Origin of the sequence: Cryobacterium sinapicolor (assembly GCF_004403465.1) — a bacterium.
In the GTDB taxonomy this organism is placed as follows: domain Bacteria; phylum Actinomycetota; class Actinomycetes; order Actinomycetales; family Microbacteriaceae; genus Cryobacterium; species Cryobacterium sinapicolor.
In genome coordinates this window covers 1-56,211 of the sequence record NZ_SOGQ01000055.1, presented here as the reverse complement: position 1 = coordinate 56,211, position 56,211 = coordinate 1, and the positions used below count along the sequence as shown (strand labels likewise).

52 protein-coding genes, 7 tRNA genes and 2 pseudogenes (1 of these 61 only partly in view) are annotated in these 56,211 nt (G+C 66.7%); 23 read left to right on the top strand and 38 right to left on the bottom strand.

Annotation, left to right across the window (positions count from 1 at the left end):
- The 19 genes from E3T28_RS11165 to E3T28_RS11075 form a co-directional block, all read right to left on the bottom strand.
- On the bottom strand, positions 1-1,165 hold the 5' portion of the coding sequence (locus E3T28_RS11165) for a RelA/SpoT family protein (RefSeq protein ID WP_134431023.1). 1,109 nt of this gene lie to the left of the window's left edge; only the first 1,165 of its 2,274 coding nucleotides appear in the window; it begins with the start codon at positions 1,163-1,165; the stop codon falls past the left edge of the window.
- 116 nt (positions 1,166-1,281) lie between these two features.
- Positions 1,282-2,295, bottom strand: coding sequence for a protein translocase subunit SecF (gene secF / locus E3T28_RS11160; RefSeq protein WP_134431020.1), 1,014 nt, complete (start codon positions 2,293-2,295; stop codon positions 1,282-1,284).
- The gene (gene secD, locus E3T28_RS11155) at positions 2,295-4,031 is read right to left on the bottom strand and encodes a protein translocase subunit SecD (protein ID WP_134431017.1); all 1,737 of its coding nucleotides are present in this window, start codon (positions 4,029-4,031) and stop codon (positions 2,295-2,297) included. The genes secF and secD overlap by 1 nt, the downstream gene beginning before the upstream one ends.
- 67 nt (positions 4,032-4,098) lie before the next feature.
- On the bottom strand, positions 4,099-4,464 hold the full coding sequence (gene yajC, locus E3T28_RS11150) for a preprotein translocase subunit YajC (protein ID WP_241979297.1): 366 nt from the start codon (positions 4,462-4,464) through the stop codon (positions 4,099-4,101).
- Positions 4,465-4,584: 120 nt separating this feature from the next.
- The gene (gene ruvB / locus E3T28_RS11145) at positions 4,585-5,652 is read right to left on the bottom strand and encodes a Holliday junction branch migration DNA helicase RuvB (protein WP_134431011.1); all 1,068 of its coding nucleotides are present in this window, start codon (positions 5,650-5,652) and stop codon (positions 4,585-4,587) included.
- Positions 5,649-6,272: a Holliday junction branch migration protein RuvA gene (ruvA, locus tag E3T28_RS11140; protein WP_134431008.1), complete on the bottom strand. Its 624-nt coding sequence runs from the start codon at positions 6,270-6,272 to the stop codon at positions 5,649-5,651. Before ruvA ends, ruvB begins: the two co-directional genes overlap by 4 nt.
- A complete protein-coding gene (ruvC, locus tag E3T28_RS11135) occupies positions 6,269-6,871 on the bottom strand; it encodes a crossover junction endodeoxyribonuclease RuvC (RefSeq protein WP_134431005.1) in 603 nt (200 codons plus the stop codon). Before ruvC ends, ruvA begins: the two co-directional genes overlap by 4 nt.
- Positions 6,872-6,877: 6 nt before the next feature.
- Positions 6,878-7,642 carry a YebC/PmpR family DNA-binding transcriptional regulator gene (locus E3T28_RS11130; RefSeq protein ID WP_134431002.1) on the bottom strand — a complete coding sequence of 255 codons (765 nt, stop codon included), beginning with the start codon at positions 7,640-7,642 and terminating at the stop codon, positions 6,878-6,880.
- A 148-nt stretch (positions 7,643-7,790) separates the two neighbouring features.
- Positions 7,791-8,333, bottom strand: a complete 543-nt coding sequence (locus E3T28_RS11125) for a DUF1697 domain-containing protein (RefSeq protein WP_134430999.1) — start codon at positions 8,331-8,333, stop codon at positions 7,791-7,793.
- 9 nt (positions 8,334-8,342) lie between these two features.
- Positions 8,343-8,936: a pyridoxal 5'-phosphate synthase glutaminase subunit PdxT gene (gene pdxT / locus E3T28_RS11120; RefSeq protein WP_134430996.1), complete on the bottom strand. Its 594-nt coding sequence runs from the start codon at positions 8,934-8,936 to the stop codon at positions 8,343-8,345.
- A 10-nt stretch (positions 8,937-8,946) separates the two neighbouring features.
- Positions 8,947-9,843, bottom strand: a complete 897-nt coding sequence (pdxS, locus tag E3T28_RS11115; RefSeq protein ID WP_134430993.1) for a pyridoxal 5'-phosphate synthase lyase subunit PdxS — start codon at positions 9,841-9,843, stop codon at positions 8,947-8,949.
- Between the two features lie 68 nt (positions 9,844-9,911).
- Complete coding sequence (locus E3T28_RS11110) at positions 9,912-10,475, bottom strand: HIT family protein (protein WP_134430991.1); 564 nt, start codon at positions 10,473-10,475, stop codon at positions 9,912-9,914.
- A gap of 1 nt (position 10,476) precedes the next feature.
- A complete protein-coding gene (gene thrS, locus E3T28_RS11105) occupies positions 10,477-12,399 on the bottom strand; it encodes a threonine--tRNA ligase (protein ID WP_241979302.1) in 1,923 nt (640 codons plus the stop codon).
- A gap of 195 nt (positions 12,400-12,594) precedes the next feature.
- A tRNA-Val gene (locus tag E3T28_RS11100) sits at positions 12,595-12,666 on the bottom strand.
- A 26-nt stretch (positions 12,667-12,692) separates the two neighbouring features.
- A tRNA-Cys gene (locus E3T28_RS11095) sits at positions 12,693-12,766 on the bottom strand.
- A gap of 49 nt (positions 12,767-12,815) precedes the next feature.
- A tRNA-Gly gene (locus E3T28_RS11090) sits at positions 12,816-12,887 on the bottom strand.
- Positions 12,888-13,073: 186 nt separating this feature from the next.
- Positions 13,074-13,145, bottom strand: a tRNA-Val gene (locus E3T28_RS11085).
- Between the two features lie 26 nt (positions 13,146-13,171).
- Positions 13,172-13,245: transfer RNA gene (locus E3T28_RS11080), tRNA-Cys, on the bottom strand.
- A 49-nt stretch (positions 13,246-13,294) separates the two neighbouring features.
- Positions 13,295-13,366, bottom strand: a tRNA-Gly gene (locus E3T28_RS11075).
- Positions 13,367-13,521: 155 nt separating this feature from the next.
- On the opposite strand from E3T28_RS11075, the gene E3T28_RS11070 reads away from it, so the two are divergent.
- A tRNA-Val gene (locus E3T28_RS11070) sits at positions 13,522-13,594 on the top strand.
- A gap of 68 nt (positions 13,595-13,662) precedes the next feature.
- Here E3T28_RS11070 and E3T28_RS16890 read toward each other — a convergent pair.
- Both E3T28_RS16890 and E3T28_RS11065 read right to left on the bottom strand, forming a co-directional pair.
- A complete protein-coding gene (locus E3T28_RS16890) occupies positions 13,663-13,824 on the bottom strand; it encodes a hypothetical protein (protein WP_166787003.1) in 162 nt (53 codons plus the stop codon).
- Positions 13,825-13,897: 73 nt separating this feature from the next.
- A complete protein-coding gene (locus E3T28_RS11065; protein ID WP_134430985.1) occupies positions 13,898-14,071 on the bottom strand; it encodes a CsbD family protein in 174 nt (57 codons plus the stop codon).
- A 77-nt stretch (positions 14,072-14,148) separates the two neighbouring features.
- Between E3T28_RS11065 and E3T28_RS11060 the strand changes: the two genes are divergently transcribed.
- The gene (locus E3T28_RS11060; protein WP_134430982.1) at positions 14,149-14,874 is read left to right on the top strand and encodes a M50 family metallopeptidase; all 726 of its coding nucleotides are present in this window, start codon (positions 14,149-14,151) and stop codon (positions 14,872-14,874) included.
- Between the two features lie 731 nt (positions 14,875-15,605).
- On the opposite strand, the gene E3T28_RS11055 is transcribed toward E3T28_RS11060, so the two are convergent.
- From E3T28_RS11055 to E3T28_RS11045, 3 genes are all read right to left on the bottom strand, one after another.
- A complete protein-coding gene (locus tag E3T28_RS11055) occupies positions 15,606-16,337 on the bottom strand; it encodes a YqjF family protein (protein ID WP_134430978.1) in 732 nt (243 codons plus the stop codon).
- A gap of 253 nt (positions 16,338-16,590) precedes the next feature.
- Entirely contained in the window at positions 16,591-18,069 is a 1,479-nt protein-coding gene (locus E3T28_RS11050; protein WP_134430975.1) for a flotillin family protein, read from the bottom strand.
- Between the two features lie 99 nt (positions 18,070-18,168).
- Positions 18,169-20,949, bottom strand: coding sequence for a helix-turn-helix transcriptional regulator (locus E3T28_RS11045; RefSeq protein ID WP_134430973.1), 2,781 nt, complete (start codon positions 20,947-20,949; stop codon positions 18,169-18,171).
- 247 nt (positions 20,950-21,196) lie between these two features.
- Here E3T28_RS11045 and E3T28_RS11040 point away from each other — a divergent pair, with 247 nt between their 5' ends.
- On the top strand, positions 21,197-21,607 hold the full coding sequence (locus E3T28_RS11040) for a PLDc N-terminal domain-containing protein (protein WP_134430970.1): 411 nt from the start codon (positions 21,197-21,199) through the stop codon (positions 21,605-21,607).
- A 277-nt stretch (positions 21,608-21,884) separates the two neighbouring features.
- On the opposite strand, the gene E3T28_RS11035 is transcribed toward E3T28_RS11040, so the two are convergent.
- Together E3T28_RS11035 and zapE are read right to left on the bottom strand one after the other, a co-directional pair.
- Entirely contained in the window at positions 21,885-23,156 is a 1,272-nt protein-coding gene (locus tag E3T28_RS11035) for an ammonium transporter (protein WP_134430967.1), read from the bottom strand.
- A 213-nt stretch (positions 23,157-23,369) separates the two neighbouring features.
- The gene (gene zapE / locus E3T28_RS11030) at positions 23,370-24,419 is read right to left on the bottom strand and encodes a cell division protein ZapE (RefSeq protein ID WP_134430964.1); all 1,050 of its coding nucleotides are present in this window, start codon (positions 24,417-24,419) and stop codon (positions 23,370-23,372) included.
- A 179-nt stretch (positions 24,420-24,598) separates the two neighbouring features.
- Here zapE and E3T28_RS11025 point away from each other — a divergent pair, with 179 nt between their 5' ends.
- The 3 genes from E3T28_RS11025 to E3T28_RS11015 all read left to right on the top strand — a co-directional run bounded on the left by E3T28_RS11025 (position 24,599) and on the right by E3T28_RS11015 (position 26,785).
- Positions 24,599-25,501 carry a sulfurtransferase gene (locus tag E3T28_RS11025; RefSeq protein WP_134430961.1) on the top strand — a complete coding sequence of 301 codons (903 nt, stop codon included), beginning with the start codon at positions 24,599-24,601 and terminating at the stop codon, positions 25,499-25,501.
- Positions 25,502-25,562: 61 nt separating this feature from the next.
- Positions 25,563-26,000, top strand: a complete 438-nt coding sequence (locus E3T28_RS11020; RefSeq protein WP_134430958.1) for a SufE family protein — start codon at positions 25,563-25,565, stop codon at positions 25,998-26,000.
- Positions 25,997-26,785, top strand: a complete 789-nt coding sequence (locus E3T28_RS11015) for a dihydrofolate reductase family protein (RefSeq protein ID WP_134430955.1) — start codon at positions 25,997-25,999, stop codon at positions 26,783-26,785. Before E3T28_RS11020 ends, E3T28_RS11015 begins: the two co-directional genes overlap by 4 nt.
- On the opposite strand, the gene E3T28_RS11010 is transcribed toward E3T28_RS11015, so the two are convergent.
- Entirely contained in the window at positions 26,706-27,938 is a 1,233-nt protein-coding gene (locus E3T28_RS11010) for an alpha/beta hydrolase (protein ID WP_134430952.1), read from the bottom strand. The genes E3T28_RS11015 and E3T28_RS11010 overlap by 80 nt on opposite strands.
- Before the next feature lie 63 nt (positions 27,939-28,001).
- Here E3T28_RS11010 and E3T28_RS11005 point away from each other — a divergent pair, with 63 nt between their 5' ends.
- The 4 genes from E3T28_RS11005 (at position 28,002) to E3T28_RS10990 (ending at position 33,239) form a co-directional block, all read left to right on the top strand.
- Positions 28,002-28,592 (top strand): DUF3000 domain-containing protein, encoded by a 591-nt coding sequence (locus E3T28_RS11005; protein ID WP_134430949.1) that lies wholly within the window; start codon positions 28,002-28,004, stop codon positions 28,590-28,592.
- A complete protein-coding gene (locus E3T28_RS11000; RefSeq protein WP_134430946.1) occupies positions 28,585-29,781 on the top strand; it encodes an HRDC domain-containing protein in 1,197 nt (398 codons plus the stop codon). The genes E3T28_RS11005 and E3T28_RS11000 overlap by 8 nt, the downstream gene beginning before the upstream one ends.
- 75 nt (positions 29,782-29,856) lie before the next feature.
- Positions 29,857-31,062 (top strand): thiolase family protein, encoded by a 1,206-nt coding sequence (locus E3T28_RS10995; RefSeq protein WP_134430943.1) that lies wholly within the window; start codon positions 29,857-29,859, stop codon positions 31,060-31,062.
- Positions 31,059-33,239, top strand: a complete 2,181-nt coding sequence (locus E3T28_RS10990) for a 3-hydroxyacyl-CoA dehydrogenase NAD-binding domain-containing protein (RefSeq protein WP_134430940.1) — start codon at positions 31,059-31,061, stop codon at positions 33,237-33,239. The genes E3T28_RS10995 and E3T28_RS10990 overlap by 4 nt, the downstream gene beginning before the upstream one ends.
- A 178-nt stretch (positions 33,240-33,417) precedes the next feature.
- Here the strand turns inward: E3T28_RS10990 and dxs are convergent, their stop codons facing one another.
- The 5 genes from dxs to dut all read right to left on the bottom strand — a co-directional run bounded on the left by dxs (position 33,418) and on the right by dut (position 40,450).
- Positions 33,418-35,376: a 1-deoxy-D-xylulose-5-phosphate synthase gene (gene dxs, locus E3T28_RS10985; RefSeq protein WP_134430937.1), complete on the bottom strand. Its 1,959-nt coding sequence runs from the start codon at positions 35,374-35,376 to the stop codon at positions 33,418-33,420.
- Positions 35,377-35,486: 110 nt separating this feature from the next.
- Positions 35,487-38,321, bottom strand: coding sequence for an aconitate hydratase AcnA (gene acnA / locus E3T28_RS10980; RefSeq protein WP_134430934.1), 2,835 nt, complete (start codon positions 38,319-38,321; stop codon positions 35,487-35,489).
- 218 nt (positions 38,322-38,539) lie between these two features.
- Positions 38,540-39,337: a DUF3159 domain-containing protein gene (locus tag E3T28_RS10975; RefSeq protein WP_134430931.1), complete on the bottom strand. Its 798-nt coding sequence runs from the start codon at positions 39,335-39,337 to the stop codon at positions 38,540-38,542.
- Positions 39,338-39,347: 10 nt separating this feature from the next.
- Positions 39,348-39,977: a DUF3710 domain-containing protein gene (locus tag E3T28_RS10970; RefSeq protein WP_241979296.1), complete on the bottom strand. Its 630-nt coding sequence runs from the start codon at positions 39,975-39,977 to the stop codon at positions 39,348-39,350.
- Positions 39,974-40,450, bottom strand: a complete 477-nt coding sequence (dut, locus tag E3T28_RS10965; protein ID WP_134430928.1) for a dUTP diphosphatase — start codon at positions 40,448-40,450, stop codon at positions 39,974-39,976. The genes E3T28_RS10970 and dut overlap by 4 nt, the downstream gene beginning before the upstream one ends.
- A gap of 38 nt (positions 40,451-40,488) precedes the next feature.
- Here dut and E3T28_RS10960 point away from each other — a divergent pair, with 38 nt between their 5' ends.
- The gene (locus E3T28_RS10960; protein WP_134430925.1) at positions 40,489-40,944 is read left to right on the top strand and encodes a DUF3093 domain-containing protein; all 456 of its coding nucleotides are present in this window, start codon (positions 40,489-40,491) and stop codon (positions 40,942-40,944) included.
- A gap of 6 nt (positions 40,945-40,950) precedes the next feature.
- On the opposite strand, the gene E3T28_RS10955 is transcribed toward E3T28_RS10960, so the two are convergent.
- Positions 40,951-41,244: a DUF4193 domain-containing protein gene (locus tag E3T28_RS10955; protein ID WP_134363594.1), complete on the bottom strand. Its 294-nt coding sequence runs from the start codon at positions 41,242-41,244 to the stop codon at positions 40,951-40,953.
- A 196-nt stretch (positions 41,245-41,440) separates the two neighbouring features.
- Here E3T28_RS10955 and sepH point away from each other — a divergent pair, with 196 nt between their 5' ends.
- Positions 41,441-42,610, top strand: a complete 1,170-nt coding sequence (gene sepH / locus E3T28_RS10950; protein ID WP_134430922.1) for a septation protein SepH — start codon at positions 41,441-41,443, stop codon at positions 42,608-42,610.
- 108 nt (positions 42,611-42,718) lie between these two features.
- Entirely contained in the window at positions 42,719-43,759 is a 1,041-nt protein-coding gene (locus E3T28_RS10945; protein ID WP_134430919.1) for an FUSC family protein, read from the top strand.
- 305 nt (positions 43,760-44,064) lie between these two features.
- Here the strand turns inward: E3T28_RS10945 and E3T28_RS10940 are convergent, their stop codons facing one another.
- The gene (locus tag E3T28_RS10940; protein ID WP_134430916.1) at positions 44,065-44,628 is read right to left on the bottom strand and encodes a YceI family protein; all 564 of its coding nucleotides are present in this window, start codon (positions 44,626-44,628) and stop codon (positions 44,065-44,067) included.
- 202 nt (positions 44,629-44,830) lie between these two features.
- Between E3T28_RS10940 and E3T28_RS10935 the strand changes: the two genes are divergently transcribed.
- On the top strand, positions 44,831-45,487 hold the full coding sequence (locus E3T28_RS10935) for a hypothetical protein (RefSeq protein ID WP_134430913.1): 657 nt from the start codon (positions 44,831-44,833) through the stop codon (positions 45,485-45,487).
- 144 nt (positions 45,488-45,631) lie between these two features.
- Here E3T28_RS10935 and E3T28_RS10930 read toward each other — a convergent pair.
- Positions 45,632-46,378 (bottom strand): annotated as a pseudogene (locus E3T28_RS10930) (glycoside hydrolase family 3 N-terminal domain-containing protein); the annotation flags it as partial.
- A gap of 166 nt (positions 46,379-46,544) precedes the next feature.
- Here E3T28_RS10930 and E3T28_RS10925 point away from each other — a divergent pair.
- The 5 genes from E3T28_RS10925 (at position 46,545) to E3T28_RS10905 (ending at position 51,639) form a co-directional block, all read left to right on the top strand.
- Positions 46,545-47,324 (top strand): oxygenase MpaB family protein, encoded by a 780-nt coding sequence (locus tag E3T28_RS10925; RefSeq protein WP_241979295.1) that lies wholly within the window; start codon positions 46,545-46,547, stop codon positions 47,322-47,324.
- A 25-nt stretch (positions 47,325-47,349) separates the two neighbouring features.
- Complete coding sequence (locus E3T28_RS10920; RefSeq protein WP_134430904.1) at positions 47,350-47,853, top strand: Lrp/AsnC family transcriptional regulator; 504 nt, start codon at positions 47,350-47,352, stop codon at positions 47,851-47,853.
- Positions 47,854-47,963: 110 nt separating this feature from the next.
- On the top strand, positions 47,964-49,130 hold the full coding sequence (pdhA, locus tag E3T28_RS10915; RefSeq protein WP_134430902.1) for a pyruvate dehydrogenase (acetyl-transferring) E1 component subunit alpha: 1,167 nt from the start codon (positions 47,964-47,966) through the stop codon (positions 49,128-49,130).
- Positions 49,127-50,146: an alpha-ketoacid dehydrogenase subunit beta gene (locus E3T28_RS10910; protein WP_134430899.1), complete on the top strand. Its 1,020-nt coding sequence runs from the start codon at positions 49,127-49,129 to the stop codon at positions 50,144-50,146. Before pdhA ends, E3T28_RS10910 begins: the two co-directional genes overlap by 4 nt.
- Positions 50,146-51,639, top strand: coding sequence for a dihydrolipoamide acetyltransferase family protein (locus tag E3T28_RS10905; RefSeq protein ID WP_134430896.1), 1,494 nt, complete (start codon positions 50,146-50,148; stop codon positions 51,637-51,639). The genes E3T28_RS10910 and E3T28_RS10905 overlap by 1 nt, the downstream gene beginning before the upstream one ends.
- Before the next feature lie 363 nt (positions 51,640-52,002).
- Here E3T28_RS10905 and E3T28_RS17770 read toward each other — a convergent pair whose 3' ends face one another.
- Both E3T28_RS17770 and E3T28_RS10895 read right to left on the bottom strand, forming a co-directional pair.
- A complete protein-coding gene (locus E3T28_RS17770) occupies positions 52,003-52,293 on the bottom strand; it encodes an AzlD domain-containing protein (RefSeq protein WP_370260062.1) in 291 nt (96 codons plus the stop codon).
- A 19-nt stretch (positions 52,294-52,312) separates the two neighbouring features.
- Positions 52,313-52,984 (bottom strand): AzlC family ABC transporter permease, encoded by a 672-nt coding sequence (locus E3T28_RS10895; RefSeq protein WP_134430891.1) that lies wholly within the window; start codon positions 52,982-52,984, stop codon positions 52,313-52,315.
- A gap of 65 nt (positions 52,985-53,049) precedes the next feature.
- Between E3T28_RS10895 and E3T28_RS10890 the strand changes: the two genes are divergently transcribed.
- From E3T28_RS10890 to E3T28_RS10880, 3 genes are all read left to right on the top strand, one after another.
- Positions 53,050-53,601, top strand: a complete 552-nt coding sequence (locus E3T28_RS10890; protein WP_134430888.1) for a helix-turn-helix domain-containing protein — start codon at positions 53,050-53,052, stop codon at positions 53,599-53,601.
- A gap of 179 nt (positions 53,602-53,780) precedes the next feature.
- Entirely contained in the window at positions 53,781-54,071 is a 291-nt protein-coding gene (locus tag E3T28_RS10885; protein ID WP_134368086.1) for a DUF4287 domain-containing protein, read from the top strand.
- A 137-nt stretch (positions 54,072-54,208) separates the two neighbouring features.
- A complete protein-coding gene (locus tag E3T28_RS10880; protein ID WP_134430885.1) occupies positions 54,209-54,697 on the top strand; it encodes a hypothetical protein in 489 nt (162 codons plus the stop codon).
- Between the two features lie 95 nt (positions 54,698-54,792).
- On the opposite strand, the gene E3T28_RS10875 is transcribed toward E3T28_RS10880, so the two are convergent.
- Positions 54,793-55,668 carry an SDR family oxidoreductase gene (locus E3T28_RS10875; RefSeq protein WP_134430882.1) on the bottom strand — a complete coding sequence of 292 codons (876 nt, stop codon included), beginning with the start codon at positions 55,666-55,668 and terminating at the stop codon, positions 54,793-54,795.
- Between the two features lie 347 nt (positions 55,669-56,015).
- On the opposite strand from E3T28_RS10875, the pseudogene E3T28_RS10870 reads away from it, so the two are divergent.
- Positions 56,016-56,211 (top strand): annotated as a pseudogene (locus E3T28_RS10870) (DUF1349 domain-containing protein); the annotation flags it as partial.

Below are 56,211 nucleotides of genomic sequence, written 5' to 3'. Positions count from 1 at the left end.
CGGTGTCGCTCTGCGGGCCGGGCCCGGAACTCTTGCCGTTGACCTGTTCCTTGTACTTCCAGTGCGAGGCCACGCCGAATTCGGCGCGCTGGTGCATCTCCTGGGTTCGGATCTGGATTTCCACGGCGCGGCCGCTCGGACCGAGGACCGTGGTGTGCAGGGACTGATACAGATTGAATTTGGGAGTGGCGATGTAGTCCTTGAACCGGCCGGGCAGGGGCGTCCAGCGGGCATGGATAGCGCCGAGGACCGCGTAGCAGTCCCGCACCGAGTTGACGAGCACCCGGATGCCGACGAGATCGTAGATGTCGTCGAACTCCCGGCCGCGCACGACCATCTTCTGGTAGATCGAGTAGTACTGCTTGGGCCGGCCGGCGACCTTGCCTCGGATGCGGGCGGCCTTCAGATCGTCGACGATCGAGTCAATGACGTGCTGGACGAACTCTTCGCGCTGCGGGGTGCGCTGCTTGACGAGGCTGTCGATCTCGGCGTACAGCTTGGGGTACAGCACCGCGAAGGAGAGGTCTTCGAGTTCCCACTTGATTGTCTGGATGCCGAGCCGATGTGCCAGTGGCGCGTAGATCTCCAGGGTCTCGGTGGCCTTCCGCACCGCGGACTCGGCGGGAACGAAGCCCCAGGTGCGCGCGTTGTGAAGCCGGTCGGCGAGCTTGATGATCAGTACCCGGATGTCCTTGGACATGGCCACGATCATCTTGCGCACGGTCTCGGCCTGGGTGCTGTCGCCGTACTTGACCTTGTCCAGCTTGGTGACGCCGTCGACCAGCATGGTGATCTCGTCGCCGTAGTCGGTCCGCAGTTGGTCGAGCGTGTACTCGGTGTCTTCCACGGTGTCGTGCAGCAGGGCAGCCGAGACGGTTTTGGGTCCGATGCCCAGGTCGGCCAGGATCTGCGCGACCGCGACCGGATGCGTGATGTAGGGCTCCCCGCTGCGGCGGAACTGACCTTCGTGCGCCTGCTCCGCGGTGACGTAGGCCCGTTCGATGATCGACAGATCCACCTTGGGATGGTGCATCCGCACGGTCTTCAGAAGCGTGTCGACCGCGCCGACGGGCTGGGCCCGGGAGAAGATCCGTGGCACCAGGCGTCGGAGGGAAGCCGGCGGCAGCGGTGTCGGGGAGGCAGGAGGAGTTGTCAGTTCGGTCATCTGGCCACCTCCATCCATTTGATCAATTATCACCGCTCCCGAGCCGAATCGGATACCACTTCCGGCTCGGGTGCGGGCCGCCCTGCCCGTGCCTATCTGCCGTCCAGGCCGTGCACCTAGGCGCGGACTTCCTCCGCCACCCTGGGAGCGGGTCCGGCCTTGGCCCGCAGGGCGAGAACCTTCTGGTCGGACTTCCGCACAGCCGGCTCCGCGGAGCGGATCTGGGCGTACAGGGGGGACGCGATGAAGATTGTCGAGTAGGCGCCGGCGATGATGCCGATCAGGAGTGCCAGCGAGATGTCCCGCAGGGTGCCGGCACCGAGCACAAGGGTTCCGATGAAGAGGATCGACGCGACCGGCAGCACGGCGACGACCGAAGTGTTGATCGAGCGCACCAGGGTTTGGTTCACGGCCAGGTTCACCGACTCGGCGAACGTGCGCGTCTCCGCGCCGGGCTCCGAGGTGTTCTCCCGAATCTTGTCGAAAACCACGACCGTGTCGTAAAGCGAGTAGCCGAGGATCGTGAGGAATCCGATCACGGCTGCGGGGGTGATCTCGAATCCGGTGATTCCGTAGATCCCGGCGGTGATGACGAGGTCGTGCATCAGCGCGGTCATGGCCGCGAGAGACATCTTCCAGGTGCGGAAGTACAGGGCCATGCCGATGGCGGCGAGCACGAGGAAGATGATGAGTCCGCGCAGAGCCTGACCGGTGATGTCCTGGCCCCAGACCGGGCCGATGAAGGATGCGGTGACCTGTTCGACCGGCACGGCGTAGGCATCGGCCAGGGCGGCGCGAATCTCTCGGGTCTCGTCGCTGGTGAGCTGGTCGGTCTGCACGCGGATACCGGTGGTGCTGACGCTGGACACCTTCGGAACCGCCAGGGGCACGACCTCGGTCACGGCGTCGGCGGCCACTGCCTGATCCTGTTCGGCGACCTGGGAGACCACGAACTCGGAGCCACCCGTGAACTCGATGCCGAAGACGAAGCCGCCGCGCAGCTGAGGAACCACGATGGCCACGAAGAGCGCCACCACGGCGACCAAGTACCAGGTCTTGCGGCGCCCGACGATGTCGAATGAGCGCTTTCCGGTGTGCAGGTCGTTGCCGAACTGGGAGAAGCTGGCCATTAGGAATCCTTCCCGTCGGTCGATCGATCCGCTGTGGAACCGACGAGTTCTGACGCCTTGCGCTCAGCGATGGTCTGACGCTTGGCCGCCTCACGGCTGGCCGAGGACAGTTTGGCGGACGGGAGGTCATCCGAGGGGCGGAATTTTGCCCGGCCGCGGTAGGTGGCACCCAGCGCCCGCGGGTCGAGGCCGCTGAGCCTGTGGCCGTCGCTGAAGAACTTCGTGCGCGCCAGTAGTTGGAGCATCGGGTGGGTGAACAGCATCACCACGAGCACGTCGACGAGCGTGGTCAGCCCGAGGGTGAGGGCGAAGCCCTTCACGTTGCCGACGGCGACTATGAACAGGACGCCGGCCGCCAGGATGTTGACCGCGTCGGAGGCGAGGATGGTGCGCAGGGCGCGTTTCCAGCCTGCTTCGACCGATGATTCGAGACCGCGCCCGTCCCGGAGTTCGTCGCGCACCCGCTCGAAGTAGACGATGAAGGAGTCCGCGGTGATACCGATCGCGACGATAAGACCCGCGACACCGGCGAGCGAGAGCCGGTAGCCCTCACGCCAGGAGAGGATCGTGATCAGCAGGTAGGTGATGATCGCGGCAACCGAGAGGGACGCGACCGTGACGAGGCCGAGCAGCCGGTACTGGATCAGGGAGTAGAGCACGACCAGGACGAGTCCGATCAGACCGGCGATCAGACCACCGGTGAGTTGACTGGACCCGAGCGTCGCCGAGATGGTGTCCTGGCTCTGCACGGCGAAGCTGAGTGGTAGGGCGCCGAACTTGAGCTGGTCGGCGAGGGCTTTCGACGAGTCCTGGTCGAAGTCACCGCTGATCTGTGCGTTGCCGTCCGTGATGGCCGCCAGGGTGCGCGGGGCGGAGATCACGTTGCCGTCGAGCACGATCGCGAACTGGTTCTGCGCTCCGGTGAGGGCGTTCAGCCGTGTGCTGACGTCGGCGAAGGCCTTGGTGCCGGTGCCGTCGAAGGTGATGTTGACAACCCATTCGCCGGTTGTGGCCCCGCTCTGCGTGGTCTGCTGGCCGTTGGTCGCATCGGAGACGTTTTCGCCGCTGACCTCGACCGGGCCGAGGATGTATTTGATGGAGCCGTCGGCTTCACAGGTGACGAGTGGCTCACCGGCCGGAGCCACATTGGTGGTGTCGATCCGGCTGCAGTCGAAGGCCTCGTACTGTGCCTGGAGAGCGGGGGTGATCCAGTTCAGGTCGCTCCCGTCGGTGGGCACCGCCGTCGGGGTGCTCTCCAGGTTCGGGTCGACCGCGGGGGTCGGGGCCGGGGTCATGACCCCGTCCTCTCCCACGATGTCTTCACCGACGCTGGCCGCGGACGGGGCGCCTGCCACCAGAACCGGACGGAACTCGAGCTTCGCCGAGGACTCAATCCGGTTGATCGTCTCGTCGTCCGGCACACCGGGGATGGACACGACGATGTTCTGGCCGCCCTGCGTGTTGATCTCCGCCTCAGAGACGCCCGCCGAGTCGATGCGCTGCCGGATGATCTTGACGGCCTCGTTGAGCTGCTCTGAGGACACGGACTGCCCCGACTCGAGCTTCGGCGCGAGAATGATCTGCGTGCCGCCCTCGAGGTCCAGGGCCAGCTTGGGCGTCCAGGATCCACTGCCGGTGAGAACGCCGGCCGTGTTGAGCGCGATCAGGCCGACGATGATCACCCCCAGCCATGTGAGGGAACGCCAGGCCTTTTTGGCCGGAGACGACTTTGCCACCAGAGAACTCAGCTTTCTATGCTCATGCTCATGCCCGCGCCGGGGCGCGGGCATGGAGAGGGATTGGTTACGCGTCGCCCTTTTTGGGCTCGTCGTCGGAGTCGGCGACGCGCTGGCCGAAGTCGGGCTCGCCCATAACGGTGGCGTTGCCCTGGTTCAGCTCGGCGACGCCCTCTTCTGCGGGCTCGGCCACGATCGGCTCGACGACGCGCGCGATGGTCTGACGGTGCAGCTGCACGACGGTACCGGGCGCAATCTCGAGGGCGACCTTATTGGCCTCCTCATCGATCGCGAGAATGGTGCCGTACATACCGAAGTTGGTCATGACCTCAGCGCCGACGACCATCTGGGCCTGCAGGGCGGCGAGGTCCTTCTGGCGCTTGCGGCTGTTGCGGAACATGAAGAACACGAGCGCCGCGAGAACGGCGAGCATGACAAGAGTCAACGGATCCATAAAACTGTGTGACCTTCCGGTTGCGGCACGTAGCCGAAGTCTGTGCGGGCCGGCTCCTCAGAGAACCGGCACGAATGGTTCCAAGCGAACCAACTCGAATTATAGATCATCCAGCATAAGAGGGACGGTCGGCCCGCCTGCCAGAGGCGCGGCGAGGCCGAAATGCCGCCACGCTTCCGTGGTCGCCACTCGGCCGCGCGGAGTGCGCATCAGGAACCCGATCCGCACCAGGAACGGCTCCACGACGGCCTCGATGGTCTCGGATTCCTCCCCCACGGACACCGCGAGAGTGTTGAGGCCCACGGGCCCTCCCCCAAAACGGGTCAGGATGATGCGCATCACCTCTCGGTCGAGCCGGTCGAGCCCGATGGCGTCGACGTCGTAGAGCTCCAGTGCGGCATGCACCGCTGCCACATCGGCGTCTCCGCCGTGCACCAGCGCGTAGTCCCGCACCCGTCGGAGCAGTCGGTTGGCGATTCGGGGTGTGCCACGGCACCGCCCGGCGATCTCGGCGATGGCCTCCGTGTCGATCACCAGGTCGAGTAGTTTGGCCGCCCGACCGAGCACCTGCTCGAGTTCATGGTCGGCGTAGAACTCCAGGTGGGCGGTGAAGCCGAACCGGTCGCGCAGCGGGTTGGGCAGCAGCCCGGACCGGGTCGTGGCGCCGACAAGGGTGAACGGTGCCAACTCGAGCGGAACCGAGGTGGCGCCGGCGCCCTTGCCAACCATGATGTCGATGCGGAAGTCCTCCATCGCCAGGTAGAGCATCTCCTCGGCGGAACGGGCCATCCGATGGATCTCGTCGATGAACAGCACCTCGCCGGGCACCAGCGAGGACAGCACGGCGGCCAGGTCGCCGGCGTGCTGGATGGCGGGGCCGCTGGACATCCGCAGCGGACGGTTGCCCTCGTAGGCGATGATCATGGCCAGAGTGGTCTTGCCGAGTCCGGGCGGGCCGGCCAGCAGGATGTGGTCGGGGGTGCGGCTCTGCATGGTGGCCGCGGTGAGGAGCAGCTGCAGCTGCCCTCGCACCTTCTGCTGGCCGACGAACTCGCCCAGGCTACGCGGGCGGAGGGCTCCCTCGAAGGCCAGCTCGGCGTCGCCTTCGAGTTCCGGCCTGGTCAGTTCCACGCCGGGGTCACCGGCCAGGCCCTGCCCGCCGCTCATGAGCGGCGCTCCGATGCCTGCTGGGCCGGGCCGAGTCTGGTGAGCACGAGGCGGAGGAGCGCTGCGACGCCGACCTGTTCGGGTTCGAGGGTTTCGGCAAGGGTCTCGTCCACGACCTGGGCGGCCACCTTCTCCGACCAGCCCAGCCCGATCAGGGCGGCCTGCACGTTGGCGGACGCACTGGTGGGTGCCGGGCGGGCGGATGCCGCCGCTGTGGTCGTCACGAACACCTTACCGGCCAGGGAGAGCACGATGAGTTTGGCCGTTTTCGGCCCGATGCCGCTGACCTTGCGGAAGGCGCCGTCGTCTTCGGCCGAGACGGCCTGGGCGATCTGGCCGGGGCTGAGCACCGCGAGCACGCCAAGGGCCGATTTCGGACCGACCCCGGTGACGCCGACCAGAAGCTCGAAGACCTCGAGTTCGTCGGCGGATGGGAAGCCGTAGAGGGTGAGCGAGTCCTCGCGCACGATGAGGGTGGTCGAAAGGCGGGCCTCCGTGCCGACGCGCAGGGAGAGGGCCGTGGCCGGGGTGACCTGAACGGCCAGTCCGACTCCCCCGACCTCGATCACGGCCGCGGGACCCACGGCAGACAGGACAAGGCCACGAACGGAAGAAATCACCGCTTCAGACTACGGGGCACCGGCGACACTGCGCTGCGCTCGGCGGCGCGCCATGCCTTCTGAGCCGGGGTCAGAGTGCCGGGCACCACGTCGACGCTGGTCGGCAGGGTGCCGCCAGCCGCCCCGGTGCGCCAGGCGTGGCAGATCGCGATGGCCAGCGCGTCCGCGGCATCCGCGGGCTTGGGCACCTCGGCCAGGCCCAACACCCGCGCGACCATGGTGCCGACCTGAGCCTTGTCGGCAGACCCGTAGCCGGTTATGGCGGCCTTGACCTCGCTCGGGGTGTGCAGGGTGACCGTCAACCCTCGCTGGGCGGCGAGGAGAAGCGCGACGCCGCTGATCTGGGCGGTCCCCATCACGGTTCTGACGTTGTTCTGGGCGAATACCCGCTCGATCGCGACGACGGCCGGCTTGTGCCGGTCGAGCAGGTCCTCCAGGCCCCGACTGATCAGCAGGAGCCTCTGCTCGAGCGGCAGATCGGGCGAGCTGCGCAGCACGGTCACATCGACCAGGGTCGCGGATCGGTTGCCGGCGACGTCGACGATGCCGACACCGCAGCGGGTCAGCCCGGGATCAATGCCCAGAACCCGGACCGACACGGCGCGCTACTCGGCTTCGGCCTGAAGCTCCGCGATGACCTCGGGCGACACATCGTAGTTGCTGTAGATGTTCTGCACGTCGTCCAGTTCTTCGAGTGCGTCGATCAGCCGGAACACCTTGCGGGCGGTCTCGGCGTCGACCTCGACCTTGAGTTGAGGCACGAACGCGATGTCGGCCGAGTCGTAGTCGATCCCGGCTGTCTGCAGGGCGGAGCGGGTCGCCACGAGATCGTGGGCTTCGCTGAAGACCTCGAACTTCTCGCCGTCGTCGACGACCTCTTCGGCACCCGCGTCGAGCACGGCGAGGAGCACGTCGTCTTCGGTGAGGGCGGCGCTCTTCGGCACGACGACGATGCCCTTGCGGTGGAAGTTGTAGGCCACGCTGCCCGGATCGGCCATGTTGCCACCGTTGCGGGACATCGTCGTGCGCACCTCGGCAGCTGCGCGGTTCTTATTGTCGGTCAGACACTCGATCATGACGGCGACACCGTGCGCGGCGTAGCCCTCGTACATGATGGTCGTGTAGTCGACGACTTCGCCGGACAGGCCGGCGCCGCGCTTGACGGCCCGGTCGATGTTGTCGTTGGGCACAGAGGTCTTCTTGGCCTTCTGGATCGCGTCGACCAGGGTCGGGTTGCCCGACAGGTCGGCGCCACCCATGCGGGCCGCGACTTCGATGTTCTTGATCAACTTGGCGAAGGCCTTGGCCCGACGCGAGTCGGTGACCGCCTTCTGGTGCTTCGTTGTCGCCCACTTGGAATGTCCGGACATGAGTCTCCCGTTGTCTTTGGCTGTCGTGACGTGGCTGTCGATTGGCGCCGGGGTGCTTGCTGCCACTGGTCGCTGCACTGTTGTGCCACTGGTCGCTGCACCTTGAGGTGCGCCTCATTCTAACCCGCGATGCCTGATGGGACGGGTTTCACGCGCCCGGAGCCGATGCGATGAGCTTGTTCAGGGTGCGCAGATTGCGCGTGGTCGTGGTCGACCGGTAGCGGGCCTTCCCGCTCAACTTGCTGAACGGGCTGTTGATGCCGATGCTTCGTCGCACCTGCCAATAGAGCACGCCCACTCCGGGCAGCACCTGCTCCGTTTCCGGATCCGGTTCCCCCGCCGCGTCGATGAGTTCGTCGAGCGGGGACTGATTTGATCCGAACACGACGTACGGATGCCAGCCGTCCCGCTCCGCATCGAACGGGAACGCCCTCACTACGGTGTCGAGGGTGGCGACGCCAAGGAGCACGATCCAGGCCTGGTAGCCGAAGGTGTCGGAGAGCGCACGTTCGATGTCGGCCTTGAGTGCCGCGGCATTCGTTTCGCCCGAGGTGAAGAGCACGTTGCCGCTGGCCAGGACGGTGCGGACATCCGTGCAGCCGAGTGCGCGGAACACATCCTGCAGGTCCGTCATGGCGATCGTGATGCCGTTGACGTTGATTCCGCGCAGGAGCGCCACCCAGCCAGCCATGACCGGAGCCTAGCGGCGGTAGCCGGCGGCGGCCACCTTCTGCAGAAAGTATGCGTGGAAGCGGTGCTCCCCGGTGATCTCGGGGTGGAACGATGTGCCAAGGAGGTTGCCCTGCTCGACCGCGACACAACGGCCGTCCGGGAGAGTGGCCAGTGCGCGGGTGCGCGGCCCGACGGACTCCACCACGGGTGCCCGGATGAATACGGCGTGCACCAGCGGCTCACCGAGCACCGGCACATCGAGGTCAGTTTCAAATGAGAGCGTCTGCGAACCGAAGGCGTTGCGGCGAACCGCGATGTCGAAGCCGCCGATCGTCTGCTGCCCCTGTATGCCGTCGATGACGGTGTCGGCCAGCATGATCAGACCGGCGCAGGTGCCGTAGACAGGCAGGCCGGACCGCACGGCCCCGGCCAACGGTTCGGCCAGGCCGAACGCGCGGGCGAGTTTGTCCATCACGCTGGACTCGCCGCCCGGGATCACGAGCCCGCTGATGCGGGCCAGTTCTTCCGGGCGGCGGATGAGCTCGACCTCGGCGCCGAGGTTCCGAAGAACCACGGCATGCTCACGGAAGTCACCCTGAAGAGCAAGAACTCCAACGCTCACGAACGGGTGGCTACCAGCCGCGCTCGGAGAGGCGGTGCGGGGCGGGCAGGTCGGACACGTTGATGCCGACCATGGCCTCGCCGAGTCCGCGCGAGACGGATGCGATGACGCTGGGGTCGTCGTAGAAGGTGACGGCCTTGACGATCGCGTTGGCACGCGCCTGCGGGTTGCCCGATTTGAAGATGCCGGAGCCGACGAACACGCCGTCCGCGCCCATCTGCATCATCAGGGCTGCGTCGGCGGGAGTGGCCACTCCGCCGGCAACGAAGAGCACGACGGGGAGCTTGCCGGTGGCGGCGATCTCGGCGACGAGCTCATACGGGGCCTGCAGTTCCTTCGCGGCGACGTACAGCTCGTCCTTGCTCAGGGCCGACAGGCGGGCGACCTCACCCTTGATGGTGCGGATGTGCTTCATGGCCTCGGAGACGTCTCCGGTGCCGGCCTCGCCCTTGGACCGGATCATGGCCGCGCCCTCGTTGATGCGCCGCAGCGCCTCACCCAGGTTGGTCGCGCCACAGACGAACGGGACCGTGAAGTTCCACTTGTCGATGTGGTTGACGTAGTCGGCCGGGCTGAGCACCTCGGACTCGTCGATGTAGTCGACGTTCAGGGCCTGCAGGATCTGCGCCTCGACGAAGTGACCGATGCGCGCCTTGGCCATCACCGGGATGGAGACCTCGGCGATGATGCTGTCGATCAGGTCGGGGTCGCTCATCCGGGCGACACCACCCTGGGAACGGATGTCGGCGGGAACCCGCTCAAGGGCCATGACGGCGACAGCACCGGCGTCCTCGGCGATGCGAGCCTGCTCGGCGGTGACGACGTCCATGATGACGCCGCCCTTCATCATGTCGGCGAGTCCACGCTTGACGCGGCTCGAACCAAAGGCGGAAGTGGTTTCAGTCATAGCTGTGATTCTATTCCTTGGGGGTGGTCGGTTCCGTCCGGCGGGTGCCGATGGAGGGTTTTATACGGCTAGTTGCCATCCAGGGGCCAGCCCGCCGCGACTTCGCGCCGCACATCGCCCAGAAGGCGGGGAATCGCCTTCGTTCCGGCGATGATCGGGAAGAAGTTGGAGTCGAGTGCCCAGCGGGGAACGATGTGCTGGTGCAGGTGCTCGGCGATGCCCGCACCGGCGATGCGGCCCTGGTTCATGCCGATGTTGAAACCGTCGCAGTGCGACACCGTCTTCAGCACCCGCATGGCCACCTGGGTGAGGCTGCCGATCTCGGCGATCTCCTCCGGGCTGGCCTCGTCGTACGTGGCGATGTGGCGGTAGGGGCAGACCAGCAGGTGGCCGCTGTTATAGGGGAACAGGTTCAGCAGCACGTAAGCGTGGGTGCCGCGGGCCACGATCAGGGCCTTCTCGTCGGTCATGCTCGGGGCCAGGCAGAAGGGGCAGTCGTCCGGGTGCGGCTGCTGGCCATCCTGGATGTACACCATCCGGTGCGGGGTCCAGAGCCGTTGGAAGGCATCCGGAACCGCGGCGAACTCCGACGACTGCTCGAGTCCCTCGAACTCGTCGTTGGGTACCTCCATCTCAGATCTGGCCCTGTGTCGTGACCTGCGCGCGCGTCTCGATCGCGGCGATGATGCGACGGATGGCCTCATCGGCCGGCACCCCGTTGTCCTGGGTGCCGTCGCGGAACCGGAAGCTGACCGCACCGTTGTCCCGGTCGTCCTCACCGACGATCAACTGGAAGGGGACCTTCGCCTTGGTGTGGTTGCGGATCTTCTTCTGCATGCGGTCGTCGGAGTGGTCGACCTCGGCGCGCACGCCTGCGGCTCTGAGGCGGCCGACGATCTCGTCGAGGTATGGGCCGTATTGCTCGGACACCGGGATGCCGACGACCTGCACCGGGGACAGCCACACCGGGAAGGCACCGGCGTAGTGCTCGGTGAGCACCGCGAAGAAGCGTTCGATCGACCCGAACAGCGCCCGGTGAATCATCACCGGGCGCTGGCGGGAGCCGTCGGGGGCCGTGTACTCGAGGTCGAATCGCTTCGGCAGGTTGAAGTCCAGCTGGATCGTGGACATCTGCCAAGTGCGGCCGATCGCGTCGCGGGCCTGAACCGAGATCTTCGGTCCGTAGAACGCGGCGCCGCCCGGGTCGGCCACGAGCTCGAGCCCGGATGCTTCGGCGACCTCGCGCAGGGTGTCGGTCGCTTCCGCCCAGGCTTCGTCGGTACCGACGAACTTCTTCGGGTCCTTCGTGGAGAGTTCGAGGTAATAGTCCTCGAGACCGTAGTCGGCGAGCAGCTTGAGCACGAAGTTGAGGGTGCCGGTGAGCTCATCCTTCATACCTTCGCGGGTGGTGTAGATGTGCGCGTCATCCTGGGTCATGCCGCGCACCCGGGTGAGGCCGTGCACGACGCCGGACTTCTCGTAGCGGTAGACCGAACCGAACTCGAACAGGCGCATGGGCAGGTCACGGTAGCTGCGGCCGCTGGAGCGGAAGATCAGGTTGTGGAACGGGCAGTTCATCGGCTTGAGGTAGTAGTCGACGCCCTGACGGGTCATGTGGCCATCGGCGTCGTACTCCGCGTCGAGTTTCATCGGTGGGAACATGCCGTCGGCGTACCAATCGAGGTGCCCGGAAGTCTCGAAGAGGTTCGACTTGGTGATGTGCGGGGTGTAGACGAAGTCGTAGCCGGCCTCGGTGTGCCGCTTACGGGAGTAGTTCTCCATCTCCTGGCGGATGATGCCGCCCTTGGGATGGAAGACGGGAAGACCGGAGCCGATCTCCTCGGGGAAGCTGAAGAGGTCGAGTTCGGCGCCGAGCTTGCGGTGGTCCCGCTTGGCTGCCTCCTCCTGGCGTGCCTGGTAAGCGCGCAGTTCGTCCTTGGTGGGCCACGCGGTGCCATAGATGCGCTGCAGCTGCGGGTTCTTCTCCGACCCACGCCAGTAGGCGGCGGCCAGTCGGGTCAGGGAGTATCCGTTGCCGATCATGCGGGTGTTCGGCAGGTGCGGGCCGCGGCACAGGTCTTTCCAGACCGTCTCGCCCGTCTTCGGGTCCACGTTGTCGTAGATGGTGAGTTCGGCGCCGCCGACCTCGACCGACTCGTTATCGGCGGTTTCCGCCGCCCCGCCCTTGAGCCCGATCAATTCGAGCTTGTACGGTTCGGTCGCCAGTTCTTCCCTGGCCTGGTCGTCGGTCACGACGCGGCGCACGAAACGCTGGCCCTGACGGATGATGCGGTCCATGGCTTTCTCAAGGGACTTGACGTCCTCGGGTGTGAACGCCTCCTCGACGTCGAAGTCGTAGTAGAAACCGTCGGTGACGGGCGGGCCGATGCCCAGGCGTGCGGCCGGGTTCACGGTCTGCACGGCCTGCGCGAGCACGTGAGCGGCCGAGTGGCGCAGGATGCCGAGGCCGTCCGGTGAGCCGATGGTCACCGGTTCGACGACATCCGTCGGAGTCACCGTCGTGGCGAGATCCTTGAGCTCGCCGTTGACGCGCATTGCGACAACGGACCGGTCGGTGAATAGCTCAAAGCCGTCAGCCACGTGTATTACTCCTCAGTGTTGTTCGAACCCCCTCAACTTTAGCGGCGCGCCGGAGGGGACCCCTCCGCCGGCCCGACAGGATCGGGCACAGCATTTCGGGTATAGAAAAACCCCAATTTACCGGGGTTTGTCTGTCTCGCACGAACTGTGTGGGCGATACTGGGATCGAACCAGTGACCTCTTCCGTGTCAGGGAAGCGCGCTACCGCTGCGCCAATCGCCCATTTCCTGAGAATCGCTTTTCAGAAGTGGAGGTGGATACGGGATTCGAACCCGTGTATACGGCTTTGCAGGCCGCTGCCTCGCCTCTCGGCCAACCCACCACTTGGGATTCGTACCAAAAAGAATCGGCCTTTCGGCCGACCCAATTCGAGCGGATGACGAGATTCGAACTCGCGACCCTCACCTTGGCAAGGTGATGCGCTACCACTGCGCCACATCCGCATTTGTCGGCGTTTCAGCTGACTTGAAAGACTCTAGCCGATTCCGGCCGAGCCCGCCGCACCTTCCCCACGATTCCGCACGGTGCGCCCCCGAGGACGGGCCGATTTCACCGGGATTCTCGGCTCCCTGCGGGCAAACAAAAAACCCCCGAGTCACCGGGGGATTGTTTGTTTCGCACAAATTCTGTGGGCGATACTGGGATCGAACCAGTGACCTCTTCCGTGTCAGGGAAGCGCGCTACCGCTGCGCCAATCGCCCAATTCCTGGAAATTGCTTTCCGGGAGTGGAGGTGGATACGGGATTCGAACCCGTGTACACGGCTTTGCAGGCCGTTGCCTCGCCTCTCGGCCAACCCACCACTTGGGATTCGTATCAAAAAGAACCGACCTGTCGGCCGATTCCATTCGAGCGGATGACGAGATTCGAACTCGCGACCCTCACCTTGGCAAGGTGATGCGCTACCACTGCGCCACATCCGCAACTGCTCGCATTTCTGCGCGCTTGGAAGACTCTAGCCGATAGTCCGGTGCATATTCAAACCGGGCCGCCCCGGCGTGTTGTGGTGGTCCCGAGGTGCGCCACGCACCCGCTCGTGGGCTAGTATCAGAACTCGTGGTTGACGCTTCGGCCACAGGGGCGATTGGCGCAGTTGGTAGCGCGCTTCCTTCACACGGAAGAGGTCATCGGTTCGAGTCCGGTATCGCCCACAGTAGAAAAAGCCCCGGACTTCCGGGGCTTTCTCTTTTTCTCGGTGAGGTGGATGACTGGTGCCCGGCTAGGTCCGCTTGCCCGAAATCACCCGGACCAACCAGACGATCACGGCGATGACGACGAGCACTATGCCGACCCAGATCAGGAAGTTGAGCGACTCGACGAATCCTCCGGTGAGGAGAAGAGCGACGGCGATGATCGCGATGACGATGAGGAGGACATTCATGATTCTCCCTGCCTTTCAATGGTTCACGGTTCGATGGGTTGTTGTTGATAGTCAGTCGCTGGAGTTGGGTCGATCAGTCCGCGATGGCATCCTTCACGTTCTCACCGGCCTGCTTGAGGTTCGCCTTGGTCTGATCGGCTTTGCCTTCAGCCTCCAAGCGCTCGTTGTCTGTCAGCTTGCCAGCGGCTTCCTTGGCCTTGCCGGCGGCCTCCTCGGCAGCATTCTTGATCTTGTCCGAAGCACCCATGGGATCGTCCCTTCACTCGTATCCAGTGTCTGCGGCCAGCATAAGACTCTCTGTCGAGGTCATCTAGGCTGAAAACCATGGATGGGCTGGTCGAACTGTGGGGGCAGCTGTCCGCCCGCAACGAACCGTTGCCCGCGGTCACGGCCTGGCTGACCATCGCCGCCGCCGCCCTGCTCGTGCTGGTTCCGGCCGTGTGGCGGGTCAGCCGCCACGTCATCACGATCGCGCACGAGGGTGGCCATGCGGTGGTGGCGACAGTGAGCGGCCGCCGGTTGGGCGGCATCCGTCTGCATTCCGACACCTCCGGGCTGACGGTGAGCAGCGGGCGCCCGCGCGGCCCCGGCATGGTTTTGACCCTGCTGGCCGGGTACACGGCGCCGGCTCTGCTGGGGCTCGGCGCCGCATGGATGCTCAGTCTCGGCTACGACATCGGCCTGCTGTGGCTGCTGCTGGCGGCCCTGGCGTTGCTTCTGGTGCAGATCCGCAACTGGTTCGGGCTCTGGTCCGTGCTCGTCACCGCCGGCCTCGTCTTCGGCATCACCTGGTTCGGTAGTCCCCCGGTGCAGAGTGTCTTCGCCCTGCTGATCACGGCGTTTCTGCTGCTCGGGGCCGTGCGCACCGTGGTCGAGTTGCAGCGCTCCCGGTCGCGGACCCGCGGCACCGCCTCCGACGCTGATCAGCTGGCCCGTCTGACCCACGTCCCGGGCGTGGTCTGGGTGGCCGTGTTCTTCGCCGCGACGATCACGTGCGCAGGGATCGCCGCACGGTTGCTCGGCCTGCTCGCCTTTGTCGGCGCCGCCTGAACCGGGTCAGGCGTCAGGGGATCGCGGGTACCGCATATTTGAAGCCCAGGTGGGAAGCGGTGAAGCCCAGCCGTTCATGGCCGGGCCTACCCTCCGGGCGTCACAGATTGGCGAGGTCTCGGTTTCTGGCACGGCCTCCGTCCCGGTTTCTGGCACGGCCTCCGTCCCGGTTTCTGGCGCGGGCCCTGTCGGTGGTGGTTGGGACGCCGGCACGGGCGCCGCTGTGGTCGACGATGCGGTCGTCGCCGAGTGGATGACCGTGGCCGGTTCGCTCAGGAACGCAACTGATCTCCCCAGCCTGCAGGGGCGCGGGTCGCGGGGAGTTCCTCGGCCAGGGCCCGGCTCTCCGCGATCAGGTTCTCCGCCGTGCGCCGCGGAATCCGGATCGTGCACGCGAGTTCACTGACAAACTCCCGCCCCGCGACCTCGGCGGCATCCCAGCGGAACCGGGAAGCCGGGCCGCGGGGACTTCCCGAACCGGCGAGCCGCCTCGACCAACTCCGCCCGCCTCGCGAACGCCGCAGCGATGGCCCGATGGGCCTCCGCGATCGCCTCGAACTGCTCCCCGAGGGCCTCGTGTTCTTCAATGAATGAGGGCTTCATGACACACGCGTTACGGTCACCCACCGACATTCGAGGCGGCATCCGCTCGCCCCGGAACAGCCTGTGGAGAACCCGATCAGGATCACATTGTGGAGGAAAAGACCCTGCCTCGCCGACCCCGGCGAGACTCAGCCGGCAGCGCCGAACCAGGTGGTGACGCCGGGCGAGTAGAGCACCGATTCCGGCGCGCGTCCGGCCAGCCCGGGAAACCCCGCCATTGCGAGCAGGGTGTCGTCGAGACTGACCAGCTCGGCCTGGAAGAGCTCCCACGGCTCGTGATGGTTGCGCAGGTGCACCGTGCGACCTCGTGTGCGCGTGAACAGCGCCCATCGCGCGGTCAGGAAGTCGGCGAGCGGGTCACCGACGACCGGGCGGGTGGTCGGCCGCACCACGATGTCGGTGTGCGCTCCGGCGGCCAGGTGGCGGCGTGACGTGTACCGGTAGTCCCCCGTCGCAACCTCGAGACGGGTGCGGGACCACATGTACGGGATCGAGAACAGCGCCCGGGCGGCCAGCACGGCGGCGAGGCGGGAGGCCTCCAGCGACACGAACACCACACCGCGGTGCCCATTCGCGTCCACCGCGTACAGGCGCACGTTCACCTCGACGAAAGAACCGAAGTAGGGGATGGGCGGGCTACCGAAGACGGTGGCCCGGTCAAGCACGAACGGGATCAACCCGACCCAGCTGGTCCCGTCGATTTCGTCGGGCACGAGGCCCTCCGGCAGCAGCGGCGCGACGAGGGCGGCTTCCACACGCCAGTGCACGAACATCAGATTCGACCAACGCTGGCTCGAGGACGCCCGCCCGCCGAGCCGGGGCGCAACCGCCGAGATCGGGTCCATCGCGGCATCCGTCATCTGAAAATCTCCCCTTGTTCACGGACAGGTTCAGGCCGATCCGCGGCACTCCGTCAACCTCAACGCTACTCGCACCGCGACCATGTCACGGCCGTGCTGATCCCTTCGATTCCACTCGGCCAGACACCATATTTGGCGTCGAACGAGCAGCCGGCGTCGAACCAATTCGACGGAGATTTTGGTCTGAAAGCGGTTTTACGGTCAGTTTGAGGCCGATCCGGGCAAAATCTCCGTCGAATTCGTTCGGGCCGCGCTAGGCCTCCACGGCCGGTGCGGCCAGGGCGTGGTCGACGTCGGCCTGCTGGGCGGTCGTGAGCGACGCCTGCGGCTTGACGGTCGTGGCCGCGGCGGCACCGGCGGCGACGCCGCCGACGAGGTTGCCGAGCAATTCCCGGATGCCGAGGCCCATGGTCGACTTGAGCACCCCGTCGACCTCGGTGAAACCGGAGGCGACGTTCTTGGTCAGCTGGCTGGCTCCATCCGTGGAGATCACCGTCAGGTTGTCGATGTTCGACATCGGGGCGGCCAACTCGCGGGCGATCTCGGGCAGCATCTCCACCATGCGCAGCTGGATCAGCGCCTCGCTCTGCTCGGCGACGGCCTCGGCCGACAGCCGTGTGGCGGTCGCCTCCGCGGTACCGCGGGCCAGGATGGCGTCGGCCTCGGCCTGACCCTCCGCACGGAGAGCCTCTGCGTTCGCGATCCGGCTGTCACGGTCGGCGTTCGCTCCAGCCACGGCGGCCTCGGCGGCCGCTATGGCGGTCACCCGGATGCGGTACGCGTCGGCGTCGGCGATCGCGTTGACCTCGGACTCCAACTCGGCCTTGCGGAGCGACGCTCGCCGCTGGGCGGTGAGCTCCTGCTCCTGCACGATGGCCTGCTGCGCCTTGGCCTCGGCCAGTGGCTTGGCCGCGGCGGCTTCGGCGGCGGCCTTGTCGGTGTCCAGCTGCAGCGCGGCCTTCCGCAGTGCGAGCGTGTTCTGGGCCTCCGCGATGGCCTGTTCGGCCAGGATGGCGGCCTCCTGGGCCTCCCGGTTGGCCTGGTGCTCGGCCACCTCGGCCTGGCGGCGCACCTTGGCCTGCTCGGCGCGGCCGAGGTCGCGAATGTAGTCGTTCTCGTCGGTGATGCCCTTGATCTCGAAGGAGTCCACGTCGACACCCTGGTTGGCCAGAGACTCACGGGCGGTCGCCAGCACGGAGGAGCCCAGCTCGTCGCGCTTCTGGATGATGGTCATCACGTTGGTGCCACCGATCGAGGACCGCAGCGAACCGGACAGCACCTCCTGAGCGAAACCGTCGATGTTCTTGTCCTGGCCGAGGAACCGCTGCGCGGCGGCACGGATGGCCGCCGGGTCGTCGCCGACCTTCACGATGGCGACGGCTTCCACGGTGAGGGTGACGCCGTTCTGGTCTTGGGCGACGGCCGTGATCTCGATCGCCCGGCTCCGCAGGCTGATCTTGAACGCCTTCTGGAAGAACGGGGTGATGAACACGCCCTGGCCGTGCACGACGCGCTGCCCGGATTCCTCCATCGTTGCGCCGTCGACGATGGTCTTCTTCGACTTCTTGCCGGTGATCACCAGAGCCTCGTCCGGCCCCGCGTTCTTGTACACGGTCTTGGCGTAGATCAGGCCGATCAGGAAGACGACGATACCCAGGGCGATGAGGCCGGGAATGGGGCTGAGCAGGAATTCGAACATGGGGTCCTTCCGTTCCGCCGGCACGAAGATCATGCGCGTGGCCTGGCTCACCGCGCAGCGCGCGCGGGCACGAGACCCTCGAAGCCTACTGGTCCGGGTGCGGCGGAACCATTCCCTTTCGGGGGGTGCCGGTCAGAGCAGGCCGCGCTCGTGCGCGATGACCACGGCACGGGCCCGGTCGGTGGCGTCCAGCTTCTGATAGATGTTGCGCAGGTGCGTTTTGACGGTATTCGGGCTGACATTGTGCTTGCGGGCGATGTCCGCCACGGACTGGTGGAAGGGCAGCTCGCGCAGCAGTTCCCGCTCCCGCTCGGTCAGCTGGGCGACCGGGGCCTGAGCCGGGCGGGTCTCCCCCGGCGACCGCCCCGCCAGAGTCAGAATCCGGCTCGCGAACCCGTCCAGGTCCCCCAACCGGCCGATCCGTGCGACGAGCAGCGCCACCCCGAGCCCGCCCGCGGCCAGAAATACCCTCTCGACGCGCAGCTGCTCGGCCAGACGCAGCGCCCGCACCAGCCGGGCATCCGCCTCGGCAGGTCGAGCGTTCTCCTCGGCGATGCCGGCCAGCACGATCCACGCGCTCACCAGCGTCGACCCACGCCAGCACCGGCTGGCCAATGTCGCGGCGGCTTCCAGAGCACCTCCGGCTCCGTGGCGGCCCCGGGCCGGCGGGTAGGCGATCGAGCGAAGCAGCACAACCTCCAGCGAGTCCGCGCCCAATACGGCCTCCACCAGGTGTGTGACCCGCCGGGCCTCCGTCCTCCCGTCCAGAGCACCGGTCAGATCGAACCAGGGAATGCAGCAGAGGCTCAGCACACGCGGTTGCGCGACGGCGTTCTCGCGCAGCAGCCGGTTCAGACTCTCGAGCTCCGATCGCGGCCTCGGGTCAGCCGCCAGCGCCGACAGGGCGAGCAGGGCCTGGGCAGGCACGGTCAGCCCGGAATCGGCCACCATCGGGTCGGCCCTGACCAGCCGCTCCAGCACGCTCGGATCGATCGGCTCGCAGCGTTCGTACCGTCGGATTTGCAGAGCCACCCACGCGCGGGCCGCGGCGCGGTCGACCGGCACCCCCGGCACGGATGTCCCGGCACCCGATGCGGGATGCGCTTGGGCATCCGTCGCCAGGGCCAGCTGATCGTCGATGAGGCCGGCACGGGCCCAGTCTCCGCGGCGGGCAGCGGCCGTGGCGGCGAGGTCGCCGGCGAGCAGGAACAGCCACGTGTAGCCCGCATTCCGCGCGGCCACAGTCACCATTCGCAGTCCCGCTTCGGCCTGCGCCGCCTCGCCCAGTCCGGCGCGGCACCAAGCCTCCGCGGTGGCAGCCAGCAGGTCGACGCCGAGGTCTGCCCGACGCCCTGGAGCGTTGCGGGCGGCGAGGAGCCCGGCTAGGCCGTTCCGGATCTCGTCGGACGTGACGGCGGAGAAGGCGGTGAGCGCCTCGATCACGACAGCCCGGGCGTCCGTGCCGGCGCCGGTGGGAAGTGGCGCCGTGAGTCCCGCCAGCAGGTGGCCCGCCCGCCCCCGATCGGGAAAGTACGGAGCGTCCAGGAGCAGCCTCAGGGTTGCCGCCACGGGTGAACCAGAGTTCTCGGCGAGCGCGGCCGGCTCGGCCAGGGCCCGGAGCACCAGGTCAGGTGTTCCCCGGAGTACGAGGTCGACACCGACAGTGTCGAGCATCTCGTCGACAAGGCCGGGCGACCGGGCTGCGAGCGCCTGCTCGAGCGCGTCAGTTCCGTCGGAACGACGCTCGAACCACCGGGCCGCGGTCTCGTGCGCAGCAGCCGCAGCCACGGCGTCCCGTCGCCACGCCTCGGCCTGCAGGTGCGCCAGCAGGACCGGGTGGATGCGATACCCCGCGGTTTCGACACGGCTCTCCCTGACGATCAGGGCGCCCGGCCCGGCCAGCCGATCCAGCACCGCCCCGGCATCCGCTCGTTTCGTCACCGCGACGGCCAGGTCGACCGGGATGACGGCCGTGACGGCCGCGCGGAGCAGCGTGGTCTCGTCCCCGTCAGCCCAACCGGCGATGACCTCCGACCGGAGGAAACCGGACACCGCGGGATGGTCACCGTCGAAGTCCCGCACCAGCCGCGCGGGATCATCGCTCCCCCGCAGGAACGGCAGGATCAGCGCGAGACCGGTCACCCAACCAGCGGTGCGCTGCAGCAGGATCGTCGTCTCCTCTTCCGTCAGGAGGACACGCTGCCTGGCGGCGAGCGCCGTCAGCTCCGTCCGATCGAACGCGAGGTCGGCCGGCGGCACGTCGACCAGCGCGCCTGCGGCACGCAGTCGCGTCACCCCCACGCCCGGCGACGTGCGCCCCGCGACCACGAGACGGATGCCGCCTGGCGCCGACCTGACCAGCTCGCCCAGCAGTCCCGGCCGATCCGCCTCGGCGCGGTCCAGCTCGTCGATGAACACGTACCTGGTCACCCCGTCGCCTGACACCCCCGAGGCGAGCGCACCCTCCCCGACCTGCCTGACCTCCCCGACCTGCCGCCAGACATCAGCGGGACGGACCTGCCCCGACATCGGCGCGCGCACCCAGGTGACCGGTTCCCCCGCACGCTGGAGGCGGCGTGCCCAGGCGGCCAGCAGGGTCGTCTTGCCGGAGCCCGCGGCGGCCCACAGTCCGACGCAGCGCACCTCACTCGCACGAACCTCACCGGCACGAACCTCACCGGCCCGCACCTCGCCGGCACGCACCTCGCCATCACTGAGACGATGAAGTGCATCGTGGAGCCGGGGCCTCTCCAACTCCATGGCCGAGGGAGCCGGGACGTCCGCGATGAGCACCGGTAGGACTGCCGGCGGTGTCACCGGCGGCACGGGCGGCAGGGCTACTGGTGGCAGGGCTACCGATGACTGTTCAGTTCCCGGCAGCCCGATCTGAGCCGGTACCCGATGCACGGTCATTGAGGCACGTCCTCCGTTCGCGGGGGTGGTCGCTCAGCCTCGACACCTTAGCTCTCGGCCTGCCCCTCGGCTAGAGCTCCCGGTGCCGTCGGCCGGCGACAGTATGGGCACGAGCCAGCGAATTCATCCGTTTCGGGTGAGGGTGGCTCGGCCACCTGGACGTATGACAGTGGCACACGTCACGTGGTGGCGTGGTCGACGCTCAACGCTCGAAATCAGCAGTGCCCGAAGATGAGGAGAAAGTGCCATGGACTTCTGGGAAAACCTGTGGGGAACGATCTGGTTCTTCTTCTGGACCTTCGCGATCATTTCGTATTTCTTCGCCCTCTTCGGCGTCATCGTCGACCTGTTCCGTGACCGGCAGCTCAGTGGCTGGGCGAAGGCGGTGTGGTTCCTCGCCCTGTTCTTCGTGCCCTTCCTCACCGTGCTCATCTACGTGATCGCCCGGGGCAAGGGCATGGCGGAACGCAGCTCCAAGGAGTCGAGGGAGTACCAGGCGCAGACCGATCAGTACATCCGCACCGTCGCCGGAACCGGTTCCGGGGCCACGGAGGAGATAACCCGGGCGAAGGCCCTGCTCGATGCCGGAACGATCACTCCGGCCGAGTTCGACGCCCTGAAGTCCAAGGCCCTATCGAGCTCGTCCTACATGGAATAGTTCCTACTCGGGCTAGTTCCCGCCTCACCGAGAAAGGCAGAACCCCGCCAGCTCTCAGCCACCGAGAGTCTGGCGGGGTTTTCCTTGGGAGGTTCGGGTCCCCCGCAGGTTCCGCCAGTGTGTCCCGGCCTTCCCTAGCCGTCAAGGTTCACCCCGGGCTGAGAGGCCGGGCCCGGATCGGCACGGGCCGGCATGCGAAAGGGCGGTGGGATCATCCGCTGAACCGGATGCCCCCACCGCCCGTGCTGGGTCAGGTGAGCTGGGTACTGCTGCGTCGTCAGACGACGTCGAGCGCGTAGCCCTCTTCCCCGTGCACGATGGTGTCCACTCCGGCCACCTCGTCTTCGTTGTTGATGCGGAAACCGATCGTCTTCTGAATGACCCAGCCGATGCCGTAGGCCATCACGAAGGAGAAGACGGCGATGCCGAAGGCGGCGATGAACTGCACCCAGAGCTGGTTCAGGCTCCCGGTGTCGAGGAGACCGATGCCCGAACCGAAGATGCCGATGTAGAGCGTTCCGATCATGCCGCCGATGAGGTGGATGCCCACCACGTCGAGCGAGTCGTCGAAGCCCCACTTGAACTTGAGATCGACGGCAACGGCGCACACCGCACCGACGAGGAGGCCGAGGACGATCGCCCAGAACGGGGTCAGGATGTTACAGGCCGGGGTGACGGCGACGAGTCCGGCGACGGCACCCGATGCGGCACCGATCGAGGTGGGCTTGCCGTCCTTGATCTTCTCGACGACCAGCCAGCCGAGGATACCGGCGGCGGGACCGACGAGAGTGTTGATCCAGGCGAGGGCGGCGACACCGTCGACGGCGGCTTCGGAGCCGGCGTTGAAACCGAACCAGCCGAACCAGAGGAGCGAAGCGCCGAGGAGGGTGAGCGGCACGTTGTGGGGCTTGGAGATGCCCTTCTTGAAACCGACCCGCTTGCCGAGCACCAGAGCGAGAGCCAGAGCTGCTGCACCGGCGTTGATGTGCACCGCGGTTCCACCGGCGAAGTCGTTGACTCCGAGGGCGGCGGGAGCCCACCCGTCGGCGAGGTTGAAGACCCAGTACGCGACCGGGAAGTACACCAGGGTCGACCACACGGCGGCGAAGATGATCCAGGCGCCGAACTTGGCACGGTCGGCGATCGCCCCGGAGATCAGCGCGACGGTGATGATGGCGAAGGTGGCCTGGAAGCCGGCGAACGCCAGCCCGTTCAGGTCGGGCGAGAGCGAGCCGTCTTCACCGGCGCCGAGCAGTCCGCTCAGGCCGAGCAGCTCGGACGGGTTGCCGAGGAAGCCGGGGATCAGCGGCGGGCCGAAGACCAGACCGTAGCCGTAGAGCACCCACAGCACTCCGACGACGCCCATGGCACCGAAGCTCATCATCATCATGCTGATCACGCTCTTGGCCTTGACCATGCCGCCATAGAAGAAGGCAACACCGGGAGTCATCAGGAGAACGAGGGCGGCCGCGACGAGAAGCCACAGGGAATTGAGATTCAGGGTTATTTCATCAGTTGTGGCGTCCAACAGGACTGACAGTTCAACCATGGATATGGTTACCTCTCTCTAACAAACAGTGATTGCCGTCGACGTGCACAGGGTGAGCGGAAGATCGTGTCTCGGCGGGTACAGAGTCAGTGTGGAGTTGTCAGGTTTCGGCGAGGGCGCGCGGATGTTTCGACCGCGTTACACGCCACGCGAGGGTGTTAACATCGCGTTTCCGGCGGGCTGTGCGGTCGTCCGTCCCCGAACAGTCGAGGTTCAGTCGTGCGGCGGGAGCTCCCCTGTGGTCAGCGCCACGAGCCGGGACTGGGAGCGCTGGTACTTCTTGCGGTAGCCACCGGAGAGCATTTCCTCGTCGAAGACCTCGTTCAGTGGCTGCCCGTTGGCGATGATCGGAATCTCCGCGTCGTAAACCCGGTCGATGAAGGCCACCAGCCTGAGGGCATCCGTCTGGTCGGTCAGCAAGTACACATCGTTGAGGGCGATGACGTCGATGCCGTGAATCATCTTGATGTACTTCGACGGATGCACCGTGCTCAGATGACGGATCAGGTCACCGAAATCGTCCCGGGTCACCGCCGAACCGCGTTCGAGCAGGGCGGGCACCATCTGGTCCAGCTCATCCCGGGGCACGGCGATGGCATGGCCCTCGATGTCGCGGCGGCGGTAGTCGAGGCCGTCGATGCGCACGATCTCGAAGTTCGCGGACATCGCCTGGATCTCGCGCAGGAAGTCGATCGCGGCGAACCGCCCCTCGCCCAGCGAGTTCGGCGGCGTGTTCGACGTCGCGGCGACTCGAGTGCCCGAGGCCACCAGCTCGCCCAGCAGCCGGGTCATCAGCATGGTGTCGCCCGGGTCGTCGAGTTCGAACTCGTCGATGCAGATCAGGCGGGCACCGGAAAGTTGCTTGACGGTGGCCGCGTAGCCGAGCGCCCCCACCAGGGCGGTGTACTCGATGAAGGTGCCGAAGTACTTCGGTCCCGGGGCGGCATGCCAGAGTGCAGCCAGCAGGTGGGTCTTGCCGACGCCGAAGCCGCCGTCCAGGTAAATACCCGGCAGCTCCGCCTTGGGCTTGCGGGTGCGGGAGAAGAATCCGCTGGGCCTCTGGGGCAGCCAGGCCCCGGCGAAGGTGCCCAGCCGCTCCACGGCCTCGAGCTGCGACGGAAAGTTCAGGTCGGGTCGGTACGACTCGAAGGAGGCGTGCTCGAACTGGGGCGGCGGAACCAGTTCCGCCACGATCTCCGGCCCGGTGATGCTCGGAGAGCGATCGGCCAATCGTTGCACCTGGCTGAGAGCGTATGGAGCCATGCTGGAGTACCCGGTTTCTGTGTCGGACTGGTAGTCGCGGTCGGTGCATCATCGTCGAAGAACGACCGCGAATGCGATCAGGACCCATACCGCGTAGATTCAAAGCGCGGACCGGTATCCAGCCTAAACCGCGACCATTTGATTCCGGTGTCCATCCGACGCCACCAGGAGGTTTCCCCATGTCCGTTGATCTCGATCCGGCACCGAAGTTCACCGCCTACGCCCACCCCGAACGTCTGGTCAGCACCGAGTGGCTGCAGGCGCACCTCGGCACACCCGGCCTTATGGTCGTCGAATCCGACGAGGACGTTCTCCTCTACGAAACCGGCCACATTCCGGGAGCGGTCAAGATCGACTGGCACACCGACCTCAACGACCCGGTTGAGCGTGACTTCGTCGACGGTGCCGCCTTCGCCGCCATGCTCGGTGCCAAGGGCATCGCCCGCGACACCACCGTGGTCATCTACGGCGACAAGAGCAACTGGTGGGCGGCCTACGCCCTGTGGGTGTTCACCCTGTTCGGCCACGACGACGTGCGCCTGCTCGACGGCGGCCGGGAGAAGTGGGTGGCCGAGGAACGCGACCTCACCCGGGACAAGCCCGTCGTCACCCCGGCCACGTACCCGGTCGTCGAACGCAACGATTCCCCCATCCGCGCATTCCGCGAGGATGTCCTCGCCCACTTCGGGAACCCGCTGATCGACGTGCGCTCCACCGAGGAGTACACCGGCGAACGCACCCACATGCCGGCCTACCCGGAAGAAGGCGCCCTTCGCGGCGGCCACATCCCGTCGGCGGCGTCGGTACCGTGGGCCCGCGCCGCCGCCCCAGACGCCACCTTCCGCTCCCGGACGGAACTGGACGCCATCTACCGTGACGAAGCCGGCCTTTCCGACGGTGACGACGTCATCGCCTACTGCCGGATCGGCGAGCGATCCAGTCACACCTGGTTCGTGCTGACGCACCTGCTCGGCTTCGACGGCGTGCGCAACTACGACGGGTCCTGGACCGAATGGGGTAACGCCGTGCACGTGCCCATCGCGATGGGCAGGGAGCCGGGCACCGCCCCGCAGCCGCGCTGATCCGGCCGGCCCGACCCGGATTCCGGGCTCCCTCGGCCGGTGCATGGCAGAATGATCCTCGATGACTGCCACCGAACTACCCCCTAAACTGGCCGCGATCCGTGACGATTTCCTCGAACTCGAGGAGCCCGACCGGCTGCTCCTGCTGCTCGAGTTCGCCGATGAGCTGCCGGCCCTTCCGCCGCGCTACGCGGAGCACCCGGACCTGCTCGAGCGGGTCGTGGAATGCCAGTCCCCGGTCTTCATGTTCGTCGAGGTGGACGACGATTCCGCAGTTCACCTCCACGCGACCGCGCCCCGGGAGTCGCCGACGACCCGGGGTTTCGCCTCGATCCTGGCCCAGGGTTTGGACGGCCTCAGTACCCAGGAAGTGCTCGACGTGCCCGATGACTACCCGAACACGATCGGTTTGACGAAAGCGGTGTCTCCCCTTCGCATTCGCGGCATGACGGCCATGCTCGCCCGCACCAAGCGCCGCCTGCGCGAGGGCGCTGCGTGACCCTGACCCGGGTGTTTCCGGAGCCGGAGGCCGAGGGCGATGCGGCGGACCTGCCCCGGAGCGTCGACGGGCTGGACCCGGCGAGCCGGGACTGGCTGCTGCAGCGCTACACCCCGGCGCCGGACGCTTACCTGCGGGTCAACATGATCGCCAGCCTGAACGGCGGCGTGGCCGGGTCCGACGGCACCTCGGACTCGCTGTCGAGCCGCCTGGATCGCCGGATCCTCGGCGTGATCAGGGAACTTGCTGACGTCGTCCTCGTCGGTGCCGGCAGCCTCCGTGCGGAGGGGTACGTCGTGCCGGCCCGGGCGGCCCTCGCCGTCGTCACCTCCAGCGGCAACCTCGCCGGGCATCGGCTCGAGCAGTCCACGCACTCGGAAGCCGCGCGCCGAGACTCCGCGCCCCGGCAGTCCGTCTACATCCTCTGCCCGCGCTCAGCGGTCGCCCGGGCCGAGGACGCCGCGTCCGGATCCCGTGCGACCGTCGTGCCGCTCGACGACGAGAACGGCGTCCTGGCACCGTCCGGCATTCTCGCGGCGCTCCGCACACTCGGCCTCCCCCGCATCGTCTGCGAGGGCGGGCCGGTGCTGGCCGGACAGTTCTTCGCCGCCGACCTGGTCGACGAATTCTGCCTGTCCACGAGCCCGCAGGTAGTACTCGGCGGCAGGGGGCTGCTCGAATCGAACATGACCGGGAGCACCGGATTCAGGATGCGGCAACTACTCCTGGACGACCGGGGAGCGACGTACGCGCGGTGGGAGCGGTCTCGGCCAACCAGATCGTGATGGCCTGGTTCCAACCCTCGCGGTCGTAGTTCCACAGCTTCGTGTGCCGCGCCACTGCGAAGGGCAGGAAGGTCACGATGTCGGGGCGGCACCCTGCCAAGGCACGGGAGCCGGTCGCGGGCACGAATCCGTCGTCGTCGCTGTGCATCAGCAGCACCGGCAGTTCGAGTTCGGCGGCGCGTGTGACGAAGTCGAGGCGTCCGAAGTCGATCGGTTCCGTCTGCCCGGTGAAGATCCCGCCCCAACGCCGGCCCAAGACTTCCAGGGCGCCGCTGGCGACAACCGCGGGCAGGCCGAGGAGGCCGCCGTGGAACCGGGCGACATCCGCCCAGTCGATCACAGGCGAATCGAGCACGACACCGACGATCCGGTCGCGCAGCGCGGAACGCGTCACCGTCTGCAGCACGATCGCCCCGCCCATGGACCAGCCCATCAGCACGATCTCGCTCGCGCCGCGGTGCACGGCGAACGCGATCGCCGCGTCGACGTCCTGCCATTCCGCGTCTCCGAGGGCATACCGGCCGTCACCGCTCTGCGGCGCCTCCCCGTCATTGCGATAGGACACGAGCAGGGACGTGAAACCCGCGTCCCGGAAGACCGGCGCCGCCCGCAACGTCTCCTGGCGTTGCACCCCGCGCCCGTGCACCTGGATCACCCAGCGGCCGTCCGGCTCCTCCGCCGGAATCAGCCAGGCGGGCGCGTCACCGGCAGTGGTCGGGACCAGCACGTCCTCGAAGGCGAGGCCGAGGTCCCAGGGCCCGAGGTACGAATAACCGCCCAACCGGCCGCGCTCGGCCCCCGCCAGATCCCCGTGATCGACGCGCAGGATGCGCCGGGTCACCTTCGTCGGCGTAAGGCGCAGGATCTCACCCAGGTGGGCGTGCCCTGCGTCGCCCGAGAACCAAAAACTGTAGTCGCCCTGAAGAATGGAATCCGCCGTCGACTGCAGGGTGATCATTCCCGCCGGGAGGTCGACGGAGTGGATCCGCACATCGTCGGCGCGCTTTGACGTGGGTGTCACGATCCGGCGTGCCATCACGGCCGCGAGAACACCGCCGGCGGCCCCGAGCACTACCGCCGCACCGGTTACTGCGATCCCGGTCACCGCCAGAAATCGCCGCGCGTGCCGCCCTGAACCCGTTCCGTCACGCATGACTACCTCCCCTGTCCGGCGTGCCTGACCGACTCCGCTCGAAAAAAACTCTAGTCTGCACACGTGCCCGTAACACAAGAACCGCTCCCCCCGGAGTTCGCCGCCGCCCGCGCCTCCTTCGCACGTGCCCGCATCCGTACGGAGCTTGTGGTTAACGAGATTTCCGCCCCCGGAAACCTCGCCCCTCACGCCGTCGCCTTCTCGGCCGACGTCACCCCGGTGCGTCATGGCAGCGACTCCGACCTCGGGACCGGACGCTTCATCCTGCTGTACGACCCGACCGAGCCGGAGGCGTGGGGCGGTGCCTTCCGCGTCGTCTGCTTCGCCCAAGCCCCGTTGGAGACCGACATCGGCCTCGACCCATTCGTCGCAGGCGTGGCCTGGTCGTGGCTGGTGGACGCCCTCGAGGCCCACGGGGCACGGTATACCGCGGCCTCGGGCACCGCGACTAAGATTATCTCGTCCGGCTTTGGCGAACTTGCCAGGCAGGGCGATGGCGCGCAGATCGAATTGCGAGCCTCGTGGACGCCGCTGGACCACAATCTCGCCGCCCACGTCGAAGGATGGGGTGAGCTGCTCTGCATGCTCGCAGGCCTTCCACCCACTGGCGAAGGAGTCAGCATGTTGTCCACACGCCGAACCGGACGTGCTTGATCATCAGGTGATCGATACGCGGGACGCCTACCTCGCGGCGACCGCGGCCATCAGCGCGGGCACGGGCCCGATCGGCATCGATGCGGAACGAGCCTCCGGCTTCACCTACTCGCAGCGCGCCTACCTGATCCAGATGTATCGGCGCGACGCTGGCACCTTCCTATTCGATCCGCCCGCGATCGGCGACTTTTACGAACTCAACGAGGCTCTCCAGGACGATGAGTGGATCTTCCACGCCGCGAGCCAGGACCTTGCCTGCCTGCGCGAGGTCGGACTTGACCCCCAGCACATCTTCGACACGGAACTGGCTGCTCGCCTGCTCGGAATCCCCCGGGTTGGCCTCGGCACGGTGGTGGAAGAACTGCTGGGCATCCATCTGGCCAAGGAACACTCCGCCGCCAACTGGTCGACCCGCCCGCTTCCGGAGGCCTGGCTGGTGTACGGCGCACTCGACGTGGAGCTGCTCCCCGATCTGCGTGACCGCATGGTCGACATGCTCGCTACCGATTCCAAGACCGACATTGCCGCCCAGGAATTCGCCGCGGTTCTGGCCCGAGAGGCCAAGCCCCTCGGCCCCGAGCCCTGGCGCCGCCTCTCCGGCGTGCACTCCATCCGAAGCCAACGCGGTCTCGCCGTGGCCCGGGAACTGTGGCTGGCCCGCGACGCATTAGCCCAGGAGCTGGACGTCTCCCCCGGCCGCCTTGTCCCCGACGCGTCGCTGACGGCGGCAGCACGGGCCATGCCCGGGACCCGTCAGGCCCTGGCAGACCTGCGGGATTTCAGCGGGCGTGCCAGCCGCACCGAACTCGACCGCTGGTGGGGCGCCATCCTGAAGGGCCTGGCGTCGACGGACCTGCCGTCGCTGCGGGGTAACAGCGATCTGCTCCCGCCCCCGCGCGCCTGGTCCGACCGCAATCCCGAGGCTGACCTGCGCTACAAGGCCGCCCGCGCCGCCCTGACCGAGGTCTCAGAAGAACTCGCCATCCCGATTGAGAACCTCGTCACCCCGGACTATGTACGCCGGGTGGCGTGGACGCCGCCCGAGAACGTCGACCCCGCATCCGTCGGGGAGGCGCTCGCGCACCTGGGCGCCCGCACCTGGCAAATTGAAGTGACCGCACAACGGATCGCCGATGCCTTTGTGGATGTTCACCAAACGATCGAGCTCTCGTCGGAATCGAATTCGTAGGAACCGTCCAAGGATTCGACCCTCCACGAGAGCCCCTTTAGGATCGACCGACACCCGATCGATGATGGAGGCAAAGTGGCCGATAGAGCAGAAGTCGTGTTTGTGGACGGGGTTCGCACCCCGTTCGGACGCGCCGGTGAAAAGGGCATGTACTGGAACACCCGGGCAGATGATCTCGTGGTCAAGGCCATGATCGGACTGCTGGAACGCAACCCGTCGGTCCCCGGGGAACGTATCGACGAGGTGGCCATCGCGGCCACCACCCAGACCGGTGACCAGGGCCTCACGCTGGGTCGCACGGCGGCACTCCTTTCCGGGTTGCCGAAGTCGGTGCCCGGATTCGCCATTGACCGGATGTGCGCCGGCGCCATGACCGCCGTCACCACTCTCGGTGCGGGGATCGGCTTCGGAGCCTACGACCTCGCCATCGCCGGCGGCGTCGAGCACATGGGACGCCACCCGATGGGTTCGGGAGTCGACCCCAATCCGCGTTTCCTGTCCGAGCGCCTGGTCAGTGAGGACGCCCTGAATATGGGTGCCACCGCAGAGCGCATCCACGACCGGTTCCCGACGTACACCAAGGAGCGGTCCGACCGGTTCGCCCTGCGCAGCCAGCAGAAGGTCGCTGCAGCCTATGCCGCCGAGAAGATCCAGCCTGATCTCGTGTCGGTTGCGGTCCGTAGCGACACCGGGTGGGGTCTGGCGACCCGCGACGAGGCACCCCGCCCCGAAACCACGATGGAGGGCCTCGCGTCCCTCAAGACGCCGTTCCGTCCCCACGGCCGTGTCACAGCCGGCAATGCGTCCGGGCTCAACGACGGCGCCAGCGCCTGCCTCCTCGCCAGCGGCAAGGCCGCCAAGGACCTCGGCCTCACCGTCAAGATGAAGATGGTCAGCTTCGCCTTCGCCGGCGTCGAACCGGAGGTCATGGGCCTCGGCCCGGTCCCGTCCACCGAGAAGGCGCTGCGCAAGGCAGGCCTCAGCATCACCGACATCGGCCTGTTCGAACTCAACGAGGCCTTCGCCGTGCAGGTCATCTCGTTCCTCGACCACTTCGGCATCGACGACGAGGACCCGCGTGTGAACGAATACGGCGGCGCGATCGCCATCGGGCATCCGCTCGCCTCCTCCGGCGTGCGCCTGATGAACCAGCTCGCACGACAGTTCAGCGAGCACCCGGAGGTCCGCTATGGTCTCACCGCCATGTGCATCGGCCTCGGCCAGGGCGGCACCGTCATTTGGGAGAACCCGAACTTCAACCGGAAGGCAAGCAAGCGATGAGCAACTACTCCGCACTCGATTTCACCCCGCTGGTCGAGCTGTCGGCCGACGAGGTCGTCACGCACTCCTACGTGCGCGATGTTCCCCTGTCCGACGGAAAGACCCTGGCGCTCGTCACCCTCGACAACGGCCGGGACCACACCCGCCCGAACACACTCGGCCCCATCACCCTGCTCGAGTTCGCCATGACGATGGACCTCCTCCGGGAGCGCGCCGCTCTCGGCGACATCCACGGTGTCGCCGTCACCGGCAAGCCGTTTATCCTCGCTGCCGGCGCCGACCTGAGCAAGGTCAGCGAGATCCCGTCGCTCGCGTCGGGCAAGTTGCTGGCGCAGCTGGGCCACTACGCTCTCGGCAAGCAGGCGGACCTGGGCGTGCCCTCCTTCGTTTTCATCAACGGGCTGGCGCTGGGAGGCGGGCTCGAGATCGCTCTTAACGCCGACTACCGCACCGTGGACGAGACCGTGCCGGCGATCGCGTTGCCTGAGGTCTCCCTCGGGCTCATCCCGGGCTGGGGCGGCTCCTATCTACTGCCCAACCTGATCGGCATCGAAAGCGCGCTCAAGGTGATCATTGAGAACCCGCTGAAGCACCGCGTGCTCAAGGCTGCGGACGCGATGGAACTGGGCATTGCCGACGTGCAGTTCGCCTCGGCCCGGTTCCTCGAACAGTCCATCCAGTGGGCGGACGGCGTGGTCTCCGGAAAGACCAAGGTTGCGAGGCCCCATGCGCCGGGGAAGGTCGAGCGGCTCGTGAAGTGGGACGTGGCAGTGGGCGTCGCCCGCAAGATGCTGGAGAACCGCATCGGCACCGTCGCCCGGTCGCCCTATATCGCCCTCGACCTGCTCAAAGCAGCCAAGAGCGGCACCCGCCAGGAGGGGTTCGAAAGGGAGGACGATTCCCTAGCCGAACTCATCGCCGGTGACCAGCTGCAGGCCAGCATCTACGCCTTCAACCTGGTGCAGAAGCGCGCCAAACGGCCGGCCGGAGCGCCGGACAAGGCCCTGGCGCGGCCGATCAAGAAGGTGGGCGTGATCGGCGCCGGCCTGATGGCCAGCCAGTTCGCCCTGCTCTTCGTTCGTCGCCTGCGCGTGCCCGTGGTCATAACGGACCTCGACCAGGCCCGGGTCGATAAGGGTGTCGCGTACATCCACGGCGAGATCCTCACCCTGGAGACCAAGAAGCGCATCTCCCCCGACGAGGCGAACCGGCTCCGAGCCCTCGTCACGGGGACCACCGACAAGTCACAGTTCGCAGACGCGGACTGGGTGATCGAGGCCGTCTTCGAGAAACTCGGGGTGAAGCAGGATGTCTTCGCCGAGATCGAGAAACACATCTCGCCCGACGCCATCCTGGCCACCAACACCTCATCCCTCTCGGTCGAGCAGATCGGTGCCAAACTAGCCCACCCCGAACGCCTCGTCGGCTTCCACTTCTTCAACCCGGTGGCGATCATGCCGCTGATCGAGGTCGTGAACACCCCCCAGACCAATGACGCCACTCTCTCGACGGCGATGGTCGTGGCCGCCAAGCTGCGCAAGAACGCGGTCATCACCCGGGACACACCCGGGTTCGTGGTCAACCGCCTCCTGGCGAAACTGCTGGGTGAGGCCATGCACGCCGTCGACACCGGCACCCCGTTCGACGTCGTCGACGGCTCACTGGCCAAGTTCGGGATGCCGATGACCCCGTTCGAGCTGCTCGAGCTCGTGGGCCTGAAGGTCGGCGCGCACGTTCTCGACACCCACCACGCCGCGTTCCCGGACCGGTTCTTCGAGAGTGCGAACCTGCACAAGCTGGCCGAGTACGGCACCATTCTGGAGCGCGACGCCAAGGGCAAAATCAAGGGCTTCGACAAGGGTGCCGTCAAGATTGTCGCGGGCGGCCAGACCCCGATGACGGCCGAGCAGATCCTGCGTCGGGTCGAGGACGGCCTCGCCGATGAAATCAAGCGGATGCTGGACGACGGTGTCGTACACGCCGCCGAAGACATCGACCTGTGCATGATCCTGGGCGCCAACTGGCCGTTCCAGATGGGCGGGATCACCCCGTACCTCGACCGCGTCGGAGCGAGCGAACGGGTGTTCCAGGGCACGTTCCACACCCCGGCGATCCGCGGCGTCGGTGCCGAGGCCCTCCCCGTTGCCCGCACCACCGCGACGACTGTGGGCGACTGACCGCATCCACCCGCAAGCCGGGACTTCGGCTCCTTTTTCATCAGGATCAGGGAGCCGAAGTCACGGCTCGGGGGCTCCACACTGAACGAATTTGACGGAGATTCTGCCGCAATCGGCCCTGAAACCTCTGAAAAAGCGGTTTTCGATCAAAATCTCCGTCGAATTGGTTCGGTGTACGCTACTCGAGCTTGTGGCTGGCCGGGATGCTGCCGGTGGCGGTGTCGGCATGGTCCGCGGGCAGGGGCCGCGCGTGTGGGATCTTGCTGCCGAGCACCATCGCGACGACATCGCGGGCGATGCGCTGCGGGGTCAGCCCGACGCGCTCGAGGATCTCCGCACGGGTGCCGTGGTCGAGGAACTCGTCCGGGAGTCCCAGCTCGGTGACCGCCGTGTCCACGCCGGCTTCGCGCAGATCCTGACGGATGCGGGTGCCGACGCCGCCGACCCGGATGCCGTCCTCGATGCTCACGACGATGCGGTATTCCGCCGCCAGCGACACGATGCTCCGCGGCACCGGTACGACCCAACGTGGGTCGACGACGGTGGCTCCGATGCCCTGGGCGGCGAGCCGCCCGGCCACATCGAGGCCCGTCGAGGCCATCGGCCCGACGGTGACGATCAGCACGTCCTTCTGGGTCGACTCCAGAAGCACGTCGACCCCGTCGTCCAGGCGCCGCACGGCATCGATCGGGGCGCTCACGCTGCCCTTCGGGAACCGCAGCACGGTGGGCGCGTCATCGACGGCCACAGCCTCCCCGAGCTCCTCGCACAGGCGCACCGAGTCCCGGGGGGCCGCGAGGCGGATCCCGGGGACGACCTGAAGGATCGCCAGATCCCAGATTCCGTGGTGGCTGGGGCCGTCGGGCCCGGTCACCCCGGCCCGGTCGAGCACGAACGTGACGCCGGCCTTGTGCAGGGCGACATCCATCAGGACCTGATCGAACGCCCGGTTGATGAAGGTGGCGTAGAGCGCGACAACCGGGTGCAGGCCGCCGAAGGCGAGGCCGGCGGCACTGGTGACGGCGTGCTGCTCGGCGATGCCCACGTCGTGCACCCGGCTGGGGAACTGCTCGGCCATCTTGTGCAGGCCGGTGGGGCGGAGCATGGCCGCGGTGATGCCGACGATCTTCGGTTCGAGAATGGCGAGGCGCAGCAGCTCATCGGCGAAGACCGACGTCCAGGAGGGTGCGCCGGCGGATTCGGTGGACTCCCCCGTTTCCGGGTCGATCTGGCCGACCGCGTGGAACTGGTCGGCGGTGTCCTGAACGGCCGGGTCGTATCCCTTGCCCTTCTGGGTGATCGCGTGCACGATCACCGGCGCGCCGTATCCCTTGGCCTGCCGGAGCGCCTCGACCATCGCCTCCATGTCGTGGCCGTCGACCGGGCCGATGTACTTGATGTCGAGGTTGGAGTAGAGCGCCTCGTTGTTGGAGAAGCGGGCGAGGAAGCCGTGCATGCCACCGCGCACACCACGGAAGAACGCTCGGGCGGGAGCGCCCATCCGTTCGAAGGCCTCACGGCTGGTCAGATAGGCGCTGTGGTACGCCTGGCGGGTGCGGACGGTGTTGAGAAAGCGGGCCATGCCGCCGATGGTGGGCGCATACGAGCGGCCGTTGTCGTTCACGATGATGATCAGGCGACGGGTGTTGTCGTCGCTGATGTTATTGAGGGCCTCCCAGGTCATGCCGCCGGTCAGGGAACCGTCGCCGACGACCGCGATCACGTGGCGGTCGCTCTGGCCGGTCATCTCGAAGGCGCGCGAGATGCCGTCGGCCCAGGACAGTGAGCTGGAGGCGTGGGAACTCTCCACGATGTCGTGCTCGGACTCCCGGCGTTGCGGGTAGCCGGCCAGACCGCCGGTCTGGCGCAGGAGGCTGAAGTCCTGGCGACCGGTGAGCAGCTTGTGCACGTAGGCCTGGTGCCCGGTGTCGAAGACGATGGCGTCGCGCGGCGACTCGAAGACCCGGTGCATCGCGATGGTCAGCTCGACCACGCCGAGGTTGGGCCCGAGGTGCCCGCCGGTCTTGGATATCTCCCGCACGAGAAAGGCCCGCACTTCGGCAGCAAGCTGGACCAGCTGCTCCGTCGAAAGGCGATCCAGATCTCTCGGCCCGGAGATCGTGTCCAGTAGCGCCATCGATAACACCTTTCATATTGCGCTATCCGCCACCAGGAAACCGGCGCATAGATTCGGTCAGGCCGAGTCTACGCGCCGGTTTCACCAGCCAGCCGAGAGGCTGCTGGGTGCTAGGCGACCAGCGAACGCAGGACGTACTGCAGGATGCCGCCGTTGCGGTAGTAGTCAGCCTCACCCGGCGTGTCGATGCGCACGACCGCGTCGAACTCGACCGTCGCCTTGCCGGCCGCGGACTGCGCACTCGGCGCCGCCGTGACACGTACCGTCTTCGGGGTGACCCCGTTGTTCAGCTCGACGAGACCTTCGATCGTGACGACCTCCGTGCCGTCCAGTCCGAGCGACGCCCAGCTCTCGCCGGCCGGGAACTGCAGCGGAACGACGCCCATCCCGATCAGGTTCGAGCGGTGGATGCGCTCGAAGCTCTCCGTGATGACGGCCTTCACCCCGAGGAGGCTGGTGCCCTTCGCGGCCCAGTCACGAGACGAACCCGAGCCGTACTCCTTGCCTCCGAAGATGACCAGCGGCGTTCCGGCGGTCTGGTAGTTCTGCGAAGCATCGTAGATGAACGCCTGCGGAGCCCCGTCGACAGTGAAGTCGCGGGTGTAGCCACCCTCGACGCCGTCCAGCAACTGGTTGCGGAGACGGATGTTCGCGAAGGTGCCGCGGATCATAATCTCGTGGTTGCCGCGACGCGAGCCGTAGGAGTTGAAGTCGCCGCGTTCGACGCCGTGCTCCAGCAGGTAGGCGCCGGCGGGGCTGTCGGCCTTGATCGAACCGGCTGGGCTGATGTGGTCGGTCGTGACCGAGTCGCCCAGTTTGGCGAGCACACGGGCACCCACGATGTCGACCACCGGAGTGGTCTCCATGGTCATGCCGTCGAAGTACGGGGGCTTGCGCACATAGGTGGACTCGGGGTCCCACTCGAAGACCTCGCTGGCCGGCGTGGGCAGGCCGCGCCAGCGTTCGTCGCCCTCGAAGACGTGGCCGTACTGTTTCGTGAACATGCCGGTGTCGATCGAGCTGTCGATCGTGGCCTGCACCTCGGCGGAGTCAGGCCAGATGTCCTTGAGGAACACTTCGTTGCCGTCGCTGCCGATACCGAGCGCATCCGTCTCGAAGTCGAAGTTCATCGAGCCGGCGAGGGCGTAGGCGATGACCAGCGGCGGGCTGGCCAGGTAGTTCATCTTCACGTCGGGGCTGATCCGGCCCTCGAAGTTGCGGTTGCCCGAGAGCACCGCGGTGACGGCCAGGTCGTTGTCGTTGATCGCGGCCGTGACCTCGTCGATGAGCGGACCCGTGTTGCCGATACAGACCGTGCAGCCGTAGCCGACGGTGTAGAAGCCGAGGGCCTCCAGGTCCCCGGTGAGGCCGGCCTTCTCGTAGTAGTCGGTGACGACCTTCGAGCCCGGAGCCAGGGTGGTCTTGACCCACGGCTTGCTCGTCAGGCCCTTTTTGACGGCGTTGCGGGCGAGCAGGCCCGCGGCAAGCATGACCGACGGGTTGGACGTGTTCGTGCACGAGGTGATGGCCGCGACGGCGACCGCTCCGTGGTCGAGCGTGTAGTTCTCGCCGCCCTCCGTGGTGATCGCGACGGGCCGCGAAACACTGATCGGAGCGTGGCTCACGTGGTTGTGCGAGACCTTGTGGTCGAGGTTCTTGTCCTCGGCGGTGAAGCCGATGGGGTCTGATGCCGGGAAGGATGCCTCGACGGCCGCGTCCACGATGGTCCAGTCCTGCGTCGCGTAGCTCTGCAGGTCCCGTTCGAACTGCGACTTCGCCTCGGTGAGGATGACGCGGTCTTGCGGACGCTTCGGGCCGGCGATCGACGGCACGACGGTCCCGAGGTCGAGCTCGAGGTACTCGCTGAAGACGGGCTCCTTGTCGGCGTCGTGCCAGAGACCCTGCAACTTGGCGTACGCCTCGACGAGTGCGACCTGATCGTCCGTGCGGCCGGTGAGGCGCAGGTAGTCGAGGGTGACGTCGTCGATCGGGAACATGGCGGCCGTCGAGCCGAACTCTGGGCTCATGTTGCCGATGGTGGCGCGGTTGGCCAGCGGAACCTGGGTGACGCCCGCACCATAGAACTCGACGAACTTACCGACGACGCCGTGCTTGCGCAGGATTTCGGTGATGGTGAGCACGACATCCGTCGCGGTGACGCCGGTCGGGATCGAGCCGTTGAGCTTGAAGCCGACCACCTTGGGGATGAGCATCGAGATGGACTGGCCGAGCATGGCGGCCTCCGCCTCGATGCCACCCACGCCCCAGGCGAGCACGCCCAGGCCATTGACCATGGTCGTGTGCGAGTCGGTGCCGACGCAGGTGTCGGGGTAGGCCTGCAGCACACCGTTCACTTCGCGGGTCATCGTGACCCGGGCCAGGTATTCCAGGTTGACCTGGTGCACGATGCCGGTTCCTGGGGGCACGACCTTGAAGTCGTTGAACGCGGTCTGGCCCCAGCGCAGGAACTGGTACCGCTCGCCGTTGCGCTCGTACTCGATCTCCACGTTGCGCTCGAGGGCATCCGCGGTGCCGAACAGGTCGGCAATGACGGAGTGGTCGATGACCAGCTCGGCCGGGGCCAGCGGGTTGATCTTCTTCGGGTCGCCACCGAGCTCAGCGACGGCCTCGCGCATGGTGGCGAGGTCGACGATGCACGGCACGCCGGTGAAGTCCTGCATGACCACGCGTCCGGGCGTGAATTGGATCTCGGTGTCGGGTTCCGCCGTGGGAACCCATTCCCCCAGAGCACGAATATGGGCCTCGGTGATGTTGGCACCGTCTTCGGTGCGGAGGAGATTCTCCAACAGCACCTTCAGGCTGAACGGGAGCTTTTCGTAGCCCGTGACCGCGTCGAGACGGAAGACCTCATAGTCCGTCGACCCGACCCGCAGGGTGTCCTTGGCTCCAAAACTGTTTACGACCGCATTATTAAGCGCCGACACGATGCCCTCTCCTTCGTGGAAACCGACGGCGAAACCGTCCGCAATCCTCAATCCTGACGACCGGACGCCTACGCCTGCCAGTAAGGGTTACCTAATTGGCGGATGCAACGTGTGGTCGATGTCCAACGCCGAACTATCTTGACGTAGAGATAACTATAGCGGTGCCCCGGCGTTTCCCACGTTTTCTTTCGGGCGGTGTCGCGGAATCCCGGGAATCTTTATTCGGGCCGGTGAGCCGCGGCGCCGTTGGTCTGGGCGCCGTCGGCACGGTAGACGGCCCGGACCACCAGCCACGAGATCACAAGCAGCGGGGCGTAGAGCGGGATCCCCATCAGGAGCTTGGCGGCACCGAGCCACTCCACGTTGCCGGAGTAGTAGAGGGGAAGCTGAACGGCCAGGCGCAGGGCGAACAGGCCCGCCCAACAAAACGTGAGGATGGTCAGGACCCGACGCCTGGACGGGTTCGACCGCCAGGCGATCCCCTCGCCCATCAGGAATCCGACGGCCAGCCCGATGAGCGGCCAGCCCACGAGCGCCGAGAGCAACAGGGCCCCACCGTAGAGGCCGTTGGTCCAAAAACCGGGCAGGAAGAAGTCTTCGGCCCGGCCGGTGAACAGGGCGAGCACGGCGCTGGCGATCAGGGCGGCCAGGCCGCCGACGGCGGGCGTCACGGTTTGGCGGCTGATCCGGCGCAGCACGATGAAGACAACGCCGATCAGCACCGGCACGACCAGCGACAGAACCAGCGACTGCTCGGGGAAAAGTTGCCGGGTGAAGGTGTAGGTGATCAGGAAGACCAGTCCGGGCAGCACGGCCTCGACCAGGCCACGGATGCCGCCCATCGCAGCCAGTAGGGCGCGCCCGCTGATCGGCTCCCCCTCTGCAGCCGGCGTGAAGCCCGCCCGCCGGGCCGCGGCCGCCATACCGTCGGCGAAAGCGCCGGGCACGGGAGAGTCCGCCGCGATCTCTGAAGAGTCGGGCTGGCGGGCCTCATCGGGTAGCGGTGCGTCCGTCATCCGGTCGATTTCAGGACTTGCCCGGCTCAGCCGCATTCGCGGGGGTGGCCGGCATCCGGAGCGGAATGAGGTCCCGCGGCGGCATCGGGGCGGATCCGCGCACCACGACGATGCTGCGGAAGAGGTCTTCGATCTCGGTCGCGGCGTCGACGTTGACGGCACCTTCTCCGGCGATCACACCGCGCAGAAACCAGCGCGGGCCGTCGACGCCGATGAACCGGGCCAGCCGGCTGACTCCGTCTGCTCCCTGGCCTGCGGCCACGGGGATCTCCGCCACCAGTTCGGGGCCGAACGGGCCTTCACGCAGGGTCGTCGTTCCGCCCTGCTTGCCGATCTGGTCGGCGATCTGCGCGCGGATCTCGTGCCACAAGCCACTGGAGCGGGGCGCGGCGAACGGCTGCACCTGCAGGGTGGAGCCGGCGTAGTCGAGTCCGATGGCCACGACGCGCTTGCTGCCCTCTTCGATCTCCAGCCGTAGATGGAGTCCCTCACGCGGAAGGATCTTGACGCCGCCGAGGTCGACGTAGGGTCGCACCGGGTTGGCTTCGGCTTCGTCGAGAGGGCCCTCTGTCGCGCGGTCGTCCGGCGCCGACTTGGCCGTCTCGTCCGGGATCTCCTCCGGGTTCGCGGTGTCGCTCACTGGTTGTCTCCTGACGTTGAGGTGCCCGTGCTGATGTGCCGGCTCAGGCCGGTGGACCCGAACCCGCCTTCTCCGCGTTGACTGCCGGGCAGCCGATCCACGGGGATGAACGTGGCCCGACTGACGGGCATGATGATGATCTGGGCGATCCGGTCCCCGACCGCGATCGCGTAGGGCGTGGTCTGGTCGGTGTTGAGCAGCGTGACCTTGATCTCACCGCGGTACCCGGCGTCGACGGTTCCCGGCGCGTTCACGATCGTGATGCCGTGCTTGAACGCGAGGCCGCTCCGGGGCACGACGAAGGCCGCGAATCCGTCAGGCAGTGCGATCGAAACACCCGTCCCAACCAGTGCGCGTTCGCCGGGCGCCAGGACCAGCGCCTGGGACGAATGGAGGTCCGCTCCCGCGTCACCCGGGTGCGCGTAGCTCGGGAGTATGGACGCGGTTATCAGGACTTCGACGCTTTCTGCCACGTGTCGAGGCTAGTGCAGAAGTCTGATCGAATAGACCCATGCCTGAATATCGCGAAAAACTCTGGGCCTCTCCAGCACCCTATGTCGCCACTGCGCTCATCATCCCTGCCAGCATCCTCGTGTTCGCACCGATTTCGATGCTGGCCGGGGTGCTGCTGGCCGCCGGTCTGTATGCAGCCTGCGTCCTGGCGCTGCTGCTCTCTGCCCCCGTGGTGCAGGTGCGGGACGGTGAGCTCACCGCCGGTCGGGCGAGCATTTCGACCGATCTGGTCGGCGAGGTTCAACCCTTCGACGGAGACGAGGCAGTTCTGGAACGCGGCCAACGGCTCGACGCCCGGGCCTGGCTGCTCATCCGCGGCTGGATTCGGCCCGTCGTGCGGATCCCGATCGTGGATGCGACCGACCCTGCGCCGTACTGGCTCGTCTCGACGCGCCACCCACAGAAATTGGCCGCCGCGATCAATGGATCACGACGGCCAGCATCACATGATTGAGCGCGTTTAGGAGTCGCACTCCAGGCAAACCGGGCCGAGCTTGGTCTCGTGCGACATCTGCGAGCGGTGCTTCACGAGGAAACACTCCACGCAGGTGAACTCGTCGGCCTGCGGAGGCAGAACGACGACATCGAGGTCGAGGTCGGACAGATCGGCGCCGGGAAGGTCGAAACCACCGGGGTTGTCCGAGTCGTCGACATCTACGACTCCGGACATCTTGTCGGGTACGCGCTCCTTGAGGGCCTCAATCGACTCGGAGTCGTCTTCGGTCTTCCGTGGTGCGTCGTAATCGGTTGCCATACCCATCCATTCAGTTACGCCGAGAAAGGATTTCGGCGGGCATAGTTTCCAACAATCCCGGCGGAATAGCAAACTGCACCTCGCGTCATTGGCTCGGCACAGTGATCAACTTGCGGCACGCCCGGCGTATTCCCCGAAGATTCGACATTTACATGGCAGTCTTGACCGCACTAGTGATCGCGAGAGGGCTTTCAACATGCAGGAATTGAAAGTTATTGGAGTCGAGAGCGGTGCGCTGCTCGCAGCGTCAGAGGAGGGTGACCGATTCAGGATCCCCATCGATGAAGTTCTCCAGTCCCGGCTTCGCCAAGCCCAGGTCGAACCGGCGTCGGGACCGAAGCTGAGCCCGCGGGAAGTGCAGGCGCACATCCGAGCGGGCATGTCAGCCGAAGACGTCGCCGCGGTCACGGGCGCGTCCATCGACTTTGTGCGCCGCTTCGAGGGGCCGGTCGTCGCCGAACGCGACTACATGGTCTCCTGCGCGCTGAGCGTGCCGGTGCACACCGCCATCGACCCGGACCCGATCGAGGGCGGCGCCAACTTCGGCACCGTCATCCGTGAGCGTTTGGCCTCCCTCGGCGCCACCAACGAGCGCTGGGCCAGTTGGAAAGAGCCGGGCGCCGGCTGGATCGTCAAGTTGGCCTTCACGGCCGACGACATCGACCACGACGCCCGCTGGGGATTCGAACCGAAGAAGAACTCCCTGTCGCCGGTCGGCAACGAAGCCATCGCACTGTCACAGCAGGGCGAATTGAAGGGTGCTCTGATTCCGCGACTGCGGGCCGTCGGCGCCGAAACCAGTCCCGCCGACGTGTCCCGGTTCGACAGCGGCGCGTTCACCTTCCGTGAGTCTCTGGTCGAAGAACTCACCACCGACACCGCGCCGCTTCCGGACCCGGTGCCGTATTCCCGCTCGGCCGGCACGACGGATGCCGTGTCCCGGGCAGCCATCAAGCGCGCCGACGAACCGCCGCAGAGCCTGAGCGAGACGGCCGACCTGCTGGCTTCCCTCCGTCGCCGCCGCGGGGAGCGCGAGGCCGCCGCATTCGAGAGCAACCAGGCGGAGAGTCACCACGCCGGCCTCACCAACGGCAACGCCGGCGCTAGCGGAATCAGCCCGGCCCCGGGCATCCGTTTGGTGGACCAGCCGGTCGAGCCTGCCGCGGAACGCCCCGCTGCTCCCGCCGCTTCCGCTACCGCCGCACCGGCCGAGACTCCCCGTAACGCCTGGTCCGCCCAAGCCGCTGCCGGTCAGTCACCGGCTGCGTCTCCGCGTGCGTCGGGCCACGGTAAACGCGGACGCGCCTCGATGCCCAGCTGGGACGAAATCGTCTTCGGCGCCCGCACTGACGACGATCTGCCCTAACCAGCCGGGCCCAAGCGGCCGGGCCTGACCGCTCGAGTATTGTGATCGCCCAAGAAGTTCGACCGCCTGGGCGGGCGACTACCGCTCACAGTCGACTACCCTAGGCAAGTGAGAATCAACACCCGGCTGAGATCCACGAGCCGGATTCCACTGCTCCAGGCAGTGAAGACCTCCGTGGCCGTCGCCCTCGGCTGGATCCTGTCGCAGCTGCTTCTCGAGACGGAGCAGCTGCCGGTTTTCGCCGCGATCGCCGCCCTACTCGTGGTGCAGCCGAACATCAACCAGACGCTCGGCCGTGCGGTCGAGCGCAGCCTGGGCGTCATCGGCGGCGTCATCATCGCCTATGCGGTCGGTGTCGCCTTCGGCCAGTCGAGCTGGGTCGTGCTCCTGGCAATCGTGTTCTGCATCATGCTGGCGTGGGCGCTGAGGCTGGCCCCCAGCCCCGCGAGCCAGATCCCGATCAGCGCCATGCTCCTGCTCACGATCGGCACGGCAACGGCCGAGTATGCGCGGGATCGGATCGTCGAAACCATCATCGGGGCAGCGGCCGCCCTCCTCGTCAACGCACTGATCGTGCCGCCCGTGCTGCTCGCTCCGGCGCATGCGGCGGTCGTCCGGCTAGCCTACGAGATCGCGGACACCCTGGACCGCATCGTCGACGCCCTGCGGTTTCCGCAAAAGGCCAGCCAGATCGAAGAGATGATGATCAAGGTGCGGCTGCTGCGACCCATGCTCGCCAAGGCGGACCAGGCGCTCAAGCAGGCCGAGGAGAGCCTCACGCTCAACCCGCGGCACGCCGTGAACCGGCGTCTCCTCGACATCGACGAGGAACTCTTCGCCCGGCTGACCTCACTCGTCGCGCGCACGATCGGCATGACCCGGTCTCTGCGCGATCATTACGACCATTCTCTGCACCTCGAACCCACAGTTCTCGCGATCACGGTCGAGCTCAGCCGTGCCGCCCACGACCTGAGGCTGCTCGCCGAACAGGTGGACCACCCCGGTGCGCAGCAGGTCAGCGTGACGCTCGAACCACCCACCCTGACCGCCCCCCTGATCATCGCGACGCCGCATCCGCGGCATTGGATTTTGATCGGTTCGCTGATGGAGGACCTGCGCCGGGTGCGTGAGGAGATCAAGGGCGAATAGCCCGGGGTTTCCAGGGGTTCAGAATGGGGCCTGTCGGATCGACAATGAGAGCGAATTCCCGACCCGGACCCCTGCGCCCGGCCTGACAGAGGAGAACTCTCATGAACGACCGACAACCACGGCGCGTGGACGATCGGAGCGGCCGCCTTCGCCGCCTTCATGATGCTCATGCTGGGGTGCTGGGGTGCTGGTGGCTGATCGCCGAGTCGGCGCTGTAAGCGCACACGAACGAGAGAGGGGCCTCACAGGTGTCGGGCCCCTCTCTCGTTCGTGTGCACCCTGCGCAGACCTCTGCGCGGGAACGACTACGCCTGGTTGAGCGCAGCCTGCAATTCGATGGTGATGGTGACCTTCTCGCCGAGCAGCATTCCGCCGGTCTCGAGGGCCGCGTTGTAGGTGAGGCCGAAGTCGGCCCGGGTGACCTCGGTCTTCGCCGTGGCGCCGGCCTTGTAGTTGCCGTACGGGTCGGTGCCGAAGCCGCCGAACTCGAAGTCGAAGGTGACGGGCTTGGTGACGCCCTTGATGGTGAGGTTGCCGTCGATCAGGAAGTCGCCCTTGACCTGGCGAACGCCGGTGGAGACGAAGTCGATGGTCGGGTAGGTCTCGGCGTCGAAGAAGTCGCCGGTGCGCAGGTGGCCGTCGCGGTCCGCCTGGTTGGTGTTGATCGACACGACCTGAGCGGAGGCCGTGACGGAGGAGTCGAGCGGGTTCTCGCCGGTGACGAAGGTCGCGTCGAACTTCTCGAATGTGCCCTTGACCTTGCTGATCATAATGTGACGGATGCTGAATCCGACCTCGCTGTGCGTCGGGTCGATGGTCCAAGTTCCGGCCTTGTAGCCGGGGATGCTCACTGCGGTGGTCTCAGTCATGGGTTCTCCTCAATTCGCGGGACGGTGGATTCTCGTCCACGGTTTCATGCAAGCGCATAGGAAATGTATTTATTCCAGATTGGCGAAAGTTCTTAACGGCGACTGCCCGCACACTCCCGCAGGAATCCCTTGACGGCCTCTGGGGCCGAGGGTACCGTCGGTCGCTCAGGGGGCTGGCTCACAGGTGGAACGGAGGGCGGAAATGCGCTCACGGTTCCTGCTCCCCCTGAGCCTGCTGATCGTTCCGCTCGCCGGGTGTTCGTCTCCCTCTCCGTCGCCCTCCCCCGCGGCACCGGCCACCGAAAGCGTCGTGATGCGCCCGGTCACTGAGCGCGGTCTCCCTGCCGCGGGCTTCACCGTGACCGACGAGGCACATGTCACGCTCGACTGTGGTGGCACCTCATTCGATGCGCGGCCGTCCGCGGTCGCCGTCGATGACGACATTCTCGCCTGCGCTCCGTCGAGCGCGTTCGCCGTAGCCTGCTGGCAAGACCCGGACCCGGGTTTCGTGGCCTGCTACCGCGATCCGTGGACCACCGTAATAGTGCGCCTGCCGAGCGGCGGGAGCCTGCCGACGGCCACCGCGCCCGAGCAGGCGCAACCGCTCGGGCTGGCGCTCAGCGATGGGGACCGCTGCCTGATCCGCAGCGGCGGGGTCTGGAACGATCTGGCCGAGCACCCCGACTGGTACGGCACGTACTCGTGTTCGGATGACGGAGCGGTCTGGGCCGAGAGAGCTGACGGCATCGACCGGTCCGATCCCCGGTGGACGGTGCAGGTCGCGCCGATCTCGGGGGAAGACCCGCTCAGCACCCGCGAGGTCGTCACCGCGTACTACGTCGGTACGGCCGAGGGCTAGCAGCAGCCGCCCCACCCACTCACGGCACCGGTCGCGGGGGCCGGCCCGCGGCATCCGTCGACGTCGACGTTTCCGGTCGAGACCGATCGGCACACCGGCCGACCTCGACCGGAACTGTCGAACCCGCCGCCGCGGACCCGCGGATCACTCCTGGGCTGCGCGGAGAGCGACCCGGCCGCGCAGCACGAGGAGATTGTATGCGGCCTCATCGATCTGCTCCGGCGTGAGGCGCCCAGAGTCGACCGCTTCAACGATTCTGCCGATCAGGGTGGTGACATCGGTGCCGAAGAGCTCGGGATTCGCCGGCAGAACGTAGAGCAACATGGTGTTTCCCGCTGCCAGGGCGGCGATCCCGTTCTCGACCGGGTCGGCGTACTCGGGCAGGCCGAAGTCCTGGAGCATCAACAGATCGTCGGTGATCGTGACACCGTCGAAGCCTAGATCCGTGCGCAGGATCTCGTGCCAGGCGGGCGACAGGCTCGCCGGCTTCGGGTCGACGCTCGGATAGGCCAGGTGCCCGAACTTGACCAGCTCCGCCCCGGCCTCGATACCGACCTGGAACGGCGGCGCCTCCAGGGTCAGCCAGTCCTGGTGGCCGAGCAAAGTCGACGGGATGCTCCGGTGCGAGTCCCCCGGCGCCGCCCCGTGACCCGGGAAATGCTTGAGCGTGCTCAGAACCCGCCCGTGCTCCCCGGCTACCGCCGCGGCCACCCGGGCGGAGGCCGAAGCCGGGTCGGTGCCGAGCACTCGGCCGGCCAGGAACGAACCAGGGTCGGCCGTGACGTCGGCGACGATCCCGAAGTTGACACTCACGCCGACGGACTCCAGAAGGGACGACCGGCTGCGGAACGCCTCCTCCGCGGCCTGCGCGGGGAGCGTCTGCAGTGCTTCCGCCCCGGGGGCCCGGTCCCGCTGCGAGCGCCATCACGCGGCGGGCGGGAACCGGGTGTCTCATCGGTACAGGCTAGCCCGCCGACCAGAGGCGGGACGTCGCACGCATCCACTTCTCCGGTCGCGGCGTTACACTCGGACCTCGAGGGGGAAGGCACGCATGCAGATGAAAGAGATTGCCGGTGAGGCCGTGCTGATCGCCGCCGGAGGCCGGGCGATCCTGCTGCAGATCGCCGACCCGGCTATCGGCCACGGGGTGGCCCACCACAGCGATTTCACATCCCGACCGCTCGATCGGCTGCGCGGCACCCTGACGTACGTGTACGCGGTCGTGTTCGGCACGCCCGAGGAGGCGGCCGGGGCGCGCCGCCAGGTCAATCAGGCCCACGGCCCGGTGTCGGCCCCGGCCACCGCGGCGAGCCCGGCGTACAGCGCCTTCACCCCGGAGCTGCAGCTCTGGGTGGCGGCGACCCTCTACGAATCCGCCATCACGATGCGGGAGCTGGTCTACGGCCCGCTCGACGACGATACCGCCGACCTGCTGTACCGGGAGTATGCCGTGCTGGGCACCGCGCTGCAGATGCCGTCGGGGCTGTGGCCGCCGGACCGGGTCGCCTTCGCCGCCTACTGGGACCGGCGCCTCGGTGAGTTGCAGACGGATGCCGCCACGCGCGCCGTCGCCAGCCAGCTGCTGCATCCGCGCACGGGGCCGGTCTGGCTGCGACTGATGATGCCGCTGGCGCGCCTCGTCACCGTCGGGCTGCTGCCCCGCCAGGTGCGAGAGTTGTTCGGTCTGTCTTGGTCAGCGGGGGCGCAGCGCCGCTTCGACCGGCTGATCCGGTTGACCAGGCGCGTCTACCCCCGGCTGCCGCGCCGCCTGCGCCACTGGCCGAAGAACCATTACCTGCGGGCGATGCGGCAGTCGCTGGAGCTGGCGGTAGTCTGAGGGTTTCCCCAGCCGGAGGATTCCAATGACGCAGCACTCGGCCCCCGCCGTGCCGGGCACACCCGACGGTCTCGACCCGATCGACCGGCAGATCGTGGCCGAGCTGAGCCGCGACGGCCGCCTGTCCATGCGGCAGTTGGCCACGCTCGTGCACATTTCCCGCACCACCGCGCACAGCCGGGTGCAGAATCTCGTGCGTCAGGGTGTGGTCACCGGGTTCGGCGCGCAGATCGACCGCCGGGCGCTCGGACTCGGGGTCTCCGCCCTCGTGATCGTGAAGATCGGCGAGGTCTCGTGGGCCGAGATGGCCCGGCGGCTGAGCGAGCTGCCCTTCGTCGAGAAGGCGCAGGCCGTGAGCGGCGACATCGACATCATCCTCACCGTCAGCGCCCCCGACCACGAGCAATTGAGCCGGGCCATCCTGCGCGATATCCACAGCATGCCCGGTGTGATCTCCACCCGATCCCATTTGATCCTGGAGGAGATCACCGGCCTGCCCCCGGCACGCGCGGCGGACAGTTGGCGCTGACCGGCCGTTCTTCACGGACGATTGGCCCGGCGCGACGCCGCTTCCGACCAAACGTTCGCATCCGTCGCCGGGGCATCGTCTAAGGCGTTGAGATGCCGCACCATTGCGTCATGAGCCTCAATGTCGAGAGCCTGGTCGAGAGTCCCCTCGCCGCGCCGCGCCCCCTCCGCCTGATCGATGACACCGGCCGCGCCGCCAACCCCGATGAGGCCGGTGGGCTCGTGCTGCCGGACCCGGCCACACTGCTCAGCCTCTACCGGCGCATGGTCGTCGCCCGCCGGTTCGATGTGCAGGTCACCGCACTGACCCGGCAGGGGCGTCTCGCGACCTACCCGTCGGCCCTCGGCCAGGAGGCCTGCGAAATCGCCGCGGTCGCTGCCCTCGGTCCCGAGGACTGGCTCTTCCCCACCTACCGGGACAGCATGGCCCTGCTCACCCGCGGCGTGCCGGCCGAGCACATCCTGGCCTCGTTCCGCGGGGATTGGCACAGCGGATACGACCAGAACGCCCACCGGATCGCCCCACAGGCGACCCCGCTGGCCACCCAGGCTCTGCACGCCGTGGGGCTCGCAACCGCCTCCAAGCTCAAGCGGGACGCCACAGTGGCGCTGACCCTCCTCGGAGACGGCGCCACCAGCGAGGGCGACGCCCACGAGGCGTTCAACTTCGCCGCCGTCTGGCAGGCCCCGGTCGTCTTCGTGGTGCAGAACAACCAGTTCGCGATCAGCGTGCCGCTGGACAAGCAGATGCGCTGCCGCACCATCGCCGACAAGGCCATCGGCTACGGGATGCCCGGCTACTTCGTCGACGGCAACGATGTCGCCGCGATGTACGCGGTCACCTCGACGGCAGTCCAGAACGCCCGCGCCGGCCAGGGACCAACCCTGATCGAGGGTCTGACCTACCGGATGGAGGCACACACGAACTCCGACGACCCGAGCCGCTACCGCGATGCCGGGGATCTGGAGATCTGGCGACGCCGCGACCCGATCACCCGCCTGGACACCTACCTCGGCGAGATCGGTGCGCTGAGCGACGCGGAGCGCGCGGACATCCGTGCCGAGGCCGAGGATCTGGCCGCGGACACCCGGGAGTGCATGACCCGGTCCGCGCCGGTGGATCCGCTCGAGTTGTTCGAGCACGTCTACGCGACCCCGCGCGCCGCCTTGGCGGAACAGCGCGCCTTCCTGGCGGTCGAGCTCGCCGAGCACGCCGCCGCATCCGTCGCCGCCGACACCGCGGAATCCAGCACCGCTCAATCAGGGGGAACCCGATGACACTCCACGACACCGCACCGACGCCGCTGCCGCTGCGCGCGCCGGTCACTCTCACCATGGCGGCAGCTCTCAACGCCGCGATCCAGGATGCGATGCGCGACGACCCGACGGTCGTTCTGTTCGGTGAGGATGTCGGCCCGCTCGGCGGAGTCTTCCGGGTGACCGACGGGCTGTACGCCGAATTCGGGGAGAGCCGGGTGAGCGACTCACCGCTGGCCGAGTCCGGGATCGTCGGTACCGCGATCGGCATGGCGATGTACGGTCTGCGCCCGGTGGTGGAGATGCAGTTCGACGCATTCAGCTACCCGGCGTTCGAGCAGATCGTGTCGCACGTGGCCAAGATGCGCAACCGCACCCGCGGGCGAATCCAACTGCCCCTCGTGATCCGCATTCCCTACGCCGGTGACATCGGCGGGGTCGAACACCACTCGGATTCCTCCGAGGCCTACTGGACGGCGACGCCCGGTCTCACCGTCGTCTCGCCGTCGAATCCGGCGGATGCCTACTCGATGCTCCGCGAAGCCATCACCAGTGACGACCCGGTCATCTTCCTCGAACCCAAGAGCCGGTACTGGGCCAAGGCCGAGCTCAGCTTGCCCGTGCGCACCGCAGCGATGAACACCGCGGTCGTGCTGCGCGAGGGCACCGACGTCACGCTGATCGCTTACGGACCGACTGTGAAGACCGCTGTCGCCACCGCGGAGTTGGCCGTGGCCGAAGGCCTCTCGATCGAGGTCGTCGATCTGCGCAGCCTGTCCCCGTTCGACGACGAGACCGTGGGTGCCTCCGTGCGGAAAACCTCTCGCGCCGCCGTGCTGCACGAGGCGGCGCAGTTCGGCGGCTACGGGGCGGAGGTCGCAGCCCGGCTGACGGAGCGCAACTTCTTCCACCTGGCCGCACCCATCCTGCGGATCACGGGCTTCGACATCCCCTATCCCTCCCCCAAACTCGAGGAGTACTTCCTGCCGACCCCCGACCGCATCCTTGCCGCCCTCGGAACCTGGGAGTGGAACTGATGTCGCTGAACTTCATCCTGCCGGACCTCGGCGAAGGACTCACCGAGGCCGAAATCGTCTCCTGGTTGGTGGCCGTGGGCGATACCATCGCCATCGATCAGCCTGTGGTCGAGGTCGAATCGGCCAAGTCCATCGTGGAACTGCCGTCGCCGTACGGCGGGGTGGTGGTGGCTCTGAACGGGTCAGTCGGCCAGATCGTGCACGCTGGGCAGGTTCTGCTGACGGTGACGGATGCCGCGGACACCGCACCGCCTACCTCTCAGCCGGCTCCGACGCCCACATCAATGCCGGCCACGGTTCCTCCCGCGAAGGTCGGCGGGGCGGCATCCGGTGCGGTGCTCATCGGCTACGGCACGAGCGAGAACACGCGTCCCGTCCGGCGCCCGGCCACCGCGCGCTTCGGTCTGCGGCCAGGCTTAACGACTGCGCTCACCACGCCGATCGTCGCACCGGTCGCCGTCGTGGCCCCGCCCGCCCCGACACCGGTAACGGCCCCGATCTCGTCGGCGAGCCCGGCCGGCCGCTCCCCCGTGGTCTCGCCTCTCGTTCGTCGCCTCGCCCGTGAGAACGGCCTCGACGCGACCCGGCTGATCGGAAGCGGCAGTAACGCACTCGTGCTACGCCGGGACGTCGAGTCGGTGATCCGGGAGCGGGCAGCGGCGACCGGCCCTGTATCGACGGTCGAGCCAACACCGATCGTCGAGCCTGGAGTCGTGGTCGAGCCCGCACCGTTGGTCGAGCACGCACCGTTGGTCGAGCACGCACCGTTGGTCGAGCCCGTCGAGACCCGGTCCGCCTCCACCCATGACATCCGTATCCCGATCACAGGCCTGCGGAAGGTGGTGTCAGAGCGGATGACCACCTCACGCCGGGAAATCCCCGAGGCCACGGTCTGGCTCGATGTCGACGCGACCGAACTTTTCGCCGCGCGAGACCGTCTCTTCGAGAGCACGGGCGAGCGTTTCAGCGTGACTGCTCTGATCGCCCGGTTCACGGTAGCCGGATTGCGCCGCTTCCCGCTGTTGAATTCATCGGTCGACACAGCGAGCCAGGAGATTTTACAGCGCGGCGCCATCAACCTCGGGCTTGCCGCACAGACCCCACGGGGGCTGATGGTGCCGGTGGTGCACGACGCCCAGGCGATGACCACCCGCGAGTTGCGGGATGCGATCGCCGGTATCGTGGCCCAGGCGGCGGATGGCGCGTTCCCTCCCTCTCGGCTCACCGGTGGCACCTTCACCCTGAACAACTTTGGTGCGCTCGGTGTCGATGGGTCAGCCGCGATCATTAACCACCCCGAAGCCGCCATTCTGGGCATCGGGCGGATGATCGAGCGTCCCTGGGTGGTCAACCACGCCCTCGCGGTGCGCACGGTCGTTGAACTGTCCCTGGTCTTCGACCACCGGGTCTGTGACGGTGGTACCGCTGCCGGTTTCCTCACCTACGTCGCACGCTGCATCGAGTCCCCGGTGAGTATGCTCGCCGACCTCTGAGACCGGTGACGCCTCACGTCAGGTCAATCACGGAATCGACGGGCGTTCTACAACAGGCCCCGACCATGTCCTGCCGTGGGGTCTCATGGCGCTCCGGGCTTGTTGCAGTTGACACACCTGAGTAAGAATCCACGCCGGGCGGGTTATTCGGGCGTTCCGCATCTGTGCGTTCGTGCCCGGCCCGTAGTCTCGGGCTTGTGTGCGTTCAGGGTCGGGCTTGCGAGGATCCTGAATCCTTGCTGATGCGCACTGGCTTCAGGACGCGTATCAAGCAAATCGGTACATCGGTGCAGCCGATCCTGAAGCGCTGCGGTGGCTTGACGGCCGCGGCACGCGGTCAGCCGGGCCGCGCGTCACGGCGCATCAATGAACCCCGAGCGCTCTGAGGCACGCCGTGACCCCGGCCGCAACGACGACGACAGCGACGAGCGGTGCGCGCACGGCGGCGGCCAGAGCAGCCACTGCTACTCCAACTACGCGGGCCCATCCAGCGAAGTCGGACCCTTCATAAAGCGCCGAGGTGGTGGCGACGCTTGCAAGGAGCACGACTACCGCGGGTTCACTCCATTGCTCGAGCCGGAGAGCGAGGCGGAAACCACCGAAGCCGACCCCGCCGAGCCTGATGGCGTAGGTACCGGCAGCGAGAACGAGCACAGCGAGAACAAGATCAACTTCAGGCACGGTGTCCTCGCTTTCGTACGGCGGTGAGCAACCCTGCCAGGCCGAGGATAGGGGCGAGGCCCGCTGCCACGAATGGGGTGGCGGCTAGGGCGATCGTCGCGCCGGCCACTGCAGGTCCTACCGTGCTGCGCTTGACGCTTCCGAGGAGGATGGCGAGGAAGATGGCGGGGAATGCGGCATCCAACCCGAGACGGGCAGGGTCGGGCACGACGTAACCGACCAGCACGCCGATTGCCGCGCCGAGCGGCCAGGCAATAAGGATTGCGACCCCGGCGACGCGGAAAGCCAGGAGGCGTTGGCCCGATCTCGGTTGAGCCAGCGCAAAGGCGACGCTCTCGTCGTTCACGAGGTGGGCCGATAGATGCCGAGCAATTCGCGGTGCTGGCAGAAAGGAGGAAGCCGAGAACCCGTAGACGATGTTCCGAAGGTTCACCAGCAACGCTGCAGCGACCGCAACCCACGGCAGGCCGCCGGCCGCGATGACACCGACGAACAGTAACTCGGAAGATGCGCTGAGCACGAGAATGGCGGCGAGGATGACCAGCCAGGGTGGGAAGCCTGCCGCCAGTGCGGCCGATCCGTAGGCAACACCGACCACCAGCACCGCCGATGCGATAGCAATGGCGGAGGCCCTGAGGCGTACTGTTCGTTTTGGTGAACGCATGACGGTTATTCTGAACGATTCGCGGTCGTACGTCAAGCTGGTCACATGTTCGATATAGTGAACACATGACAGAAACGCTCGGCCCGCGCATCGGGGCAGCGCTCAAGCGCGAACGTAATGCTGTAGGCCTGACTGTCTCCGAACTCGCACGTCGGGCAGGGATATCCAAGGCGACAGTCTCGCAGCTCGAATCGGGTGTGGGTAACCCCAGCGTCGAGACGCTGTGGTCCCTGGGCGACGCGCTCGGCGTGCCTTTTGCACGCCTCGTGGATGAACCACCCGAACGGGTGACCCTTATTCGCGCAGCCGATGCGCCGCGAATTGGCTCTGCCGGCAGCAGTTACGCCGCAGCACTCCTCTCCTCAAGCCCGCCGAACGCGCGCCGCGATGTCTATCTCGTGCAAGCCGAACCGGGCAGCCCCAAAAATTCCGCGCCCCACACCCACGGCACCGTGGAACACGTGATTCTGATATCCGGGACAGCGCTGGTCGGTCCGGCAGCATCCCCGCTCCTGCTGCACCCCGGTGACTACGCGTGTTACCCCGGGGACGCACCCCACATCTTCGACGCCCGCGACGACGGCACGACAGCGGTACTCATTTCAGAACTGCGTTAGGCGCTCAAGGGATCGCGATTGATGAGCGGCCGTCGATTCAGGATCAATCCGGCTCCCTTTGAGGGTTCGTTCGTGACATGGCCGGTGCGATTCGCACTGCGACGATATCTTGATCGAATGATCGAATCTCGTTGCGGGTCCGACCTGCGGATCTCAGCACCACCGGCAGAGGAGTAGAGATGTCATTCCAGGCGTACCTCGACAACATCGAAGACAAGACGGGATTGACCCCGCGCCAGTTCATCGCGCTCGCCCAGGCGAAGGGTTTCGACGACCCGTCCACGAAAGCCGGGGTGATCGTCGATTGGCTAAAAGCGGACTTCGATTTGGGCCGCGGTCACGCCATGGCTCTGGTGCACGTCATCAAGAACGGCGAAAAAATCGACACCAAGCATGTGGGCACCGGAACCGCGCACAGCGACCCATCCGACACGCTGTGGCTCGACGGGAAGCAGAACCGCCCCGCGTGAGCCATACGCACCTGGCCGCCGTTGTTCGTTTGGACGGCTCTCGGCTCCCGCTGACCGTTCTCCTAAGGACCCGGCTTGCGGGCGTCCGCGTGGACTGATTCTTGTCCTCGGCGTGGTCACGCTGATTGACTACTGGCATGGGAAACTTCGAGCTGAAGCGGGGCAAGGGCCACTCCAATGTCCCGCAGCGAAGCGATGTACCGCGTGCGCCTCTCCCGAACGATGAGCGCCAGAAATTGTTGTCGAGTCTCGTCTGGCAGGAACGCGCCCAAGTGGCGCTGGAGAGTGACCTCTCAATGGACGTCCTGGCCGCACTCGTCCGCGACGAGGAGGTGACAGTGCGCCAGCTGACGTACGACCTCCACCGAGACATTTCTCCAGTGCTGCTAAACGAAGTCCTGGCCCTGTATCCCGATGACGCGCCACGGATGGCGTATCAAGTACATGCGCCGTTGGCCGCATTGCGATTGAAGCGGTTCAACTTCGCGCCACGCGACGATATCGAGAGATACCTTGCAGGAATCGGGGCCGATGAGGCCACGTCGCGGGCTTTTCTTTCGATCGTCAAGTCCCCGGAAACTGGGCTCCTCACGCTGGATGAGTTGATGGGAACCGTTTCCCACTGACGGAGGGTGACGCCTCGGCATTTTCATGTCCGAATCGACGGAGACCTGATCGCCCACGAAGAACAGCCCGGTTAGCGTTCCCGAACGAGAACTGGTTAGAGTCCGAAGCCACCGTCCGTCGTCAGTACTTGCCCGACGATCCATCGACCTTCATCAGTGGCGAGCCATCCGATCAAACGCGCTGGGTCGGTGGGAAACCCGAAACGTCCGAACGGAGTGTTCCTTACGAATTCTTGAATTTCCTCGAGCGGGCGATCCGTCGTTTCCGGATCCAGATATCCGGTATTAACGGGTCCCGGGTTGATGGTGTTGAGAATGATGCCCCGCGCCAAGAGTTCGCTGGCCACCGTTGGTGTGACCCCAGCCAGGGCCGCCTTGCTTGCCGCGTAGGCCACCTCGCCCGGCATCGCGCCGTGTAGCTGACCGGACGTCATCCAGATGACTCGACCGGTCGCGAATTCGTCGACCGGGCCGGTATTCTCTGGTCGTTCTCCGGGACGTCTGGGTGCGGAGTCTCTGTGACCGGAGAACTGCTCAGCGAACGCTCTTGTCAGCAGGAGCGTGGAGCGGGTGTTGACCTGCCAGTGGCCATCGAGCAGCTCCGCGGTCATGTCGAAGATGGAGCCATCGCTCCCGCTGCGGGCGTGGTTGCAGACGAGGATGTCGACTCCCCCGGTGAGCCTGCAGGCAGCCTCCATAAGCAGGCTGGCGGCATTCGGCACGGCCAGGTCGAGGCTGAGGTCACCGAAGACTGCGTCTGCGATCTGCGCTGATGTGATGCCCGCTCGGACTTCGTCGAGGTCGTCGCTACCCCAGGGCTGGTTGTCGTCGTGAGGCGAGAAGTGTTGAATGAAAACGTTCGCGCCGAGTTCGGCGAAACGATGGGCCACGGCAAAGCCGATGCCCTTGCGACGCGATACCCCCGTCACGAGTGCGGTCTTGCCGAGCAGGGGTAATGAGGGAAACGGCATGTGGAGACTCCAATATGTGTAGTGAAAAAACAGCAAGAAGTAAGGATGCTGATCCGCTGACTCTCGGATTCACTACTTGGATGTCATGCCCACGCCTTCCAATCGACCGGAGCCACGCCCGCCGGTGGCTCCCAGAGGCAGCTTAGCCCGCACCGGTTCCACGACGACTCGCGGTTCCGTAGGGCGTTCGCACGGCACCTGCAGTGACGCGCGAATTTGCTCCCGAAGGTCCCGCTTTCGGGCCTCGCCTGTGCGGCGTCGACGCGAGCGTGTTCATGGGTGTCTGCTTTCCCCTACGCTGACATCGGCGGTGTGGATTGAGCCCTCACGGAGAGGATCGAATTCTTATGAGCATTGTCGTGCCGGGCGTGCCTCCGCTCGACTGGGTCAACGGGCCGGGCTTGGCTGAGACACCCACGAGCGGTGTCCTCATTCTCACCGCGGTCGCTGGCGCCGACTGGACCAATGACGCGTTCGGAGGTCCTCAACAACACGCGGCGACCGCGCTCGGCTTCGCCCCCACAAAAGACTTCTCGCTTTCGG

Coding starts and splice junctions, on each gene's coding strand:
- secF (WP_134431020.1), bottom strand. CDS start 2,295: ATGGCCAGCTTCTCCCAGTTCGGCAACGACCTGCACACCGGAAAGCGC.
- yajC (WP_241979297.1), bottom strand. CDS start 4,464: ATGCTCGCCGTTCTCGCGGCGCTCGTGTTCTTCATGTTCCGCAACAGC.
- ruvB (WP_134431011.1), bottom strand. CDS start 5,652: ATGAGCGGCGGGCAGGGCCTGGCCGGTGACCCCGGCGTGGAACTGACC.
- E3T28_RS11130 (WP_134431002.1), bottom strand. CDS start 7,642: ATGTCCGGACATTCCAAGTGGGCGACAACGAAGCACCAGAAGGCGGTC.
- E3T28_RS11125 (WP_134430999.1), bottom strand. CDS start 8,333: ATGGCTGGCTGGGTGGCGCTCCTGCGCGGAATCAACGTCAACGGCATC.
- pdxS (WP_134430993.1), bottom strand. CDS start 9,843: ATGACTGAAACCACTTCCGCCTTTGGTTCGAGCCGCGTCAAGCGTGGA.
- E3T28_RS11110 (WP_134430991.1), bottom strand. CDS start 10,475: ATGGAGGTACCCAACGACGAGTTCGAGGGACTCGAGCAGTCGTCGGAG.
- thrS (WP_241979302.1), bottom strand. CDS start 12,399: ATGCGCGTCAACGGCGAGCTCAAGGATCTCGCCACGACGGTGACTCCG.
- E3T28_RS16890 (WP_166787003.1), bottom strand. CDS start 13,824: ATGAATGTCCTCCTCATCGTCATCGCGATCATCGCCGTCGCTCTTCTC.
- E3T28_RS11065 (WP_134430985.1), bottom strand. CDS start 14,071: ATGGGTGCTTCGGACAAGATCAAGAATGCTGCCGAGGAGGCCGCCGGC.
- E3T28_RS11060 (WP_134430982.1), top strand. CDS start 14,149: ATGGATGGGCTGGTCGAACTGTGGGGGCAGCTGTCCGCCCGCAACGAA.
- E3T28_RS11055 (WP_134430978.1), bottom strand. CDS start 16,337: ATGACGGATGCCGCGATGGACCCGATCTCGGCGGTTGCGCCCCGGCTC.
- E3T28_RS11050 (WP_134430975.1), bottom strand. CDS start 18,069: ATGATCTTCGTGCCGGCGGAACGGAAGGACCCCATGTTCGAATTCCTG.
- E3T28_RS11045 (WP_134430973.1), bottom strand. CDS start 20,949: ATGACCGTGCATCGGGTACCGGCTCAGATCGGGCTGCCGGGAACTGAA.
- E3T28_RS11040 (WP_134430970.1), top strand. CDS start 21,197: ATGGACTTCTGGGAAAACCTGTGGGGAACGATCTGGTTCTTCTTCTGG.
- E3T28_RS11035 (WP_134430967.1), bottom strand. CDS start 23,156: ATGGTTGAACTGTCAGTCCTGTTGGACGCCACAACTGATGAAATAACC.
- zapE (WP_134430964.1), bottom strand. CDS start 24,419: ATGGCTCCATACGCTCTCAGCCAGGTGCAACGATTGGCCGATCGCTCT.
- E3T28_RS11025 (WP_134430961.1), top strand. CDS start 24,599: ATGTCCGTTGATCTCGATCCGGCACCGAAGTTCACCGCCTACGCCCAC.
- E3T28_RS11020 (WP_134430958.1), top strand. CDS start 25,563: ATGACTGCCACCGAACTACCCCCTAAACTGGCCGCGATCCGTGACGAT.
- E3T28_RS11010 (WP_134430952.1), bottom strand. CDS start 27,938: ATGCGTGACGGAACGGGTTCAGGGCGGCACGCGCGGCGATTTCTGGCG.
- E3T28_RS10990 (WP_134430940.1), top strand. CDS start 31,059: ATGAGCAACTACTCCGCACTCGATTTCACCCCGCTGGTCGAGCTGTCG.
- dxs (WP_134430937.1), bottom strand. CDS start 35,376: ATGGCGCTACTGGACACGATCTCCGGGCCGAGAGATCTGGATCGCCTT.
- E3T28_RS10975 (WP_134430931.1), bottom strand. CDS start 39,337: ATGACGGACGCACCGCTACCCGATGAGGCCCGCCAGCCCGACTCTTCA.
- E3T28_RS10960 (WP_134430925.1), top strand. CDS start 40,489: ATGCCTGAATATCGCGAAAAACTCTGGGCCTCTCCAGCACCCTATGTC.
- E3T28_RS10955 (WP_134363594.1), bottom strand. CDS start 41,244: ATGGCAACCGATTACGACGCACCACGGAAGACCGAAGACGACTCCGAG.
- sepH (WP_134430922.1), top strand. CDS start 41,441: ATGCAGGAATTGAAAGTTATTGGAGTCGAGAGCGGTGCGCTGCTCGCA.
- E3T28_RS10940 (WP_134430916.1), bottom strand. CDS start 44,628: ATGACTGAGACCACCGCAGTGAGCATCCCCGGCTACAAGGCCGGAACT.
- E3T28_RS10935 (WP_134430913.1), top strand. CDS start 44,831: ATGCGCTCACGGTTCCTGCTCCCCCTGAGCCTGCTGATCGTTCCGCTC.
- E3T28_RS10925 (WP_241979295.1), top strand. CDS start 46,545: ATGAAAGAGATTGCCGGTGAGGCCGTGCTGATCGCCGCCGGAGGCCGG.
- E3T28_RS10920 (WP_134430904.1), top strand. CDS start 47,350: ATGACGCAGCACTCGGCCCCCGCCGTGCCGGGCACACCCGACGGTCTC.
- pdhA (WP_134430902.1), top strand. CDS start 47,964: ATGAGCCTCAATGTCGAGAGCCTGGTCGAGAGTCCCCTCGCCGCGCCG.
- E3T28_RS10910 (WP_134430899.1), top strand. CDS start 49,127: ATGACACTCCACGACACCGCACCGACGCCGCTGCCGCTGCGCGCGCCG.
- E3T28_RS10905 (WP_134430896.1), top strand. CDS start 50,146: ATGTCGCTGAACTTCATCCTGCCGGACCTCGGCGAAGGACTCACCGAG.
- E3T28_RS10895 (WP_134430891.1), bottom strand. CDS start 52,984: ATGCGTTCACCAAAACGAACAGTACGCCTCAGGGCCTCCGCCATTGCT.
- E3T28_RS10890 (WP_134430888.1), top strand. CDS start 53,050: ATGACAGAAACGCTCGGCCCGCGCATCGGGGCAGCGCTCAAGCGCGAA.
- E3T28_RS10885 (WP_134368086.1), top strand. CDS start 53,781: ATGTCATTCCAGGCGTACCTCGACAACATCGAAGACAAGACGGGATTG.
- E3T28_RS10880 (WP_134430885.1), top strand. CDS start 54,209: ATGGGAAACTTCGAGCTGAAGCGGGGCAAGGGCCACTCCAATGTCCCG.
- E3T28_RS10875 (WP_134430882.1), bottom strand. CDS start 55,668: ATGCCGTTTCCCTCATTACCCCTGCTCGGCAAGACCGCACTCGTGACG.